This is a genomic window from Enterobacter sp. 168J2, from assembly GCF_034107265.1.
GTDB lineage: Bacteria > Pseudomonadota > Gammaproteobacteria > Enterobacterales > Enterobacteriaceae > Enterobacter > Enterobacter nematophilus.
This window is the reverse complement of sequence record NZ_JAWNEB010000015.1, coordinates 1-57,671: the sequence shown is the minus strand read 5'-3', so window position 1 is coordinate 57,671 and position 57,671 is coordinate 1. Positions and strand designations below refer to the sequence as shown.

The following is a 57,671-nucleotide window of genomic DNA, read 5'->3' as shown; positions in this document are numbered from 1 at the left end:
TTATGGTGGGCTGGTCATCGCTGCTGGACTATCTGTTCATGCCGATGATCAACATTCTGCTGGCAAAAATTTACTTTGAAGCGCTGGTGCCTTCCGTGCCGTCGTGGATCTTCGTTGTCGCGCTGGTGGCCTTTATGACCATCTCTAACCTGCGCAGCATCAAGACCGTCGCTAACTTCAACACCCTGATCGTTATCCTGCAGATGGGTATTGTTGCGGTTATCGTCGGCCTGATCATCTACGGCGTTTCTCACGGCGAAGGCGCAGGCACGCTGACCAGCACCCGTCCATTCTGGTCTGAAGGGGCACACGTAGTGCCGATGATCACCGGTGCGACCATCCTGTGCTTCTCGTTCCTGGGCTTCGACGGTATCTCTTCTCTGTCTGAAGAGACCAAAGACGCCGAGCGCGTCATTCCGCGAGCGATTTTCCTGACAGCGCTGATTGGCGGCCTGATCTTCATCTGCGCCTCCTACTTCCTGCAGCTGTACTTCCCGGATATTTCTCGCTTTAAAGATCCGGATGCGTCACAGCCTGAAATCATGCTGTACGTGGCAGGTAAAACCTTCCAGTGGGGCGTGCTGATCTTCTCCAGCGTGACCGTTCTGGCGTCCGGGATGGCGGCACACGCGGGTGTTTCTCGTCTGATGTACGTCATGGGTCGTGACGGCGTGTTCCCAACCCGTTTCTTCGGCTACGTTCATCCGAAATGGCGTACCCCGGCGTGGAACGTACTGCTGGTTGGCGTAATCGCACTGATGGCGATTAAATTCGACCTGGTGACGGCAACTGCGCTGATCAACTTCGGTGCGCTGGTGGCGTTCACCTTCGTTAACCTCTCCGTGATTTCGCAGTTCTGGATCCGTGAGAAGCGCAACAAGACGCTGAAAGACCACTTCAACTACCTGATTCTGCCAGTCTGTGGCGCCCTGACGGTAGGTGCGCTGTGGATTAACCTGGAAGAGAGCTCAATGATTCTGGGTCTGATCTGGGGCGGTATCGGTCTGGTGTACCTGGCCTGCGTCACGAAGAGCTTCCGTAACCCGGTTCCTCAGTACGAAGACGTCGCGTAATACCGTGTCGGGTGGCGGCTAAGCCTTACCCGACCTACAAAACCCGTAGGCCCGCGTAAGCGAAGCGCCACCGGGCAAAAAAAAGCCGGAGACATCGCCTCCGGCTTTTTTATACCCATCATTCAGACTATCTCTTGCGCGTACTGGAACAACGCTTTCAGCAACGTCTGCTTCTCTGCATCCCCTTCGTACTGGCCGTAAAGCATCTCCAGCTCCTGGGCATAGTTGTGCAGATACTCTGGCGTAAACACGTTACATCGATGCTGCAGCCAGCGCGCCTGTTCTGCTTCATCCAGCGTGCCGGGATAGTTGCGCGCCCGGTAGTTAAACATCAGCTTTTCGATGCGCTTGTCGGCGAAGGTGATGTCCAGCGCGGGTAAGTTACGCGGCTCGGTTTGCAGAACAATATTCATAGCCGCACGGTCGGCATCGCTGAAGAAGCCATTGTAGAGCTGGGCATCCACGTTTTCGGACGGCACGAACGGCTCCGCCTCGGCAAAGATAGCGACCACTTTCTCGCGTACCTGCGGGTTATCGCGCAGCACTTTCAGGTTATCCAGGCAGTGCTGGCGGTTAATGCCCAGCCTGTCGGCATCTTCCGGACGCAGCGTGTTCGCCTGCGCCAGCACCGGACATTTGTTGATATGCACCAGTTTGACCGGCACCGCGGGCAGATCCCCGAGTTCATTTTTCGGGGTGTAAAGCCGTTCGCGCAGTGTATCGCTGTCAAGCTCCAGCAGCGGTGAAATATCGCCCGCCAGGTCCACCATGATAACCGCATTACGGTTATCCGGATGCCACGCCAGCGGCGCAACCCAGCTGGTATTGCCGCGCCAGGCGCCAAACATGCCGGATATATGCACAAGGGGCTTCATCTGCGGTACGTCGATAAGAGTCATGAGCTTCTGCTTGCTGCGGTGGCTCAGCAAATATTCAAACAGCCGGGGCTGCGCGGTTTTCACCAGCTTCGCCATGGCAATGGTGGCATAGACGTCTGCCATCGCGTCGTGGGCATTGCTGTGCTCGATACCGTTGGCCCGCGTGAGGTGTTCCAGCCGGAAGCTGGTCAGCCCTTCCTCATTTTCCGGCCAGTTAATGCCTTCAGGGCGCAGGGCATAACAGGCGCGCATGATGTCGAGCAGATCCCAGCGTGAATTGCGGTTCTGCCAGCTCCAGGCGTACGGATCGTAGAAGTTGCGATAGAAGATGTTGCGCGTCACTTCATCGTCAAAACGGATGTTGTTGTAACCGACCACGCAGGTATTGGGGACGGTAAACAGATCGTGGATGCGGCGGGCGAACTCTGCTTCGTTAACGCCTTTTTCCCGCGCTTCCTGCGGTGTGATCCCGGTGACCATTACCGCGCCGGGCTGCGGCAGGTAGTCATCCGCTGGTTTGCAGTAAAAGACCTCGGGCTCGCCAATGATGTTGAATTCGTCGTCGGTGCGGATGGCGGCAAACTGCGCCGGCCGGTCCAGCGCCGGATGCGTGCCAAAGGTTTCGTAGTCGTGGAATAAAAAAGTCGGGCGTGCGGCAGAGTCAGACACCAGTAATACCATCCTGTTAAAAAATGACGTCACTATGGTAAACGATCGTGCGGGTCAGACCGAATAAAAAGCGCCGCCGCGGCGCAAATTTGCGAGACAGCTTCCGCGGAAAACCTGCGCTCTGTCACATTTTTTTGCAATTAAGCCAGGTAACGACATCAGAACTCCCGTAAAAAGGTCATCGATTTTTAATGACCTGAGGATATACCGTTGAAACGCCGTCTGTTTATTGCTGTTTCTTTACTCGCTTCGAGTGTCTCATCTGCTTTTGCGGCCGAACCACTGGATTTTTCGCCGCAGCCTCCGGCCATTCAGGCGGGGTCATGGGTGCTGATGGATTACACAACTGGTCAAATTTTAACGGCGGGCAACGAACATCAGCAACGTAATCCGGCGAGCCTCACCAAGCTGATGACGGGCTATGTGGTCGATCGGGCCATTGACAGCCATCGCATTACGCCGGATGACATTGTCACCGTAGGGCGTGACGCGTGGGCAAAGGGCAACCCGGTTTTTGACGGTTCGTCGCTGATGTTCCTGAAAGAGGGCGATCGCGTCACCGTGCGTGACTTAAGCCGCGGTCTGATTGTCGATTCCGGCAACGATGCCTGCGTGGCGCTGGCCGACCACGTGGCGGGCGGGCAGCCGCAGTTTGTGAAGATGATGAACGACTACGTGCAGAAGCTGAACCTGCGCGATACGCACTTTGAAACCGTCCACGGTCTGGACGCGCCGGGCCAGCACAGCTCGGCCTATGACCTGGCCGTGCTCTCCCGGGCCATCATTCACGGTGAGCCAGAGTTTTACCATATGTACAGCGAAAAGAGCCTCACCTGGAACGGCATCACCCAGCAAAACCGTAACGGCCTGCTGTGGGACAAAACCATGAACGTGGACGGCCTGAAAACGGGGCACACCTCAGGCGCAGGCTTTAACCTTATTGCCTCCGCGGTGGACGGTCAGCGTCGTTTGATTGCGGTGGTGATGGGCGCGGACAGCCCGAAAGGGCGCGAGGAGCAGGCGCGTAAGCTACTGCACTGGGGACAACAGAACTTCGATACGGTGCAGATCCTGCATAACGGTAAAAAAGTGGGGACAGAGCGTATCTGGTACGGCGATAAAGAACAGGTAAATCTGGGTACGGATCAGGACTTCTGGCTGGCGTTACCCAAAGCGGAAGTGCAGAACATCAAGGCTAAATACGTTCTGGATAAAAAAGAGCTGGAAGCGCCGATTGCCGCGCATCAGCGGGTCGGGGAGATCCAGCTCTATGACCGCGACAAGGTCGTGGCGCACTGGCCTCTGGTCACTCTGGAAGCCGTTGATAAGGGCGGCGTATTCTCACGCCTGAGCGATTATCTTCACCACACGCTGTAACCGCTGATGGGCAGACTGGCAGGGTTGCGAGTCTGCTCACATAATAAACACTCCTCGTTTGCCGATAATAGAAATCCTGCTTTATAGTGTATAAATATACAGTAATAATCGGAGGCAACATGGACTACAGCATCACGCAGCAACAGAAACGTAAGATTGCGGGTTTTCATCTTGTTGGGCCGTGGGAAAAAACGGTCAAGCAGGGCTTTGAACAGCTGGTCATGTGGGTGGACGGGCGTCACATTGAGCCGCTGGAGTGGGTGGCGGTCTATTACGATAATCCCGATGAGGTTCCGGCAGAAAAACTGCGCTGCGATACGGCCGTTACGGTACCGGATGATTTCGTCATCCCGGAGAACAGCGAAGGGGTGATGATGACGGAAATCGCGGCCGGTGATTATGCCGTGGCGACGGCGCGCGTGGAAAACTACGACTTTGCGACCCCGTGGTATCAGTTCTTTAATTCTTTACTGCAGGACAATAAATACCAGATGGCGCTTAAGCCCTGCTTCGAACGCTATCTCAACGATGGCAACGCGGACGGCTACTGGGATATTGAAATGTTTATCGCGGTAGAGCACAAAACGGTTTAAGCCTGCTTAATGAAGGGTTTTTCAGCCGGGAGCGATCCGCCCGGCTGAAAACACAGTACAATTGTGGTTTGCCGTGTTGCTGGAGAGCGGGTGTGCGTCCCGACAAATCATTAACTCCTTTTGAAATTCGCTTATACAAACATTACCGCGTGGTGCACGGGTGTCGCATCGCGCTGGCGTTCGTGTTGACCTTTGTGCTGGTCCGGTTGCTGGATATACCTGAAGGTACGTGGCCGCTTATCACGCTGGTGGTGGTGATGGGGCCTATCTCATTTTGGGGAAACGTTGTCCCGCGCGCCTTCGAGCGCATTGGCGGAACCGTTCTTGGCTCTGCCCTGGGGCTTATTGCCCTGAAGCTGGAGCTCATCTCATTTCCGGTGATGCTGGCATGGTGCGGTGCCGCCATGTTCCTGTGCGGCTGGCTGGCGCTGGGCAAACGGCCTTATCAGGCGCTGCTGATTGGTATCACCCTTGCGGTGGTGGTCGGCGCGCCCGCCGGGGATATGACCACGGCGCTGTGGCGAAGCGGGGATGTTATTCTGGGCTCGCTGCTCGCCATGCTGTTTACCGGCATCTGGCCGCAGCGGGCTTTTCTGCACTGGCGTATCCAGATGGCTAACTACGTCACGGCGTTTAACCGCGTCTACCAGGCGGGGTTTTCACCGAATCTGGTTGAGCGTCCCCGGCTGGAAAAGCATCTGCAAACCATCCTCAACGACGTGGTCAAAATGCGCGGCCTGATAGTACCAGCCAGTAAAGAGACCCATATTCAGAAAGCGATTTTCGAAGCTATCCAGACGGTCAGCCGCAATCTGGTGTGCATGCTTGAACTGCAAATCAACGCGCACTGGGCCACGCGCCCCAGCCATCTGTTGATGCTCAACGCCCAGACCCTCAAAGAGACGCAGATGATGACGCAGCAGACCCTGCTGACCATCGCCCATGCGCTCTATGAAGGCAACCCGCAGCCCGTGCTGGCGAACAGCGAGCGTCTCAATGAAATCGTGGCGGAACTGAAGCAGTTAATTAACGAGCGGCAGGGCGATAACGTGGCGGAAACGCCCATTCATGGCTATGTCTGGCTGAGCCTGGAGCTGGCGCGACAGCTTGAGCTGCTATCGCACCTGATTTGTCGGGCGCTGCGCAAATAAAACGCGGATGTGACGCCTGCTGCTTCGATTCAGCATCAATTGGGGTTATGATAGCTTTAAACGATATAGCCATTGTCATTCGCAGCCGCTGTCAGTAAGGTTATTGTTACAACGGTTGCTTTAACGAATCCGAATCTCACATTATCAGGGGTGTAAAAAATGGAAACTATCAAGCCTTCGTTCCAGGATGTTCTGGAATTCGTCCGCCTGTTCCGCCGCAAAAACAAACTACAGCGTGAAATCCAGGACGTTGAGAAGAAGATCCGTGACAACCAGAAACGTGTTCTGCTGCTCGACAACCTGAGCGACTACATCAAGCCGGGCATGAGCGTTGAAGCTATTCAGGGCATCATCGCCAGCATGAAGAGCGACTATGAAGACCGCGTTGATGACTACATCATCAAAAATGCCGAGCTGTCCAAAGAGCGTCGCGACATCTCTAAAAAGCTGAAAGTGATGGGCGAAATCAAAAACGCCGAAGCAAAAAGCGAGTAATCGCAGCGAATTGTGAAAAAGGCTCTCTGGTGACAGAGAGCCTTTTTTATTTTACGGAGTGCCGTTTTACATTTACCTGCCGCAGAAAAGCAAAAAGCCTGCTATAAAAGCAGGCTTTTTAAATTTGGCTCCTCTGACTGGACTCGAACCAGTGACATACGGATTAACAGTCCGCCGTTCTACCGACTGAACTACAGAGGAATCGTGTGAACGGGGCGCATATTATCGATGCTCCCCTGGGATGTCAAAGGCAGAATGCAGATTTCGGATCGTTTGCCGATTTATTCTCCACTTCGCGCAATTGTCAGGCATTTTGTCGCGGATATTTCCACAGCCAGCGCCCGCTGACCATACGCCAGTAGAACAGCGCCCCGCGCACAGCCCAGTCAAGGAACATCCCCAGCCAGACGCCAACCACGCCCCAGCCGAGCACCACGCCCAGCGTATAGCCTGCCACAACGCGACACCCCCACATGCCGAGCATGGACACCCACATGGCAAAACGGGCATCGCGCGCCCCTTTCAGCCCGGCAGGCAATACCCAGGATGCCGCCCAGATCGGCATAAAGGCGGCGTTGAGCCAGATAAGGATCTTCACCACCTCTTTCACATCCTCTTCGTGGGTATAGAACGCGGCCATCAGCCCGGCAAACGGCGCGGTGCCCCAGGCAATCAGCGTCAGCCCAATCGTCGACAGCCAGAACACGTGGCGCAGCTGCCGCTCCGCCTGGCCTATCTGCCCTTTCCCGAGCCGTTTACCCGTGATGATGGTAGATGCCGACCCAAGGGCGTTACCCGGCAGGTTAATCAGCGAGGCGATGGAGAAGGCGATAAAGTTACCGGCGATAACGTCGGTGCCCATTCCGGCGACAAACATTTGCGTGAGCAGCTTCCCGCCGTTAAACAACACGGATTCAATGCTCGCGGGAATACCAATCCCCATCACTTCCCAGATAATGGCAAAGTTAAAGGGCCGGAAGTAGCTCTTAAGCGTAAGACGCAGCGAGGGCGTAATCCCCGTCATCAGCACCCCGATGATGGCCGCCGCACCGATATAGCGTGATATGGTTAATCCCAGCCCGGCCCCGACGAACCCCAGTCCATCCCACGAGAACGCGCCGTAGATCAGCACGCTACTGATGATGATATTCAGGATATTCATCCCGCCGTTGATCAGCAGCGGGATTTTTGTGTTACCTGCCCCTCGCAGCGCGCCGCTGCCAATCAGCGCGATGGCCGCCGCCGGATAGCTTAAGACGGTCATTTCGAGATAGGTCAGCGCCAGGTCCTTCACCTCGTTCGTGGCTTCCCCGGCGACAAAATCGATAATCTCTTTACCGAAATAGTGGATCACCGCCGCCAGAACAATTGAAAAGAGGGTCATGATCATCAGCGACTGGCGAGCCGCCTCGCGCGCGCGCTTAGGATCGAGCTTGCCGAGGCTAAAGGCCACCACCACCGTCGTCCCGAGATCGATGGCGGCAAAGAATGACATCACCACCATGTTGAAGCTGTCTGCCAGCCCGACCCCGGCCATTGCCTCTTTCCCCAGCCAGCTCACCAGAAAGGTGCTCAGTACTCCCATCAGCAGAACGCAGGTATTTTCCAGGAAAATAGGCACGGCAAGAGGGGTGATTTCACGCCAGAACAGAACACGATAGCTTTTACGTTTTGCATACCATGGCGTGCGCATGATCGCCTGGCGCAGAGGGGCAGTGACGTTCAAAATGGACCTTAGCGAGAAAAGTTGAAACTCCATTTCAAATGATGGGGGAGAAATGCTAATCCTGCAAAGTATTTTCCTGAAAAAGATGTGTGTATTTACAACAAACTGACGACAGAATCGGCAATCAGTCGATTTTCCCTAAGATCAGGTTTGACAAAAGTTTTTTCGCCGCTAAGATAAGCCTCCACAACGATTCCTCTGTAGTTCAGTCGGTAGAACGGCGGACTGTTAATCCGTATGTCACTGGTTCGAGTCCAGTCAGAGGAGCCAAATTTAAAAAGCCTGCTTTTATAGCAGGCTTTTTGCTTTTGTGCGTAAGGTAAATGCAAAACGGCAATTTAGTGTTTGCACCCTCTCCCGTGGGAGAGGGATGGGGTGAGGGCACCAGCCCGCACGATGTTACATGCCAATCGGTGCCGTCGCCGCCTCAAGCCACGTACGCACATCGCTATTCACCAGCGGTGACAGCGCCTCCCGCACCTGCTGATGATACGCATCCAGCCACCGCTTTTCCTGCTCGCTCAGCAGCTGCAATTCCACCTGGCTTAGATCAATCGGGATCAGCGTCAGCGAGGCAAATTTGCAGAACCCTGGATGGCTTTCAACAATTTCCACCTGGTTTTCAATGCGGATACCGTGGCTATCGCCCAGATAATAGCCCGGTTCGATAGTCATGATATTGCCCGCCACCAGCGGCCACGGGTTGACCTTTTTGGCGATGCGATGCGGGTTTTCATGGATCAGAAGCTGGTGGCCCACGCCGTGCCCGGTACCGTGATCGTAATCCAGCCCCATCTCCCACAGCGGACGACGCGTGAAAGCATCCAGCTGATGCCCCTGAGTCCCGGAAGGGAACTGCAGGGTAATGAGCGACAGGAAGCCTCTCAGCACGGCGGTGTAGTGCAGACGCTGCTGCGGGGGAACATTGCCCCACGCCAGCGTGCGCGTGGCGTCGGTGGTGCCGTTAGCGTACTGACCGCCCGAATCGTTCAGGTAAAAATGGTCATGGCCGATGGGCTTATTGCTGGCCTCGCTGGAATGATAGTGGCACATCGCCGCATTGCTCGACGAGGCGGAAATGGTCGCGAAACTCTGCTCGATAAAACCGGGCTGCTGTTTGCGAAATGCCAGCTGCTGCGCCTGCACTTCCAGCTCTGTCAGGGGCTGCCCAGCCGCCGCACGCAGCGGTACTTCGCGGCTCAGCCAGGCCAGGAAGTTGACCCACGCCGCGCCGTCCTGGTGATGGCACTCGCGATATCCTGCCAGCTCGACCGGGTTTTTGGTGGCCTTAATCAGGGTTATGGGATCGGTTTGCCAGACAATTTCTCCGCGCGGTTCAATGGCAAAGCGCAGGGCCACCGGCGCGGAGTCGGCATCAACCATCACCCGCTTCCCTTCAGCAAGCTGCTGGCAGCGTTCAATAAAGGTGTTCTGCGGCGCAATCGTGAAGGCGTTCAGAACTGAATCAGGGAGTTCTGCGAGCTTATTGTCGTTAACAAACCACTCAACGCGACCGTCACGCCCAAGCAGGGCAAATGAGAGCGGTACCGGACTGGTGGGAATATCTGAGCCGCGCACGTTGAGCAGCCACGCAATGTTATCCGGCAGCGTAACGGCCAGGTAGTCAGCGTTGTTCGCGGCCAGCACGGCGGCAACGCGCTGACGTTTGTCCTCGCTGCTTTTACCGCTTACCTCTACCGGCATTTCACGGATAAGCCCCGCCGGCGCGGCAGGGCGATCGGTCCATAATGCGTCAAACGGTGAGGCATTCAGTGGCACCAGCTCGCACGGCGTGGCAGACAGCTTTTCGAACTCGGCATTCGTCATCAGCAGTGGGTCAAAACCGATGCGCGTGCCCGCCTCAACGTTTGCCGTTAGCCAGTCTGCCAGCGGCTCATTGTGCAAATGATGAATTTCAATCTCGTCCATATTGACCTGAACGCGGGCCTGCACCTGATAGCGTCCGTCGACGAACAGCAGCGCTTTTTCCTTCAGCACCAGCGCGACGCCGGCAGAGCCGTCAAAGCCCGTCAGCCAGGCCAGCTTTTCGTCGTTCGACGCGCAATTCTCGCTTTGCCAGGCATCGGTGCGGGGAACGATTATCCCGTCGAGATGACTGGCCTCAAGCCAGTGGCGCAGGGCAGAGAGCGGTGTAGGGGTGTGCATGATTTTTCCTTATTATTAGCGGAACGGCGGCTCGTTGAAGGTGCGCAGCTTGCGCGAATGCAGTCGGTCGCCTTCCGCCCGCAGCAGGTCAATGGCGCGAATGCCGATCTGCAGGTGCTCGGAGATGGCCCCTTCGTAGAAACGGTTTGCCTGACCCGGCAGCTTAATTTCGCCGTGCAGCGGCTTATCGGACACGCACAGCAGCGTGCCGTAAGGAACGCGGAAGCGGTACCCCTGTGCGGCGATGGTGGCGCTCTCCATGTCAATCGCCACCGCGCGGCTCAGGTTGAAGCGCAGCGCGGAGGCGGAGTAACGCAGCTCCCAGTTGCGGTCATCCGTCGTCACCACCGTACCGGTACGCAGGCGCTGCTTGACCTCTTCACCCGGCATGCCGCTCACCTCTTTGGTGGCGTCGTAGAGCGCGCGCTGTACTTCGGCGATGCTCGGGATCGGGATGTCCGGCGGCAGTACCGCATCCAGCACGTGGTCATCACGCAGATAGGCGTGGGCCAGCACGTAGTCGCCAATCAGCTGGCTTTCGCGCAGGCCGCCGCAGTGGCCAATCATCAGCCACACGTCCGGGCGCAGCACCGCCAGATGGTCACAGATGGTTTTGGCATTCGACGGGCCCACGCCGATGTTGATCAGGGTGATCCCCTGGCCGTCCGCGGTGATCAGGTGCCAGGCGGGCATCTGGTGTTTTTTCCACGCCAGATCGGAGATGGCCTGCTCGGGCGCTTCGGTTTCAGCGGTGATCCAGATCCCGCCCGCGCAGGACAGCGCGATGTACGGACTGTCCGGGTCGAGGATCTGGCTGCAGCCCCAGCGAACAAACTCGTCCACGTAGCGGGTGTAGTTGGTAAACAGCACAAACGGCTGGAAATGTTCGGCGGGCGTGCCGGTGTAGTGGCGCAGGCGCGCCAGGGAGAAATCCACCCGACGGGCGTCAAAGTGCGACAGGGGTGAAAACTCTGCCGGGTGATAAATCCCGTCAGCCGTCTCATCGCCAATCTGTGACAGCTCGGTGGTCGGGAAGTGGCGGGTCAGCCCCGCGCTCATGGAGCGGTCAAGGGTTAGCGCAGAACCGTCAATCACGTACGGATACGGGATCTCATGCTGCGAAGGCTCCACGGCAATGTGAGCGCCGTAATCCTGATACAACAGCGTTAGCTGCTCTTCCAGATAGGGGCGGAATAGTGCAGGGCGGGTGACGGTGGTGCTGTAGCAGCCGGAGTGGGTAAAACGGGCGTAGGCGCGGGTTTTCGGCGTCGTGCTTGCGCTACCGTCCCAGGTCACAGAGAGCGATGGATAAACAAAAAGGCCCTCGTTTCTGGCCTTTTGGTCGGGGAGTTTCCCTGTTTCGATGTATTCGCTAATGGCGCTGCGCAGCGCGTTGACGGACTGTTCATACAGCGCGTCGAGTTTTTCCAGCGCCTGAACCGGGGTCAGGCTGGAGCCCTTATTATTCATCTCTGTCTCCTTGTTCCACAGGTGTGCGACTCTACCCGATAGTATGTCACACGCCTGTGAAACAAAAGGGAGATCAGGCGTGGCTCGTCTCTTTCATCAGCAGCGCCGTGGCGGCAGAGAGCAGGCAGCCGGCCAGCAGATAGATCGCCACGCTGTGCCAGTTTCCGCCGGAGAAGGTGACCAGCGCGGCGGCGATAAACGGCGTAAACCCGCCGCCGACCACGCTCGCCACCTGGTAGCCCACGCCCGCGCCGCTGTAGCGATAGCTCGCGCCAAACAGTTCGGTAAACATTGGCTGCTGCACGCAGACCACCATATCGTGGGCGATGTTGGCGAGCATGATGGCGAAGAAGACAATCCAGAAGACCGACTGCGCCTCCAGCGCCATAAAGAACGGCCAGGCGCTGAGGCTGCCAATCAGCGCCCCGGTGATATAGACGCGGCGGCGGCCAAACCTGTCCGCCAGCCAGGCGAAGCAGGGGATGGTCAGGCAGCTGATCCCGCCGACCACCAGACCGATATTCAGGAACAGTTCACGCGGCAGACCGAGGTTCTGCGTCGAGTAGTTCAGGGCAAACGCGGTAACGATATACATCGTCAGCAGCTCGCACAGGCGCAGAGCGATTATTTTCAGAAAAGCGCCAGGATGCCGGACGAGGGCTTCCATCACCGGAAGACGTTTTTTGACGACCGCTTTTTCCTGCTGCTGTTCGAACTCTGCCGACTCCTCCATCCCGTTGCGGATCCACAGTGCGGCAACCACCAGCACGATGCTAAAGATGAACGGAATGCGCCAGCCCCAGCTCAGGAACTGCTCGTCGGTGGTGAGCTGGCTGATTAACGATACCAGCCCGGTAGAAAGTAGCAGGCCGACGCCGTAACCCACCTGTACGCCGCTGCTATAAAAGGCTTTCCGGTTTTTCGGCGCGCTTTCAACGGACAGCAGCGCCGCGCCGCCCCATTCGCCGCCCACGGCGAAGCCCTGGATGGCGCGCAATGTTACCAGCAGCACCGGCGCCCACCAGCCAATGGCGGAAAACGAAGGAAGAATGCCAATCAGCGCGGTAGCAATCCCCATCATCCAGACGGTGAGCATCAGCATGCGCTTGCGGCCGAGGCGATCGCCGAAGTGGCCAAAGATCACCCCGCCCAGCGGGCGAAACAGAAAGCCGACGCCGAAGGTGGCAAAGGCGGCGAGGGTGCCCATCGCGGGGCTGACCTGAGGAAAGAATTCGCGGTTAAACACCAGCGCGGCGGTGATGCCATAAAGCAGAAAATCATACCAGTCGACGACGGCACCCGCGAAGCTGCCGAGGGCGGCGCGGCGGGCGCGATTGAGCGAAGGTGTCTCCTCGTTGGGACGAGCGGAGATGAGGGTGGAGTCCATAGTTGTCCTGTCCGTACTGATTTTTAATTATTGGTATAAGAAAAGGTCACTCACATAGCTGCCGTCATATAAACGGAACCTATGAGACTACCGCGACAAAACGCCTGAGAAAACGTTTTTATCTTTCCCGAAGGCGCTGAATAAATAAATTTCATCTTCCCCTACCTCGACATAAATCAGTCTATTTGGCTCCGGTTAGGGCTGAATGGTTTACAGTAATAGTGACTGCTGCGTGAGTTAAGCTGAGGGAATAACGATGCAACGTAACTTTTCGGCACTCTGGATTGTCCTGTTTTTATTCGCCGCGCCGCTTCATGCCGAGTCGAAAGTCTACGGAGAACAGCGGATTAGCGGCTGGTGGAATGCGCTGACGGATGATATCTCCCGGACCTGGGAAGAGCCTCAACGTTACGACCTGTACCTGCCGTTCCTGAGCTGGCATGCCCGTTTTATGTACGACAAAGAAAAAACCGACAATTACAATGAAATGCCGTGGGGCGGCGGGCTGGGCGTTTCCCGCTATAACGAAGAGGGGAACTGGAGCGCGCTGTTTGCGATGATGTTCAAGGATTCGCACAACGAATGGCAGCCCGCGATGGGCTACGGCTGGGAGAAGGGCTGGTACCTGGATAATGCCAAAGATTTCCGCCTTGGGCTCGGTGCCGCGGCGGGCATCACGGCGCGCGATGATTTTGCAAACTATGTCCCGCTACCGTTTATCTTCCCGCTGTTTTCCGCCGGGTATAAGCGCGTTACCGTCCAGTTCACCTATATTCCCGGGACGTATAACAACGGTAACGTGCTCTTTGCCTGGCTGCGCTTAGGCTTTTAAAGGGTGATCACCTTTTTTGCCACGGCGTTAGACAATACCAGCATGGAGAAGAGAACAGAGGTAATGAAAGTAAGCACAATCAGCGCCAGCTTCATGCCGAGAGAGGTCACCGGTATCAGCGCCGTCAGCAGATGAAACACCGAATAGTGCACAATATACACACCGGTCATCGTTTTGCTGATGGCGGCCAGAATGGACTCCTTCAATTCAGCGTTGCGGCGAAAGCGCACCCCGTTCGCCGCAATCACCAGCGCGATAATCAGAATGTAAATTTGAGAGCCGGTGAGAATAAAGGCGTTTCTGTCCGCCTTGAACAGCGCGAAGAAGAAGTGGCGCTCGTAAAACCAGGTGAAGAGGTAGATAAACGGGATGGCGACAACCGCCGCCCTGACCACATTTTTGCGGCTAATCCACTCGGCGACTTTCGGGTCGCAGAAGAGTTGCCCCGTCAGATAAAACAGCAGCCATGTCCACAGCCGATACTGCGGTGAAAGAGAAAGGACGTGCGTTTCAGGATAGAGCGCCGATAGCAGATCGTATCCGTAGGAAAAGAGCAGCAGGGCGGCAATCGCGCCGCAGAACAGCGCTCGCCGCTGGCTAAGCCACTCAACTGCCGGGTGAAAGGTATAAATCACCATAAAGGCGAACACAAACCAGGGCTGAATCAGATACCCACGCTGATAGGGCTCCCACAGGTAGTAGATCGTTATCCAGAACAGAAAAACAATCACCAGGCTTTTAATTTTACTCAACTGCCAGCGGGTGCCGTGCCGGGACTGTCCGTCGAGATAGCCCGACACCACAAAAAACAGCGGTGTGGCGATGGTCGAGATAAAGGTTAAAAACCCCAGGATCCAGTGATAGTCATAATCATAATGATCCCAGGTGTTGTAGATGGTAAAGAAGGTCACCGCCGTCATACAGCCCAGCGTCTTGATAATGTTCAGCCCTGTCGCATTCATTGTGGTTTGGCTTCGTCCTTACGATGGAAACACGCATAGATAACGGGGAGTACCAGCAGCGTCAGGATTGTAGCAAACCCCAGTCCAAACATAATCACAACGGCCATGCTCTGGAAGAAAACGTCCAGCAGCAGCGGAGCTAGGCCAAGTACGGTCGTAAACGCGGTGAGCAGGATGGGTCGCAGGCGCGAGGTCGCGGCGTACACGATCGCCTCGTGCTGATCCTTTTGCGTTTTCTGCTGCTCGATCTCTTCCACCAGCACGATGCCGTTGCGGATCAGCATGCCGCTCAGGCTCAGCAGACCAATCAGCGCCATAAAGCCAAAGGGAATGCCGGTAAGTAAAAATCCCGGCGTCACGCCAATCAGCGCCAGCGGTACGGTCAGCCAGATAGCGACGGCATTTTTTACCGAGCTGAACATCAGAACCGTAATCACAAACATCACCAGATACCCGAGAGGCAGCGTAGTGAACAGCCCCTGCTGCGCTTCGCTGGAGTTTTCCGCGTCGCCCCCCCACTCGATGCTGTAGCCGTGTGGCAGGGGAAGGGCATCCACCTGCGGCTTTACGCGGGCGAGAATATCGCCGGAGGTTTGCTGGCTTAGCGGATCCGGGTCCGTCTGAACCGTCAGTACCCGCGAGCGGTCGCGTCGAAGGATTAGCGGATCTTCCCACTCCAGCGAGAAGCGGCTGACGACGTTACTCAGCGGGATATACTGCTGCCGCGTCTGGCTCCACACCAGCACGTTGTTCAGGTGACTGGCATCGAGCCTTTCGCTTTCCGGGGGCCTCACCACCACTGGCAGCAGGTCGCTGCCTTCCCGATACAGTCCCGCCCGGCTGCCGGAGAAATTCATCTCCAGCGCGTTGTCGACGTCCTGTTTATCCACGCCAAGCTCGCGTCCCAGCGCGGCGACGTACTGCGGACGGATCACCTTGCTGCGGTTTTGCCAGTCGTTCCTGACGCTGCCCGTGGCCGGGTCGCGCGCCAGAATATCGTCCACCTGGCTGGCAATGAGGCGCAGCCTGTCAGGATCCGGGCCTTTAATACGCACTTCAATGGCGCTGTCGCCGGAGGGGCCAAACATCACCCGTTTCGTGCTGGCGTTGACCTGCGGGTAGTTTCGCGCGATGTACTCATCAACGTGGCGGGTTAAGGGGGAAATGTTACGCTGGTCGTCCATTCTTACCATGATTTGGGCATAGTTGCTGTACTGGCGCTGTCCGCTGTAGGTCAAAATAAACCGCATACTTCCCTGACCGATTGTTGAGACGGTGGTTTCCACGCCCGGCTGGCCGTTAATCGTCTTTTCAATATCACCGGTCATTTTCTCGGTCCATTTGATATCGGTCCCGTAGGGTAACCACAGGTCGACAAAGAAAATCGGCGTATTAGACGACGGGAAAAAATTTTGCCGCACGGCGCCGAAGCCCCAGACAGACGCTGCCAGCAGCGCAGCCATGACAATGAGCGTCGGTGTCTTATGGTGCAGCAGCGTGTTAAGCAGGCGCTGGTAGGCGCGGTAGAGTCGTTTATCGTAAGGATCTGACTCGTCGGTTTTATCGGGCGCGCTGTCGTTTTTAAACAACCACCACTTAATCAGCACCGGCGTGATGGTAAGCGCCGAAAACCAGCTTAGCATCAGGGAAATCAGCAGCACCTGGAACAGAGATTTACAGTATTCCCCGGTGGAATCCTGCGACAGCCCGATAGGCGCGAACGCGAGGATGGCGATCACCGTCGCCCCCAGCAGCGGCAGGGCGGAGCGGCGGATGATATTGTTAACGGCGGTTAACAGCGGTGAGCCCTGCTGTCGGGCAATCAACACCCCTTCGACAATCACGATGGCGTTATCCACCAGCATGCTGAGGGCGATAATCAGCGCCCCGAGCGAGATGCGCTGCAGCTCAATGCCACACAGATACATAATCAGCAGCGTGCCCAGCACGTTGAGCGCGAGAGAAACCGCGATGATTATCCCGCTGCGTACACCCATAAAGATCAGCAGCACGCCAATGACGATCGCCAGCGCCATCAGGAAGTTAATAATAAAACCGTTAACAGAGTGGCCCACTTCGGCAGCCTGATCGTAAAACAGATCTATCTGTATGCCGGCCGGTTTTTCCGCCGACATCTGGTTTAGCTTCGCCTCCAGCGCGTGGCCCACGTCAATCACGTTCACGCCGGGAATAAACGAGACGCCCATGGTGACGGCTTTTTTACCGTTGGCATGGTAGATACTGGCTGGCGATTCGTTCAGCCCGCGCGATAGCGTGGCGATATCCCGCAGACGCGTCGCCGCCCCGGTGCCGGAAGGCGTGATGATGAGATCCGCCAGTTCATCAAGATTCTCGAATTCACCGGTCGGGTGCAGGCGAATGGATTCGCTGCCGGAGGTGATTTCTCCGGCGCTGGAAACGACGTTAAGCCTGCTGAGCAGGGCGGAAAGCTGGTTTAGCGTAATGCCCCTCGCGGCCATTTTGGTCAGGGAGATATCGATGTTGACCTGTTGGCTAATGGCCCCGCCGATGGCGACCTTCGCGACGCCGGGGACCAGTATCAACTCCCGGCGAAGCTGCTCCGCGTATCTCACCAGTTCAGGATTACTGAATTCATCTCCGGAAATTGCGAAGAAGAAGCCGAACACGTCGCCGAAATCGTCGTTAACAAAGGGCGTGACGACGCCGGGCGGGAACTGACGCGAGGCATCACCCACGCGGCGGCGCAGTTCGTCCCAAATCTGCGGCAGTTCGTTCGAGTGATAGCGTGAAGCGATGTTAACGGTGATTTGCGACAGACCGTTTGACGAGATAGAGCTGACGTTATCCAGATAAGGCAGCTGCTGAAGGGCATTCTCCAGCGGTAGCGTTACCTCTTCTTCCACCTGCTGAGCGGATGCGCCGGGGTAGTGGGTGACCACCACTGCGGTTTTGATGGTAAAAGCGGGATCTTCCAGCCTGCCGATATTCAACAGAGCGAAAATGCCCCCGATGCCCAGCAGCAGAATCGTTAGCCAGACGCGAACAGGGTTATTGATAAATTGACGAGAGATATCCATTACAGTCCCCGTTCACGCGTCCAGACACGCACCGGCTGGTTAGCGTGGAGCTCCCCAACGCCTGCGGCCACCACGCGTTCGCCCGCCTTCAGCCCGCTTACGATTACCACGCCTTCGGTACTCACTTGCCCCACGCTGACCTTGCGGTCTTCCAGGTGGAGCGCGTCGCCTTCTCCCGCCACGACCCAGACGTGTGGCTCATTGCGCGGGCTGTTGTCCGGATTAAAGACTGCCTCAACCGGTACGACCAGAGTCTCAGCGCCCGCGCCGGCCGGGAGGTTGCTTAAATTGATGGTCACCGTACCGCTTACGCCGCCGACGGCGGGAAAATCATCTGGTCGCGGCATGGTCAGTATCACCTGCCATGTCAGGGTATTGCTGTCGCTGCTGCCCGAGTGTTCTTTGTAGACGGCGGTAAATTCCCGATCCGGGATGGCGTTAATTCTCACCACGGGGCGATACTGAGCGTTGCGGATATCCAGGGTTTTGAACAGGTTTTCAGGAATACTAAACACCACGTCCAGCAGATCGGTTCGGGTTAGGGTTGCAATGGGCTGACCGGCAGACACAACCTGATGGTTTCGCACGTGCACACTGGCCGCCGTCCCGCTGAAGGGGGCGACGAGCGTCATCTGATTCAGCTCCTCTCGGGCAATTTGCAGCGCCGCATTCGCCGAATCGCGGTTTGCACGCTGCACGTCCATCTCGGCTTTTGAAATGGCCTGTCGTCCTGCCAGAGTCTGGAAGCGGTCGAACTGCCGCTGGGCCAGCGTCGCTGCCGTTTGTCTGTCGTTAACCCGCTGCTGGGCCTCACGGGCGTTCAGTCTGGCAAGCTGTTGCCCCTGCTTGATGGCTGCGCCCTGACGTATATCGAGCGCTTCAATTTGACCCGCGCGCTTGAAGGAAAGGTCTGTGGCATCGCCCGATTCAATGCGGGCGGGAAAGACGCGCTGCTGGGCGTGACCGGGGACGGCCACCTCCGCCACTTTTACCATTCGCGGCAGGGGGGAGGCACGCTCCGGTTTCGGGTCGCACGCCGTGAGCGTTAATAAAACGAACGGTAAAAGAGAGAGGTAGCGGTTCACTATATTCCCCTAATAAATAACTGTTTTATTTATTCCGTAGCAAGGGCAGGGGGTGACACTATTCGGCCAGAACAGTGACGACCATATAGGTAAATAAACCAATCGCCGTGCTGGCGATAATGGCAAGCGCAATAAACATACCCAGACGGATCAGGCTTAAACCATACATACATTCCTCCATGAGCCGGAAGCGGTAGCTGACTATGAGCATAGTCGGCGAAAAGATAAATGTTAAATAACCATTATCAGTGGGGAAGCGCTAAACCTGATATTCCTGTGCTACGTTTAATGTTATCCATCTTTTTTTACCGTAGCTGGCATTAAGGGCAACCCCCTGCATTTAATGCGTTTTTTAGCGTCATTCACTCTCGTGTTGGTTATAAAAAGGATGCTCGATATGTATAAAAACATTCTCGTTCCAGTGGATGTCTACGAGACAAGCCTGGCGGATAAAGCGTTGCAGCATGCACAGTTTCTGGCGCAAAGCGCATCGGGTGACATTCATTTGCTGCACGTCATGCCCAAATTTTCAGCCGAGCTGACGCGCGGTTTTATTTCAGATGCGCGCAAAATGGATGAATATATGATTAATAATGCGAAAGAAAAGCTGTCTGACCTGGTTAAAAAATTGAATCTGCCAGAAGAGCGTGTTCATCTCCACGTCCGTAGCGGGAATGTTCGTGATGAGGTTATTAAGCTGGCGGATGAACTTGCTGCTGGCGCGATTATTGTCGGCTCTCGAAATCCAAATATTCAAACCCATTTGTTAGGATCGGAGGCGGCAAGTATTGTGCGTTACGCCCACGTTCCTGTTTTCGTTATTCGTTAATTACATGAAAGCAAGGTGATTTCTGAATAGAACCTGAGGAAGGAACGATGAAAACAGGAAAACCTGAACGTCCGTATTATCAGCAAACCGTTGACGAAACCCTTTCTAATATCCAGTCCACCCTGGAAGGACTTAGCGGCACTGAGGCATCCGCCCGCCTTCAGCAGCATGGTGAGAATGCGTTACCGCAAAAAAAGGGTAAACCCGCCTGGCTGCGCTTCCTGGCGCATTTTAACGATGTATTGATTTACGTTCTGCTGGTGGCCGCGTTGCTTAAGCTCTTTATGGGCCACTGGGTAGACATGTTTGTGATCCTTGGGGTTGCGATCATCAACGCGCTGATTGGCCATATCCAGGAAAGCAATGCTGAAAAATCGTTGCAGAGTATTCGAAATATGCTCTCCAGCGAAGCCGTGGTGGTACGACAGGGGAATCATGAAACGATCCCCACCACGGCGCTGGTCCCGGGAGATATCGTGGTGATCCGTGCCGGGGATCGTATCCCTGCGGACCTGCGCGTGATTGAGGCGCATAACCTTCGCGTGGAGGAGGCCATCCTGACCGGCGAATCCACCGTTGTGGAGAAAAACAGCGATGCGTTAAGCGGGGAGTTGCCATTAGGTGACCGGTATAATCTGCTCTACTCAGGAACCACCGTCAGCTCCGGCGGCGGTAAAGGCGTGGTGGTGGCAACCGGGGGCGAGACCGAGTTGGGCCACATCAATCAGATGATGTCCGACATTGAAAAGCACCGCACGCCGCTGATGGTGCAGATGGATAAGCTCGGGAAGACCATTTTCATCACGATCCTGGTGATGATGGTGGTGCTGTTTGTCTTTAGCCTCCTGTTCCGGGATATGCCGGTTTCCGAGCTGGTGCTGTCGCTTATCAGCCTCGCCGTTGCCGCCGTCCCGGAAGGCCTGCCGGCCATCATTTCCATCATCCTTTCGCTGGGCGTACAGGCCATGGCGCGCCGCAAGGCCATCATTCGCAAGCTGCCCACGGTGGAAACCCTGGGGGCGATGACGGTCATCTGCTCGGATAAAACCGGCACCCTGACGATGAATGAAATGACGGTCAAAGCGGTGATCACCGCTGACACGACCTATCGCGTGGAGGGCGACAGTTACGAACCGGTGGGAAATATTCACCCCGTAGATGACCCGACGCCCGTCAGCGTGACGCAGGGTTCCCTGCTGGAACGCTACCTGCGCACCATCGACCTTTGCAATGACAGCCAGCTGATTAAAGACGAGCAGGGGCTGTGGAAAATCACCGGGGGCCCGACCGAGGGCGCGCTGAAGGTGCTGGCGGCGAAAATTCCGCTCCCGCCGCTCGATACCGAAATGCGCAGTAAAATCCCGTTTGATTCGCAGTATAAATACATGTCCACGCTGTACCGGCTGGGCGATGAGGAGGTGATTTTAATCACCGGCGCGCCGGACGTCCTGTTCCGCCTCTGCCATTACCAGCAGACGAATGACGGACTGCAGCCGTTCGATCAGCCTTACTGGGAAGGGAAGATTGAAGAGTATGCCCGGGCAGGGCTGCGCATGGTGGCTGCGGCCTGGAAACCAGCGGCCAGTGGACAGCGCGAGCTGGATCATCCGGACCTTCATGATGGCGTGATCCTGCTGGGTATTGCTGGAATGATGGATCCGCCGCGTCCGGAGGCCATTACCGCCATTGCCGACTGTCTGCAGGCCGGGATCCGCGTGAAAATGATCACCGGCGACCATCCGCAAACGGCAATGAGCATCGGGCAAATGTTGGGAATTGGTAACGCCGCAAGCGCTATCACCGGACGTGAGCTGGAGGCGATGGACGATCGTCAGCTGAGCGACGCCGCGCAGCAGTACGATATTTTTGCCCGAACCAGCCCGGAGGATAAATTCCGCCTTGTACAGGCTCTGCAAAGTAAACAGGAAGTCGTGGGCATGACCGGAGATGGCGTAAATGATGCCCCAGCGCTCAAGCGGGCGGATGTGGGTATCGCCATGGGGATTAAGGGGACGGAAGTCACCAAGGAAGCCGCGGACATGGTGTTAACGGATGACAACTTTGCCACCATTGCCAGCGCGGTGCACGAGGGGCGTCGGGTTTACGATAACCTGAAAAAGACCATTCTGTTCGTTATCCCCAGCAACATCGCGCAGGCTCTGCTGATCATCATCGCGCTGCTGGCGGGGAACCTGATTCCGCTGACGCCGGTCCTGATCCTGTGGATGAACATGGCGACGTCGGCAACGCTGTCGTTTGGCCTGGCGTTTGAAGCGGGTGAGAAGGACATCATGAACCGGCCACCGCGCAAGGCGAATCTCCACGTGATGGACGGGTATGCCATCTGGCGCGTGGTGTTCGTCGGTCTGATGATTGCCATCAGCGCCTTCGTGCTGGAGGCCTGGCTTCAGCCGCGCGGCTATTCGGCGGAATTTATCCGCACCGTGCTGCTGCAAACACTAGTCACCGCGCAGTGGTTCTACATGCTTAACTGCCGCGTTAATGACGGCTTCTCGCTGAGCAAAGGCCTGCTGGCGAATAAAGGGATTTGGATCGTGAGCGGCGTACTGCTGGCGCTACAGCTTCTTATCATTTACGCACCCTTCATGCAGATGCTGTTTGGCACCGAAGCGCTGCCGTTCCGCTACTGGGTCATCACCTTCTTGATTGGTTTTGTGATGTTCCTTATTGTCGAGGCGGAGAAAGTGCTGACGCGCCGGTGGCGCAAAACCGAGGCGTGATAGCGTAAACTGAGAAAGCCTGCCTGAGTCCAGGCTTTCTCTTTTGTGAGCACAGGAAATTATGATGCGACTTACCTGGTTCGTCCTTACGCTGTGTGCCGCTGTTCCCAGTGCGTTTGCCGTAACCTATACCCTACCGCCGGAAGGCAGTCGGCTGGTGGGAAACCCGATTATCATCACCGTTCCCGAGCGCAATACGTTACCGCTTGAGGCCTTTGCCGCACAGCACGGACAGGGGCTAAGCAATTTGCTGGAAGCAAACCCGGGCGTGGATCCTTTTTTGCCCAAATCCGGTACCCGACTGGTGATTCCCCAGCAGCTGATTTTGCCCGACACCGTCCGCGAGGGGATTGTGGTGAACGTGGCGGAAATGCGTCTCTACTATTACCCGCCGGGCAGCAATACGGTGGAAGTGTTGCCCATCGGCATCGGTCAGGCCGGGCGCGAAACCCCGCGAAACTGGGTGACGGCGGTTGAGCGAAAGCAGGAAGGGCCAACCTGGTCACCTACGCCGAACACGCGCCGCGCCTATGCGGCAGAGGGGAAAACGCTTCCGGCCTTCGTGCCCGCCGGGCCGGATAACCCGATGGGGCTGTATGCGATTTATATCGGCAGGCTGTATGCCATTCACGGCACAAACTCGAATTTCGGCATCGGGCTGCGGGTGAGCCAGGGCTGTATTCGCCTGCGTAACAACGACATCAAATATCTTTTCGATAACGTTCCCGTAGGCACCCGCGTACAGCTTATCGATCGGCCCGTTAAGGTGACCACGGAGCCGGACGGCAGCCGGTGGGTGGAGGTTCACGAACCGCTGTCGCGTAACCGGGTGGAATTTGAGTCAACCCGGAAAGTACCTCTTCCCATCTCCGCCGCGCAGCGAACGCAGTTGATAAACGAGGGCGCGGGCGCTGAACTGGAACGGCGGTCGGGAATGCCGGTTAAGGTAGGGATGTGAAGGCATTGTGCAGGCGGGCTGTTGCCCTCACCCCATCCCTCTCCCACGGGAGAGGGCGCACACACTAAAAACGGCAACAAGGTTGCCGTTATGCATTTACCTTGCGCAGAAAAGCAAAAAGCCTGCTTTAAAAGCAGGCTTTTCAAATTTGGCTCCTCTGACTGGACTCGAACCAGTGACATACGGATTAACAGTCCGCCGTTCTACCGACTGAACTACAGAGGAATCGTGTGAACGGGGCGCATATTATCGACCTGCGTTCGCCTTGTCAAAGGGTGGATCAACGCCTTTTGATCGTTTGCTGACAAAATCGGCAAAATGCTGTTTTTGACAGCGGAATGCACCGCTTTGGTGCGGGTATACCTCTAATGGGGCAGATCATAAACTGCTGTTTCAGTAATAAATCCCCCCTCCATGATTAGGTTTCCTTATTTTCAGGCGCTTAGCGAACAATTCAGACCGCACGGTAAAAGTGGCATTCATATTGCAAAACCTGTTCAACAACGACAGCCGGTTACGGCACAGCATTTCGAACAGGGGGCAAAATGAACTTAAGACGACTGAAATACTTCGTAAAAATCGTCGATATCGGCAGCCTGACTCAAGCGGCAGAAGTGCTGCACATCGCGCAGCCTGCGCTGAGCCAGCAGGTGGCTACTCTGGAAGGCGAGATGGATCAGCAGTTACTGATCCGCACCAAACGCGGCGTCACGCCAACGGAAGCAGGCAAGATCCTGTATACCCACGCCCGCACTATCCTGCGTCAGTGTGAACAGGCGCAGCTTGCGGTGAACAACGTGGGCCAGACCCTGAGCGGGCACGTTTCTATCGGGCTGGCGCCGGGAACGGCTGCGTCCTCTATCACCATGCCGCTGCTGCAGGCCGTGCGCGCCGAGCTTCCGGAAGTGCTGGTTTATCTGCATGAAAACAGCGGTTCTGTACTGAACGACAAGCTGCTCAACGGCCAGCTGGACATGGCGGTTCTTTACGATCGCTCCCCGGTTGCCGGGATCACCAGCCAGCCGCTGCTGAAGGAAGATCTCTACCTCGTGGGCACCCGCGACTGTCCGGGCCAGAGCGTAGATCTCACCGCCGTGGCAGAGATGAACCTCTATTTGCCGCGCGACTACAGCGCCGTGCGCGTGCGCGTGGACGAAGCGTTCTCCCTGCGCCGCCTGACGGCGAAAATCATCGGCGAAATCGACTCAATCTCCACGCTCACCGCAGCTATTGCCAGCGGGATGGGCGTCACCGTACTGCCGGAATCCGCCGCGCGCTCGCTATGCGGTGCGGCAAACGGCTGGATGGCGCGGATCACCACGCCGTCGATGAGCCTGCCGCTGTCGCTGAACATGTCCGCTCGCGGCTCGCTGTCGCCGCAGGCGCAGGCGGTAAAAGAGATTTTAATGTCGCTGGTCAGCAAGCCGTCGCTTGAGAACCGTGAGCTCCAGCTCGTGAGCTGATATTCCATAAAAGCATAAGATGCTGGTTTTTATTATTTGTTCTGCAGCGCAGCTGACTCTAACAATAGCGTTATGTCAGATGCGCCGGAGTGAATCGTGAATTTCCAGCAACTTAAAATTATCCGTGAGGCGGCCAGGCGGGACTACAACCTGACCGAGGTCGCCAATATGCTTTATACCTCTCAGTCCGGCGTCAGCCGCCATATCCGCGAGCTGGAAGAGGAGCTGGGCATCGAAATTTTTATCCGTCGCGGTAAACGCCTGCTCGGCATGACGGAGCCCGGTAAAGCGTTGCTCACCATCGCTGAGCGGATCCTCAACGAAGCCAGCAACGTACGTCGCCTGGCGGATCTCTTCACCAGCGATGCCTCCGGCGTGCTCACCATCGCCACCACCCACACCCAGGCGCGCTACAGCCTGCCGCCGGTGATCAAAGCCTTCCGCGAACTTTTCCCCGACGTCCGCCTGGAGCTTATCCAGGGCACGCCGCAGGAAATTGAAGGGCTGCTGCAAAACGGTGGGGCGGACATCGGCATTGCCAGCGAACGCCTGAGCAACGACCCGCTGCTGGTGGCCTTCCCCTGGTTCCGCTGGTACCACAGCCTGTTGCTCCCGCTCGATCATCCGCTGAATCAGGTTTCACCGCTGACGCTGGAAGACATTGCGAAATGGCCGCTGATCACCTACCGCCAGGGCATAACCGGACGCTCGCGCATTGATGAGGCCTTCAACCGCAAAGGGCTAACGCCGGACGTGGTGCTGAGCGCGCAGGATTCTGACGTGATTAAAACCTACGTCGAGCTGGGTCTGGGCATTGGCCTGGTGGCTGAGCAGTCCAGCGGTGAACGCGAGGACGGAAACCTGGTGCGCCTGGATACGCGGCATCTGTTTGACGCCAACACCGTCTGGCTCGGCCTGAAGCGCGGGCAGCTGCAGCGCAACTATGTGTGGCGTTTCATTGAGCTGTGCAATGCCGGTCTTTCGGTGGACGAGATCAAACGCCAGGTGATGGAGCCGGAAGAAGTGGCGATTGATTATCAGATTTAGGTGCTGGCTTGTCCGTTAGCGCTGCGCTGTCCGAATCAGGGGGCAGGGATGTCGTCACTTATTGTAAGTGGTGGGGACATGCTGCTGCATCAACTCAACGATCCAGTCAATAAAAACGCGCAGCCTGGCATTGACATGACGGTTCGGCGGAAATGCCAGGTACAGGGGCATTGGAGCAATACGCCAGCATTCAAATAGCGGAATCAAGGCACCACGAGCCTGATGGGCTGCCGCCATATAGGCCGGCAGCGCAATCACGCCTAATCCCGCGAGCCCAGCTTCGAGGTAAGCATTGCCATCATCTACCGCAAGCACATAGCTGCCCGTGATTTCAATACGTTCACTCTCACAGCGCAGTACCAGAGGATCAATTTTACCGGTGCGTGAGGAAAAGAATCCCACGATGCGATGGGCCGTATTTTCCAGCTCTCGCGGATGCGCAGGGGCGCCAAGGCGTTCCGCATAGCTCGGTGCGACGTAAACACCGATAGGCAGATCGCCGACATGGCGCGCGATCAGGGACTGGTCATTGATTTCGCCACCGCGCAGGACGCAATCCACGTTGTCGCCGATCAGATCCACCACCCGGTCACTCACGCCCATGTCGAACTGGATATCAGGGTAGCGCGCGTGAAAAGCCGGTAGCGCGGGAACCAGCACCAGGCGGGCGAGAGGAGTGGGCACATCTATCCGTAGCCGTCCCCGGGGCGTCATCGCCGCACTGGACAGGCTGTTTTCAGCATCTTCCATGTCCGCCAGCAGGCGGATAACGCGCTCGTAGTAGACCGCGCCATCAGGCGTGACGCCGAGCCTGCGGGTGGTGCGATGGTGCAGCTTGACGCGCAGACGCGCTTCCAGCTGCTGAATAAGCTGCGTCACCGTGGTTTTGCTCATATGAAGCGTTTGGGCAGCCTTTGTGAAGCTGCCTGCCTCCACCACGCGAGCAAAGGCGCGCATCGCATCAAAACGATCCATCCCTTGTCCTCTCTTTTCACCGATTGTTTGGATATTACAAACAATGATGGACAAAGTCGCTTGTTTATCCGCCGGATCTGCCACCTGTAAAGTGTCTGTATGTTCACCGGGCAGATTTCGCCCCATTATAAAAGGTACAAAAATGACAACACGCGAAGCCGTTTTTCCCTTCGGACGCCAGGCTCTCTATGAGCGCAATCGGTATTCACCCGCCATCAAATCTAACGGCTTGCTGTTTGTTTCGGGGCAGGTGGGTAGCCGGGAAGATGGCTCGCCTGAGCCCGATCTAAAAGCGCAGATCCGGCTGGCGTTCGATAACCTTAATGCTGTTCTCACGGCTGCGGGCTGCACGTTCGATGATGTGGTTGACGTTACCCTTTTTGTCGTCGATCCCGAGTCAAACCTCGACGCTATCTGGAGTGTCCTGCCAGACTATTGGGGGGAAGCGCCTTACCCAACGTTGACCGGGATCGGCGTGACGTGGCTGTACGGATTCCAGTTTGAGATTAAGGTGATTGCCAGGCTGGATGCGATTCTGAGTTAACTTCAGAGACGCAGAAAAGCAAAAAGCCTGCTATAAAAGCAGGCTTTTCAAATTTGGCTCCTCTGACTGGACTCGAACCAGTGACATACGGATTAACAGTCCGCCGTTCTACCGACTGAACTACAGAGGAATCGTGTGAACGAGGCGCATATTATCGACCTCGGTACGCCTTGTCAAAGGGTGAAAACACGCTTTTTGTTCGTTTGCCGACAATTTCAGCAAATCGCTGATTTTATGGCAAATTTGCGTTCAAATTGCACAATAAAAAGCGCCGCCCGCAGGCGGCGCACTGCATCAGAACAGTACGGAGTAGTTGAGACCAAACGTACGTCCGCGGCCTTTGTAGGTGTACAGGCCCGGTGCACCGTAGGTTGGGCTATACAGCCCCGGCGCGCGCTGGCCCCATGCGGTGGTGTAGTCTTTGTCCAGCAGGTTTTCCACGCTGAAGCTGACTTTCCCCACCGGCAGGGCGTAGCTGCCCAGGAAGTCGACCGTGTTATAACCATCGATCTTCTTGCCGTCGGCGTCAGACACGTCAAAGGTCTGCGTGCTCTGCACGCGCAAGGTCCAGTCGCCCGGCGCCCAGTTCACCCATGCGCTGGCTTTCGAAGGGCTTGCGCTGTCGACCGTCAGCTTCTCCCATTTCCCGTTTTCACGGGTTTCAGACTTGATGGCGTTAAAGTTCGCGCCGGTGCTCCAGTCGCTGTCGGTGAAGAAATAGTCCACCTGGCCTTCAATCCCGTAGATACGACGCTTGTCGTCTTCCAGGTTGATGGTCATATCCGTCTTGTTGATGGTGATGGTTTTATCCGAGAGCGAGTAATACGCCGCGACCTGCGTGCGCAGGTTGTCACCGGTGTAGCGCCAGCCCAGCTCGTAGGCGTTGACCTTAATGCCGTCCAGCGTTGAGTCGTTGACGTTCACGCTGTTCAGCAGGCGATAGTGGCCGTTGCTGAGCTGGTAGGTGCCTGAGCCGTAGTACTTCGCCAGGTCAGGGATTTCAAAGCCCTGGGAGAAGTTAAACCACAGCTGCTGCTGTTCGGTCAGGCGACCGAGGATCCCGGCGTTAAACAGGAAGTTGTTGTAATCGGTTTTCCCGCCCGGCACCGCGTCGGCGGAGGTGGCTTTCCCGGTGGCGATGGCCTGCTGCTGGGTGTAGCCAACAAAGTCATCCACCTTGTTTTCGGTGTACTGGTAGCGCACGCCGCCGCTCAGGGTGATAGCGTCAATGTCGTAGCTCGCCTGCAGGAACGGGGCGAGGTTGGTGATGCTGTAGCCCGGATAACGGCCCACGTTGTAGGCGTTGTCCAGCTCCATGCCGCCGCTCGCCGCCGCTTTGCTCAGGTCGAAGAACTGCTGGTTGGCATCGAAGGTTTCGTGGTCGGCATCTACACCCCAGGTCAGCGTCAAATCGTCCACCGGCTTGCTGTTCAGCGTCAGCTTGCCGCCGTAAAAATCGGTTTTCTGCTGCGACGCGCCGATGCTGCTGACCACGCCTTTGGTCAGGGTCGGGAACGGGTAGTAGGTCAGGCTCTCGTCGCGGTAGTAAATCTGCGCGACCAGGTCCTGGCCCCAGAAATCGGTATTGGAGTACTGAAGGTTAATCAGATGGCGCTCGGTACCCGGCACGCGGTCAGAGTCGAGATTATCCTTGTTGTACGCGGTGGCATCGCCCGTTACCGCCGAGAAGTTCTTCCCGAGGTACAGCCCATGCTTGCCGTCGGATTCGCTCTTGTAGTACTGGGTAGTGAGCTGCAGCTGCTGATGATCGTCGATGTTGAGGGTGCCTGTTCCCATCACATCAATACGGTCGGAATACTGCAGGCCGGTCTGGGTATTATCAATGATCACCTCGTCGCCGTTGCCGTCATACCAGCCGCCGTAGCGCTGATATGACACCGACAGACGGCCGGAGGCATTGTCGTTGCCGCCGCTCACGGCTGCCGATACGTTCTCATCGTGGTCGTTGTGGCTGTTAAACCCGCTTTTGGCCCCGGTCTGGAACTCAACTTCGGTCTCGGGCTGGCCCTTTTTGGTGACGATGTTCACCAGGCCGCCGGTGCTGCCGCCGCCGTAAAGTGACGTGGCGCCGGAGATGACTTCGATGCGGTCAATGTTGAACGGGTCGATAGAGTCGAGCTGGCGGCTGTCGCTGCGGGACGAGTTCAGGCGCACGCCGTCCACCATCACCATCATGGAGCGGCCCCGCAGGTTCATGCCGTAGTTGGTACGCCCCTGGCTGCTGACGTCCATGCCCGGAATCAGCTGCGCCAGCACTTCTTTAATCTCTTTTCCGCCCTGAACCTGCTGCTCGATCTCAGAACGCTCAATGACCCAGGTGGTCTGCGCCATCTCGGCCACGCTGCGGTGCGCGCGGCTGGCAGAGACCACGATATTTTCTTCCTTTTGTTCTTCCGCCCACGCAGAGGTAGAAAGCATTGCAAGCAAGCAAGGATTTAAAACCCAAAGATGAGAACGTTTCATTGTTATGTTGATCCTGATTGTGTGTGTCAGTACTCAGTGGTTTTTGCTAACGATTTAAAAACCTGGCTGCTCTCCGGGCTGGTGGTGCTCCGCCAGTGGATAACGCCAGGGGTGGTGGCCAGTTCAAACGGCTCGTCGGCATGCGCGCGATTGAGAATTCGCGCCGCGCGCCAGGCCATCAGGCTGAGCTGGGGTTCGGCAATGCCGAGACGGTGCATCCCGGCATTCACGGCAAACAGGCGGTTGCTCTGCGGGCCGTCCCATTCGAGGGTGAAATCGTTGTTAATGCAGAACGCTTCGTCCGCATCCAGATGCAGGCGGTGAGACAGCGGCGCGAGGAACGCGGGCTGCACGGCGCGGTAGCCGGTGGCGAAAATCACCACGTCGCTCTCCAGCTGCTCGTGACCGCCGTCGAGGTGATGCTGAATGCTCAGGCGATGTCCGGTTTCCTGACGCGTCAGGGCCATCACCGAGCGGGACGGCATCAGGTGCGCCCAGGGTTTTTCACGCAGCACTTCAAAGCGGTGGTACATGGCGCGGTAAATCGCCAGCAGGGACTCGGTGGTGATGCCGTCGGACGTCATCTTCTGCTCGTGTAGCATCTGACGACGGGCCTGTTCGCCGAGCGTGGAGAAGCTGTCCACGTATTCCGGCGTGAAGTATTCGTTGGCAAACGCGGCTTCATCCAGCGCGTTGTAGTTATTGCGGCGCGATACCCAGTTCAGGCTCAGCGGCTGGCCCCATTCCCCGCGGAAGATATTTAAAAACAGATCGGCGCCGCTCTGGCCGCCGCCGACAACGGTGACGCGCTTGCCGGCGAGGTCCGGCGTGCGCAGCATCATCTCGCTGGCGTGGAAGCAGGTATCGTCCTGCGCCGTGACGCAGTCAGGCAGGTTGATCTGTTTGCCAATCCCCACGCAGACGTGGCGCGCCAGGAAGCGGTCGCGCTGGGTCACTACCTCAAACAGACCGCGTTGCTCATCAAAGCTCACCTGCTGCACCTGCTGGCTGAAGGCGAGGTTGGTGAGGTTATCCGCCGCCCAGCACAGGTAATCGGCAAACTCTTCGCGGGAAACCGTGCGCTGCTCGGTGGTGAGGAAGCGGTAGAACTTTTTGCGCTGCACCAGGTAGTTCAGGAAGCTGTGGCGGTTGGTCGGCTCCACGGCGCTGACCAGATCCTTCAGGAAGCTGGTCTGCATGTGGCAGTCCGGCACCATCATGCCCGGGTGCCACGAGAAATGCGGTTTGCGCTCAAGGAACAGCGAGCTAAAGCCGTCCAGCCCTTCTGCGAGGGCGGCGACGCTGAGGTTAAACGGGCCAATACCAATGCCGATGAAATCATAGGTTTTCATTGCGCGGACTCCCGGGAGGCCAGAAAAAGAGGGTTATCAAGGTCGGTGACGTAGTTCGGCAGCATGCGGCTGCCGCCGTCGTGTTCGGAGAAGGTCAGTTTGACCGGGTTGAGGATCACGCGAATAATCTGCGGCTTAAACAGATCGAATTTCGCAAAGCGCTCCGCAAGCTCCGGGTGCGCGGCCATATAGCGGTGAAGCACCCCGGCAAGGATCTGGTAGAAGCAGTGTTCGCTTACGCCGCATTGCAGGGTGAGGCGCGAAATAAAGCGCAGCACCGTCACAAAGTTGCCGGTTTGCAGGTCGTGGATGATGTAGTCCGCGCTCAGGCGCGCCGTCACCGCTTTTACCTGCTCCGGCAGGCTCTGCGCCTGCGGGAAATCCTCGTCCACCAGGCGCATGTCGCCCTGGAAATCCTTCAGCAGGATGCGCTGTGGAACGTAGTCCTTCATCACCAGCGTGACGTTCTGGCCGTGGGCGATCAGCGCCACGCCGTAGCGGCAGAGCAGGTGGTAGAACGGGATCACCGTTGCCTCGAACAGCTTTTCCAGCCACGCTTCGGCGGTTAACCCCGAGCGCGCGATCCACGCGTCGATCAGCGGGCGCCCCGCGTTGTCGGTTTCCATCAGCGCCGCCATCAGCACCGCCTGCTCGCCTTCCTGAAGATAACAGGACGGGTTCTCGCGCCAGATCACCCCCAGCATCTCCTGATAGCGGTAGGGCGCTTTCGGCAGCGCCGCGTAACCCGGATGCGAGAGATACCCGGCGGCGGGTTCGCCCAGCACCTGCGCGCCGGAGCGGGCAAGCGTGGCGTCGGCGGCGAACTGCTGCTGCAGCCAGCGCGAGGCCAGCGGCCCGGCGGCAATATACTTGCCCGGAATGCCGCGATAGCAGGAGGTGTTGTAGATGGTCAGCGGCAGCTTGATGTCATACGGCGCGCGACGGCTTGCGTTGGTGAGCGTGCGCAGGGACTGCTGGGCCAGATACTCATCGCCAAACTCGCCCAGCTCAACCATTTCACCGCGGGCCAGCTGCGCCAGGAAATGAATGGCAATTTTTTGCTGCCACTGCCACGGGTGCAGCGGCACGGGCAGCCAGCCGTCGTCGAGACCCAGCCCCTGCCAGCGGGCGTTAAACCGGGCGCGCTCGGCATCGTCCATGGTGCTGGCCAGCAGAGCGTGATTGTCGCAATCGGCGTCGCTGCTCCAGACCAGATGTTCACGCTGGACGGCGACCCAGTGCAGGCGGAAGCGCCCGCGGTATTCCGGTGCGTACTGGCGCAGCGCGTCCAGACCCCAGCCGCGGCGTCCTTTGTTAAATATAAACTTCGGGTGGCCGCTCATCAGACACTGTAATTCATCCGGGTCGAGATGGATCAGCGCGTCCGCGTCCAGCGCTTCACGCGCCTGCAGCAGCTGCATGTCCCCGCGCAGCGTGGCGTAGAGATCTTCCATGTGCTCTGCCGTTTGCGCGTCGCTCATCTCCAGCACGGTTGCCAGCTGCAGCAGCGCGCTTTCCGCTTCCACGGCGGCGCCGCTGGCGGTGGTCAGCGTGTCCGGGTCGATATGCAGCCAGCCCCAGATCCCGCGCGTGGCGCGAAACTGCCAGGACTCGTTGCCCATGGCGATGCGCCAGCCGTCCGCCGACGCCGGCTCAGCGCGCAGGGTGCGTTCGTATTCCAGCTCGGCGAGGATCTTCGCCACCATCTCGCGGTTCACTTTCTGCCAGAGCGCGTTCACAGTTCCACCTCGCTGAAGAAGCGGTGACGCTGGCTCATGATGAGGCGCGAGCGCTTGTGCGGGAAGTCGAACTCTTTGATTGTGTCGAAACCGGCGGAGGCCAGATGGCGGAACAGGCGCTGGTTGTCGAAACGCGGCTCGGCCACGATGCGCGCGGTGCGCGGCTCATCGAGATACAGATAATGGCTGAGGCCGCGCAGCCAGCTGCGGATGTACTGCGCCCCGCGCCAGCTCTCTTCGCCCACCAGCATGTGCAGCCCACGGTCAAACGGCTGCCAGCGGTAGTGGCGGCCAATGCGGTCTTCTGCCGCCCAGTAGAGTTCAAAATAGCCAAATGGCTGGTCGTCGAAGCAGCCGATAACCGGGTAGCAGTAGGTTGAGTCAAGCTGGCGGCGCAGGTAGTTTTCCTGCTCGGCCTGCGGGCCCGCCATCTCCCAGAAGGCGTTCACGCGCGGGTTATTCATCCATTGGGTGAAACGCTCGCCGTCCAGCGCCACGTCCGCCACGCGGAAGCTCAGAGTGCGCTTGATTTGCGGATCGTAACGGCGATAGACCTCCCCCTGCGGGCGGCGAGGGCGCAGCGGGAAGTACAGCTGGCGGCTCTCATCAAACTGCATCCCGCCGCTGGCCTGCGGGCGTTCGCCTTTCAGCCACAGCGGCAGCTGCCAGAAGGTTTCACGCGCCAGATAATCCCCGTGGGCCTGGCTAAACAGCGCCTGCGCCTGGGGTTCATCCTGCCAGTCCGCCCACGGCAGGGTAATGCCGGACAGGGCGGGCGCGGCAACAAACAGCTGATCGAGCGCTTCCACCAGCCAGCCGTCCGGAAGCTCGTTCAGACGCTCCAGCACCGCGCTGCCGTCAAGACCCAGCGTCAGCGGCAGGTTTTGTTCCGTTGCGGTGCAGCGAAAGCCGTAGCCGGAATGGACGATATTCGCGATGGCCATCACGCCTTCTCCTTGTAAAACGGGTTGCTAAAGTCGAAATAGATCACCGCCGGATCGACGATGGTGTTTTCGTTGCGATCGTGCAGGTAGCAGAAGAAGTTGCCTTTGCAGTTCCAGTTCGGGCTGTCGAGCACGTAGTCGAGGCAGCGGGTCTGCTTCGCCGTCGTGCGCAGTTCGGCCAGCGCGTCACGCACGCGCGCCATCAGGCTTTCTTCGCTGTCGAAACCGGCGGCGGCGAGGGCGGCGGTAACCGCAAGGGTGGAGTTCAGCAGCAGGTAATAAGGGAAGTAGCGCAGCAGCTGGCTCTCACCGAAGCGGTTTTCCACGTCAGTTTCGCCCGCGTCTTTCAGCCACGCGTCGGCCCCTTCGGTCCAGGCGCTGCCCTGGCAGTCGCGGTAAATCAGTCCGACGGGGAAATCCTGCTGCATCTCTACGAGGATATTTTGCTGGTGCGCCAGCAGCACCAGTCCGTAGTCCGCCTCGGCGCTGAACAGCGGAAGCAACACGCGGTCGCAGTAGGCGTCCAGCCAGCAGCGGGCGGCCTGGGCGAGCGGTAAATCCAGACGCTGGCTAAGACGTCGCACCGCTGCGGCCAGCAGGCTGTCGCCGCCGTCCGGGGCGGCCTGGGTCAGGCTCACCAGCACGTTGGTCTGGGTGTCCGGCGTGTCAAACAGCAGGTTTACGCGCAGGGCCATCAGGCTCTCTTCCTGAATGACGCCGCTTTCATCACGCAGCCCTGCCCAACCGTCTTCCTGCATCACGCGCATGGTCGGGTAGCGCGCCTGTAAATCCTGCCAGCGTGCCGTTTTCGCCAACCGCGCCAGGCGCATGCCGCGCTTAACCTCTTTGACCGACAGCGTGCGCACGGAGTTGGTCAGGCGCACGCTGAGGGAGAACTTAATCATGTCGCTGTTGGTTTCGCTGTACAGCGAGCGTGAGGAGCTGGTGGGCAGCCACTGCGCACCGGCTTCGCCCAGATCCTGCAGCGCGCCGTTTGCCACCAGCCGCTGGCACCAGTCCTGACCCAGCAGGTGTTCTGCCTGCCACGGATGCATCGGCAGCAGCCAGCGGGTGTCGGTGAAGCGGCCGAGCAGATCGGGCGCGCTCTGGGCGGCGAAGCGCAGCAGGCGCTCGCGCAGGGAGACGTTCAGGCTGTCGCCGGCAACGAGCGTGCTCTCAACGGCAAACCAGCGCAGCGGGAAGCGGGAGCCGAAATCCGGCAGATACCGGCGCGCCTCGGTTTCGTTGAACGGCTCGTGGGATTTTGGCGCAGGGTGGAACGCGTGGCCCACCAGCAGCGCCTGTTCCGCTTCGGCAAACGTCAGCGGCTTATCGCGCAGCGTGGTCCAGTTGTGGCGCAGATCAATCGCCTGCCAGGTATGGGTATGGCTTTCCAGCGCGCGCTGCTTAAAACGCGTCAGCGTATCGGCATCCAGCGAGCCTTTTACCGAGGGTTTTTCAAGAATTAAATCAACCAGTTGAGTGAAAGTGACGGCGTCACCGCTGTCGCTATCGCTCTGAATAAGCGTTGCCGGGAAACGGTACTGATGGTGCTGGGTTGGGGAGAAATAGCGTACCGGAACCCGAAGGGCCTGGGAGGAAGAGAGCGGAATATGAATGTACGCTAACTCATCCGCTGCGGCTGCGGGGAGATAGCGCCAGTCCTTCGTTTCGCGTAACAGGGCGTTTAAAAAACACTGGGCTGCAACGTCTGTACCGGCAGAGCGGGGCAGAGCACGCATAGATGTACCTCATTCCATGACTGATAATAATTCTCGTTATGATATTCATTCTGTTTACAGTGGCAACTATTTTTGCAATATTTGTTTTCATTAACTTCATAATTTCCACACATTTATTGACACTATGTTCACATTCTCATGCGCGCTGATTCTGAAACGTTGACCGAAAACATCACCTCCAAAGCCAACTGGCCCCTGGCGCTGTGCGCGGGCCTGCTGGGCATCGGGCAAAACGGTTTGCTGGTCATGCTTCCGCAGCTGGTGACCCTGACCGGACTTTCACTCTCGGTCTGGGCCGGGCTGTTAATGTTCGGCTCCATGCTTTTTTTACCCGCTTCCCCCTGGTGGGGACGCCAGAGCGAGCGCCGCGGTTGTAAGGTCGTGATGGTGGCCTCGCTCAGCGGCTATCTCGCCAGCTTTGGCGTCATGGCGCTGGTGGTCTGGGCAATGGCGGCCGGGATGCTGGAAGGCACCTGGGGGCTGGCGGGGCTGATCCTCTCGCGTCTGCTGTATGGCCTGACGGTGTCGGGCATGGTGCCTGCCGCGCAGACGTGGGCCATTCAGCGTGCGGGCCTGGATAAACGCATGGCGGCGCTGGCCACCATCAGCTCCGGCCTCAGCTGCGGACGCCTGCTGGGACCTCCGCTGGCGGCGCTAATGCTCAGCGTTAACCCGGTGGCGCCGCTCTGGCTGATGGCGATTGCGCCGTTAATCGCCCTGCTGCTGGTGCTGCGCGAAGCGGCGGATCCGCCGCTGCCGCCGGTGGCGCACCAGGCGACCCGTCTGCAGATCTCCATGCTGCCGTTCCTGCTGCTGGCGATGCTGCTGGCGGCGCTGGTGAGCCTGATGCAGCTTGGTCTATCACCGCACCTCAGCCCCTTGCTGGACGGTAACGCCCGGGATATCAGCCATCATGTTGCGCTCCTGCTGAGCCTGGCCGCGCTGGCCACGCTCGCGGCGCAGTTCTTGGTGGTGCGCCCGCAGCATTTCAGCCCGCTGACCCTGCTTTGTATGGCGGCGGTGCTGATGGTGGCAGGACTGGCGCTAATGTGTATCGCCGGGCTGGCGCTGTTCTACGTGGGGATTGCGATAACTTCGCTCGGCGCGGCAATGGCAACGCCGGGGTACCAGCTGCTGCTGAACGATCGGCTCACCACGGGGAAGGGGGCGGGCGCTATCGCGACCAGCCACACGCTGGGCTACGGCGTCAGCGCGCTGCTGGTGCCCGCCGTGACGCGCTTTTTCGGCGAAGAGTATTTAACGATGGCGGCCTTTGGCGTGGCGGGGCTGTTTTTAGCGCTGAGCATCGGGGTACGGCTAACCGAGCGTACCCCTGTCGAAAAAACTTAATGGACGTGGTGGGATGAAGGGCCGCCAGCGCCCTCATTTTGCCGCAGACGCTGAAGCGGGTCCTGCTGATAAAACTGGCTGAAACGCTGCCACAGCGCCGGGAAACGGGGCGCGAAGAGTTCGGGGGCGCTGAAGAAGTACTCCGAGAGCACCGCAAAGCACTCGGCGGGGTCAGTTGCCGCATAGGCATCAATGCTGGCCGCGCTTTCGCCCACCAGGTCTATCTCATCCTGGATGTTATCCATCGCCGCATGCAGGTCGTGCTCCCATCCTGCAACTTCACGAAGCGGAATAAAAGGCACGCCGCTGGCGCGATCGCCGTTGCGGGTATCGAGCTTATGCGCCACCTCGTGAATAATCAGATTAAAGCCTGAGGCGTCGAACGAGTCCTGAATGTCGAGCCAGTTGAGGATAATGGGCCCTTGCTGCCAGCTTTGTCCGGACTGCACCACCCGCTGGTTGTGTACCAGCCCGATATCATCCTCCCACTCGTCATCAACGACGAACGGCGCGGGGTAGATCAGCACTTCGTGGAAACCGTCCAGCCACTCAATGCCGAGCTCCAGCACCGGCAGGCAGAAAAGCAGGGCGATGCGGGCGTTTTTCAGCGGATCCAGCTCGAACCCCTGCAGCGGCACCAGGCGTTTTTGCTGCAAAAAACGATCCGCCATCTGAACCAGCTTCGATTGTTCATCCGGCTTAAGATTCGCCAGAACAGGGATCGCCAGCGCGTCATCCCACGGCAGCGCCATATCCCGGCCAGCCTCATTCGTTTTCCAGGGCCACTTAATCATCGCTTTGCTCGCAAACTCGTCACTTGAACAAAAATGGGAAAGTCAGGTTCAGTTAAGATGCCAGAAAATTGCGCACTGCTACACTTCCAGCCTGAATAAACTATCATTTCGTACGTAGCGGTGGGTAGCGCTTTGCGGGCATCACCTTCATTTTGTGACCTCTGTCGTAGCCTTCATTCGCAGGCTAAGTGGATAAATCAGCGCGGTATTTAACAGATGAGCGATTTCAAAGGTAACAAGCAGGCGCTGCCCAGTCGAGTATGCGTGCACTGCCAGCGGCCCATGACGTGGCGCAAGAAATGGGCGAAATGCTGGGACGAGGTCAAATACTGTTCTGAGCGTTGCCGCAGGAGCCACCGTTGACTGAACTGCGCCTGATCCTGGGCGATCAGCTTAATCCCCACCACAGCTGGTTTGATACCTGCAACCCAAACGTCATTTACGTGATGCTGGAGCTGCGGGCGGAAACCGCGTACGTGCTGCATCATGCCCAGAAAGTTATCGCCATCTTCGCGGCCATGCGCGCGTTTGCCTCGGCGTTAAAGGAGAAGGGGCATCGGGTGAGATATGTCCGCCTCTCTGATGATTCAAACCGCGGCGCGCTGGAAGAGAATCTCAACGCGCTTGTTACGCATTACCGGGCCGCAAGGGTGTTGTGGCAGGAGCCCGACGAATGGCGTCTTGATGCGCAGCTTCAGGCGTGGGCGAAAACAGCGTCCGTCGAAACGGCCTGCGTCAGCAGCGAGCATTTTTTCACCCCCCGCAACGCGGTGAGCGCGTTTTTTGCGTCACGTAAAAGCTGGCGAATGGAATACTTTTATCGGGAAATGCGCCGTCGGCACGGGATTCTCTTGACGTCTGAAGGCGAGCCGGAAGGAGGGAAATGGAATTATGATGCTGAAAACCGCAGGCGCTGGTCGGGCGAACCGCCCGCGCCGGGTGACGCGCGACCCCGCCACGATCGTTCCGCCTTGTGGGCAGAGATCCAGCGCTGCGGCGTAAAGACCTTCGGCGAACCGCAGGCCGACAATTTTCGCTGGCCGCTCAACCGTACGGAAGCCAAAGCCAGTCTGGATGCGTTTATTTCTGACGTGCTCCCGCAGTTTGGAAACTGGCAGGATGCAATGCACGCGGAGGAACCTTTTCTTTTTCATTCGTTAATTTCTTTTGCGCTGAATACCAAAATGCTTAATCCCCGGGAAGTGGTGGCCGCCGCCCAGCAGGCATGGCGTTCGGGCCAGGCGCCGCTGCCTGCCGTTGAAGGGTTTATCCGACAAATTCTCGGCTGGCGGGAGTACGTGCGCGGGATTTACTGGTCGCAGATGCCGGGCTATCGCGAGCTGAATGCCCTGGACCAGCACGCCCCGCTGCCGGACTGGTTCTGGACGGGCAAAACGCAAATGCGCTGCCTGGCGCATGCCGTTGGGCAATCGCTCACCGAGGCTTACGCCCACCATATCCAGCGCCTGATGGTGATCGGGAACTTTAGTCTGCTCAGCGGCCTGTCGCCCCAGGCGGTTCATGAGTGGTATCTGGGGGTCTATATTGATGCGTTTGAATGGGTGGAGCTGCCCAATACTCTCGGTATGAGCCAGTTTGGCGATGGCGGGTTACTGGCGAGTAAGCCCTATGTCTCAAGCGCATCCTACATTCATAAGATGAGTAACTACTGTCAGGGGTGCCGGTACCAGCACAACCAGCGCGCCGGAGAGCTGGCGTGCCCGTTCAATGCCCTCTACTGGGATTTCTTTGCGCGCAACCGGGCGCGCCTCGGTAACAATCCCCGCCTGGGCATTGTCTATAAACAGCTTGCGGATATGAAGGAAGAGGAACGGCAGGCGATTGCTGACCAGGCCGGGCGCATTCGCCTCAATCTCAACGACCTCTGACCTATTTCAACACCGCGCCGGTTGCGGAAGGTCAATAAGACGCTATTATTTTTGACTTTGTTGCTTTCCCTGACAGGACATCCAGACGCTATGCCCGTGAATTTCGACCTTAACGATCTCTATGCCTTCAGGGCGCTAGTGGAATACGGTAACTTCCGTGTCGCCGCTGAATCTATCTGCATATCCCAGTCGGCGCTGAGCCGCAGGATCGAAAAGCTGGAAGCCGCGCTGGGAACCCGGCTGTTTGACCGAACTACCCGCCGCGTCGCCCTGACGCTATACGGGCAAAACTTTGCTGAACGCTCAGCGCAGCTGCTCGACAACGTGGAATCAATGCTGGCGGATGTCGATAAGGCCAGTGAAGAGCGGACGGGGCTGATTACGGTCGCCGCAGTACCTTCCGCCGCCTGTTACTTTATGCCTGACGTGATCCGTCGCTTTCAGTCTCGCTTTCCGCGCGTTCGCATTAAGCTCATCGACAGCAGCGCGGGGAATGTGATTGACGCCGTGGCCCGAAGCCAGGCGGATTTTGGCATCTGCTTCGCGGGAAACTTGCCGTCTGAAATTGATTTTTTCCCGCTGGTGGAGGATGTCTACGTTGCGGCGTGCAGAAAGGATCATCCGCTGGCGAAGAAGAGCCACCTGACGTGGCAGGCATTTTACCAGCAGGACTATATCTCCCTCGATAAAACGTCGGGGAACCGCAACCTGCTGGATCGGATGCTGGGGGATATCATTCCCGAGCGCCCCAGCGTCTGCGAAACGCGCCACGTCACCACGATGCTCGGTATGGTAGAGGCGGGGATCGGCATTGCCGCCGTACCCGCCATGTCGATGCCGACGTCAGAGCACACGCCGCTGACGCATCTGCCGCTGGTGGCCCCGGAGGTGAAGCGCGCCGTGGGGCTAATCCGGCGCCGGGGGCGCATCCAGTCCTATATTGCGGCTGAACTGGAAAAAGAGATCACCGAGCGGTATCGCCGGACGTAACGGGGATCATCCCCGTCTCGCGGATGACTGCCCCTGAGGGCGGTGAGGCGAGATAGCTCAGCAGCGCCTTCCCCTCCGCGGGATGCTCTGCGTGACGGGTGACCGCCCCGGCGAAGCGCGTGATGTACTGCAGATTATCCGGGATTTTACCGATAAAGGTGACGCCCGGTACCGGCAGCAGCTCGCTCACCTGCTGGAAGCCCACGGCGTATTTCCCTTTTGCCACCTCCGAAGCAACCGGAATGCGTTCGACCATCGTTGCTTTAGCCGCCACCTCCTTTTCAATCCCCAGTTTCTTGAACAACGTCTGGCTGACATACCTGCCGCTGGCGCTGTCTGAGTAAGCGATGGAGCTGGCCTGCAATAGCGCGTTACGCAGCGTCGCCTCGCTGGTGATATCAGGAACATCCGCCCCTTTTTTCACCACCATACCGACGGGGGAGTCCGCAAGTTCCGTTCGCGAGCCCGGCCGGGTCTGGCTGGTTTTTTCGAGCTTCGCCAGTGCATCGCCCACCATAATCACCACGTCGGCTTTCTCGCCGCGCGCGAGCCGGTTTGGGATCGCCTGCGGCGTCGCGCCCATTGACGGACCGGGAATAATCACAATGGTATCGCCGGTCTGGCGCTCGTATTCCGGTGCCAGCTTTTCAAGGGCGGCTTTGAAACCGCCTGAAATCATCACCTTCACCTCCTGGGCGCAGGCATTGGCGCTCAGGAACGTCAGCATCAGCGCGGTGGCGGTATAACGAGAAGTGCGAGTCATGCGGCCCCCTGTGACTTAACGGTGTTTTGTACCGATACCGCGCGACGACGGTAGAGGTAGAGGGTTGCCAGCAGGGCACACACCGCGGCGAAGCTCATCCAGTAGCCCGGCGAGGCTTTGTCACCGGTATATTCAATCAGCGCGGTGGACATCACCGGGGTAAAGCCGCCGAAGACCGCCGTTGCCAGGCTGTAGGCCAGAGAGAACCCTGCCACGCGGACTTCAGCAGGCATAATTTCCGTCAGCGCCGGGATCATCGCTCCGTTATACAGCCCGTACAGGAAGGAGAGCCACAGCAGGACGCTCAGCATCATGGAGAAGCTCGGCGCGTCAGCCAGCAGCGTCAGGGCCGGGTAGCTGGTGGCCAGCGCCAGCAGGGTCATGGCAATCAGCACCGGTTTACGCCCGAAGCGGTCCGACAGCGCGCCGCCCACCGGCAGCCAGATAAAGTTCGAGATCGCCACCAGCAGCGTGACCAGCAGGCTGTCCGAGGCGCTCAGCATCAGCACTTTTTTGCCGAAGGTTGGCGCGTAGACGGTGATCAGGTAGAACGCGGTGGTGGTCATCGCCACCATCAGCATGCCCGCGACCACCACCTGCCAGTTGCCAAGCAGCGTTTTAAAGACCTGACGCATCTCCAGATGGTGGCGGCGCGCGCTGAACTCTTCCGTCTCCTCCAGCTTGCGGCGCAGGAAAAAGATAAACGGCACGATTAAACAGCCGAACAGGAACGGGATGCGCCAGCCCCATTCACGAATGGCGCTCTCTTCCATCAGGGCGTTCAGGGCAAAGCCCATCGCCGCGGCGACCATAATGGCAACCTGCTGGCTGCCGGACTGCCAGCTGGTATAGAACCCTTTACGGCCCGGCGTGGCGATTTCAGCGAGATAGACCGAGACGCCTCCAAGCTCCGCACCGGCGGAAAAGCCCTGCAGCAGACGGCCCGTCAGTACCAGCAGCGGTGCCCAAAGCCCGATGCTTTGATAGGACGGGATCAGCACGATCAGAAAGGTGCCTGCCGCCATGATGGAAAGCGTTACGATCAGCCCTTTACGGCGACCAACCTTGTCAATATAAGCTCCCAGCACGATGGCCCCGACTGGGCGCATCAAAAAGCCCGCGCCGAAGACGGCGAAGGTCATCATCAGCGACGCAAATTCACTGCTCGCCGGGAAGAACGTGTGGGCGATATAGGTGGCGTAGAAGCCGAAAAGAAAGAAATCGAATTGCTCAAGAAAGTTGCCGGACGTCACGCGAAGTATCGCGCCCGCCTTAGAGCGAACGGTTGCAGGTGAGGTTGAGGAAAACATGGTTATCTCCAGTTTATTGTTGACGTTTTACGCGTCTGTTTCTGAAAACTGGATCAGGTTGAGGAAATAGATAAGCGCAATTAACGCATTGATTGATGCGCGTTACGCATCAATAGTGAGGCGGTAATGATGAGCACCATAAGCAACAATAACTTAACAAAATATTGGCTTTTTATTCACCAATGTCATCTAAGTCTCTGATATTGCGATTTTGTGATGTGGCGCAGAGAGAGGCTCCTGAGAAAGGGCCGGGCAAGCGCTTCGTTACCCGGCGGGTGCAATTTAGCGCAGCGCCCTGGCAATCGCGCTAAACATCAGAGAGGCTTCCAGCGGCTGGGCGCTGAAGGACGGTTCCGCCTGCGGCCAGGTAGACCACTGGACGATGACCAGATTTTCCTTCGGGTTCACCATAATCATCTGCCCGAAAATGCCCAGCGCCCAGAGCGAACCTTTGAGCGAATCCTGTGACGTCGGCTCTACGCCCGTGGCGTTGGCGGGCACTTCGTTGTTCCACCACTGATAGCCGTACAGGCCTTCTGGATGCGCGTCTGATACCGAGCCTTTCGCCTGAGTCCAGCCTGACGACTCCTTCACCCAGCCGTCAGGCAGAATTTGTTTGCCCGAGGGCAGCATACCGTTGTTCAGGATAAATTCCCCGAAGCGACCCCAGTCCTCCAGCGTGGCGTTAAAGCCGTGCGCGCCGACGTCGTGCTGGCCTTTGCTGTAGGCATGCCACACGCCGTCGCTCGCCATGCCGTAAGGCTGCCAGATGCTTTTCTCAAGATAGGCGGCGAGCGTCATGCCGGTGGCCCGCTCCAGCACGTCACCCAGCAGCCAGGCGCCGCCCGAAGAGTAAGACCAGCTCTCTCCGGCCGGGTGCGCCCTGCGTAACCCCTTCACCAGCTTGCGCACGCAGTCGTAGGTACCCGGTTTCGCCTCGCACTCGGTGAGCTGCGCGAAGTCGGATTTAGGGTTGGTGTAATCCTCGTTCCACGCCACCCCCGAGGTATGGGTGATAAGCTGCTTAAGCGTCACGCCGTCCCACGCGGTGCCTTTCAGGTCGGGTTCATACCGCGTGACCAGGTCGTCGAGCGAGTGAATTTTTCCCTCTTTGAGGGCCACGCCAACCAGCGCCGATACCACCGATTTGCCTACCGAGCGCGATGTCCAGAGCGTGGAGTCGGTATTGCCCTGGGCGAGATATTTCCAGGCGATTTTACCGTCCTTCAGCACCAGCATGCCGCTGACGTTCTGGCGTTTAAGGTACTCCTTAAGGCCGTAGCGCCTGCCGTTGACCTGATACCAGGCGTCAGTGAGCGGCTTATCCGATATTTCCAGCGCCACGGCGTTACCGTGGCGGAAAACATCCCCGGCGTAGTTGCGGTAGTCATTGCGAAAGCCCACCACGCGGTCGGCCTGACTCCAGGTGAGCATCTTATGGGTGTCCGGCAGCGCGGCATCAAAGGGGGCTGGGCAGGCGCTAAGGTCGGTGCCTTTGCAGGCGGCCACTGCCGCAGGGGAGATCAGGCTGCTGAAGACAAGGCCCGCCAGCAGGGCATGGTTTACTTTTCTGTTTTTCATATCCGTCTCTTTCAGGTTAAGAACGGCTTCAGTTTAAAAACCCCGGGGCTATAATAAAAAACGCGTAGTGGGGGAAAATCCCCCTATAAAAAAGAGGTAGCGTAGCGTGGCGGGACTGATTTACTCTTTTGCACAGCTCGAGGCATTTACCGCCGTGGCCGAGAACGGGGGCCTGAGTAAAGCCGCGGTGGCGCTGAAGAAGGACCGCACGACGCTTCGCGATCTGGTTGATTTTCTTGAGGATGGCTTGGGCTACGCGCTGTTTATTCGCGACGGCCGCACCCTACGGCTCACGCCCGAAGGGGAACAGCTTCAGCGCCAGGCGCACCTGCTGATGCGGCAGGTTAAAGCCTTTGAGGCGTTTGCCAGAGAGGTGCCGCACGGTGCCACGCAGGACCTGACGCTGGCCTACGATCCTTTTACGCCCAGAGCCTTTCTGCACGGGGTGATTGCTGAAATGGTGGCGCGAAAAGTCCGGCTGAGCCTTATCTGTACCTCTCGGGATGAATCGGAACGGCTGCTGGCGAACAACGATGCGGACCTGGCCATCTGCCAGGCGCGCAACCGCAGCGTGGGCAATGACATGGAGTGGCGCGCCCTCGGCGCCATTGATATGGATTTTTATGCCGCCAGCGGGCTGTTTGCTGACAGTGCTTCCCCTCTGTCGCTGCTCGATCTCTCCCTGGTGCCCCAGGTCGTCATGCACCCCGCCTCGGACGAGCCGGTGGCGCGCCGCCTGCAGATCTCCGGGCATACCCTCTTTACCAACGAACCGGAGATGCTGCGCGGTCTGCTGGAACGCGGCTGCGGCTGGGGATTCTTACCAACGCATTTTCATGCCGGTCAGTGGCAAAATGTAAAAAGGCTGCACACTGAAGTGGGCAGCCAGGGAATTGGTCAGACGATGGTCACCATCTGGAAGCCGGGGAGCGACAAGCGCAGCACGATCGCTGAAACGTTGTCGCTCTTGCCGGACGTATGGAAACACTCAGCGCTGTGAACAGCCTTTGCACTGCTGGTTCTGGATCTGCTGGAAGAAATCGTTGCCTTTATCATCCACCAGAATAAACGCCGGGAAGTTTTCGACTTCGATTTTCCAGATGGCTTCCATACCCAGCTCAGGATAGGCCACGCACTCCAGGCTCTTAATGCTGTTTTGCGCCAGCACCGCTGCCGGGCCGCCGATGCTGCCCAGGTAGAAGCCGCCGTGCTTATGGCAGGCGTCGGTCACCTGCTGGCTGCGGTTGCCTTTCGCCAGCATGATCATGCTCGCGCCGTGGGATTGCAGCAGGTCCACATAGGAGTCCATACGCCCCGCGGTGGTCGGGCCGAGTGAGCCAGACGCATAGCCCTCCGGGGTTTTGGCCGGACCCGCGTAGTAGATCGGATGATCTTTGACGTACTGAGGCAATTCTTCGCCGTTATCCAGCAGCTCTTTTAGCTTCGCATGGGCGATGTCGCGCGCCACGATAATGGTGCCGTTCAGCGACAGGCGGGTAGAGACCGGGTGCGCGGAAAGCTGCGCCAGGATCTCGTTCATCGGCTTGTTCAGGTTGATGCTTACCACGTCGCCTTCGCCCTGCTGGCGCAGTGATTCAGGAATATACTGGCCCGGATTGTGCTCAAGCTTCTCAATCCAGATCCCGTCGCGGTTGATCTTCGCCTTGATGTTGCGGTCAGCTGAGCAGGAGACCCCCATGCCGATTGGGCAGGAGGCGCCGTGGCGCGGAAGGCGGATCACGCGGATATCATGGGCGAAGTATTTTCCGCCAAACTGCGCGCCGAGGCCGAGGTTCTGCGCTTCCTGGAGCAGCTCCTGTTCCAGCTGAACGTCGCGGAACGCCTGGCCGTGCTCGTTGCCTTCGGTTGGTAGCGCGTCGTAGTAGCGGGTAGAGGCCAGCTTCACGGTTTTCAGCGTGGCTTCCGCTGAGGTCCCGCCAATCACAAACGCGATATGGTACGGCGGGCAGGCCGCGGTACCTAGGGTGCGCATCTTCTCAATCAGGTAGTTTTTCAGCTTCGCCGGGGTGATTAGCGCTTTGGTTTCCTGATAGAGGTAGGTTTTGTTGGCAGAGCCGCCGCCTTTCGCCATGCACAGGAATTTGTACTCGTCCCCGTCCACGCTGTAGAGATCGATCTGCGCGGGCAGGTTGGTGCCGGTATTCACCTCTTTATACATGTCCAGCGCCGCATTCTGCGAGTAGCGCAGGTTATCTTCGATGTAGGTGTTATACACGCCCTGGCTCAGGGCCGCTTCGTCACCGCCGCCGGTCCAGACGCGCTGGCCTTTTTTGCCCATAATGATCGCGGTGCCGGTATCCTGACAGGTTGGCAGCACGCCTTTTGCGGCAATTTCAGAGTTACGCAGGAACTGCAGGGCAACGTACTTATCGTTCTGGCTGGCTTCCGGGTCGTTAAGAATAGCGGCAACCTGCTTCTGGTGGGAAGGGCGCAGCATAAACGCGGCGTCGTGGAAGGCCTGCTGGGCCAGCAGGGTCAGCGCTTCCGGCTCCACTTTCAGTACTTCCTGGCCGTCGAATTCGGCTACGGAGACGTACTCTTTGGTCAGCAGGTAGTATTCGGTGTCGTCATGGGAAAGTGGGAAGGGGTTCTGATAAAAAAACGGTTTATTCGACATAGTATTGCTCCACTAAAATAAAACCGCCGGAGGAAACGTCCGGCGGTCAGGAATCAGAACATCATGGACATCCACGGATAGCCAATCAGCAGCAGGGCCGCCAGGAAGATGGCACCGAAGATGGTGCCGAGGCGCCAGTAGTCTTTGGTTGGCAGGTAGCCGCTACCGTAGTAAATCGGGCTTGGGCCAGTACCGTACGGGGTGATAATCCCCATCACGCCCAGGGAGGTCACCATCAGCAGGACAAACACTTCCATATTCATGCCCGGAATGGTGGAGGCGATGGTCAGCATCGCTGGCAGCAGCGCGGTAGTATGCGCGGTGGTGCTGGCAAACAGGTAGTGCAGCAGGTAGAACGCCAGCAGCAGGACGATGGTCGCGACGCCCGGAGAGATACCGCTCATCAGCAGGCCGCCTTCTTTACCCAGCCAGCTGATAAAGCCGGTAGAGGAGAGGCCGTCCGCCAGCGCCACCAGGGTGGCAAACCAGACGAAGGTATTCCACGCGGCTTTGTTGCCGGTAATATCGTTCCACTCCAGCACGCCGGTCCACAGCATCAGGCCGACGATGAGCAGGGCCGCCATTGCAGGCTCAATCCACGCGGCGGCGAAGATCCACATCAGCAGCGCGCAGCAGACGAAAACCAGCAGCAGAATTTCATTGCGGGACAGCTTGCCGAGTTTTTCCAGCTCACGGGTTGCCCACAGCGGCACTTCATTGTTCACCTTCACTTCTGGCGGGTAGAACCAGTAGGCCAGCAGCGGCATGGTCAGAATCAGCAGGATACCCAGCGGCAGGAAGGCGAGGAACCAGGTGCCCCATGAGATATCAATCCCTACGGTGCTTTTCACCAGCGCCAGCGCCAGCAGGTTCGGCGCAAGGGCGGAGAGGAACATTGAGCTGGTGATACAGGCCGCGGTGATCGCCACCCACATTAGGTATGAACCAATTTTGCGCGCGCTTGGGTCGTTGGGTTTTGAACCGTACAGCGGCGGCAGGTTAGCGATGATCGGGTAGATGGTCCCACCGCTGCGCGCGGTGTTGGACGGAGTGAACGGTGCCAGCAGCAGGTCTGCAAACGTAATGGCGTAACCGAGCGTCAGGCTGCGACGGCCGAGGTACTTCACCAGAATCAGCGCCAGACGGCGGCCGAAGCGGGTTTTGTCATAGCCTGCGGCGAACATAAAGGCACCGAAGATCAGCCAGACGGTGGAGTTACCAAACCCGCTCACCGCCCATTTAAAGGAGGCGCCCGCCAGCTTGAATTTCGGGTCAGCCAGCTGATCGGGGCTGAACAGCACCCACTGGCTGCACAGGGCAATGGCGACCACGCCGGTCAGGCCGATCACCGCGCCAGGCAGCGGTTCGAAGATCAAACCAACGATCACGCCGACAAAGATAGCGAAGTAGTGCCACGCGTAAGGCGGCAGCCCTTCAGGAACGGGAACAAACAGCAGCAGTACGGCGACGATGACGGGTAACGCCATCATCAGCAGTCGTTTTGCGTTTCCATTTGATGCCTGGTTCGCCACGGGGGGCGTTACAGCAGTTTTTGTATTCATAGTTTCACGTCTTAAGTTGTCAAAAATTCGGTCGCACTGAAAAACAAAATTGCTTTCTTAAGTTTCTTTGCTTTTTTTAGTTATTAAAGGTGCTTTCTTGTATTTTCAGTAATAGCGATTTAACGCTTTTTTGCCTGCGTTAAATTAAAAAATGATGATGTTTTTATATTGCGCTTTTGAATACCATAACTATTGATCGAGATCAAAAAAACAGAATTGCAGCGTTATTTTTATGCTTTTATTAATAACCACTCTGGCGTATGTGGTTATTATCTTTTCTGCGGGTTTATTTTATCATTTTTGTAACAGGCTAAATTTTAAGTTCAAGTTATCTTATTGATTTGTTTTGAGCTTTTTGATTTTTGGTGAAATGGTTTTACCATTTTTTATTTAACGAATTTTAAAATATTGTGAATGCCTGAATGACAATCGCTAACACCAATGTATTATTAGTGTTATTGCAGGGATTAAATAGTTTTTTAACTAACGTAATAGCTTTAGAAACTAAAAAAATCATTATATTAATATCATGACATCGGCAAATAACGACGAAATAAAAAACCAATCCGATAACGAATTCTCAATTTTTAAAAGTTTGGAGTTTCTATTATGAGCACTAACGAACGCATTCTTAGCCCCTTCACATTACCGAATGGCACTGAACTGAAAAACCGTTTGTTAATGGCCCCGATGACAACCTGTACCGGCTACTATGACGGCACCGTCACCAGCGAGCTGGTGGAGTACTATCGGGCCCGTTCCGGCAGCATTGGTACCATCATCGTGGAGTGCTGCTTTGTCGACGATCTCGGTCTCGCCTTCCCGGGTGCGATCGGGATTGATAACGACGAGAAAATTGCCGGGCTGGCGAAAATCGCCGAGGCCATTAAGTCCAAAGGCTCTAAGGCGCTGCTGCAGATCTACCACGGCGGCCGCATGGTTGACCCAAAACTGATCGGTGGCCGTACCCCGGTGGGCCCAAGCGCCGTGGCCGCGCCGCGTGACGGTGCCGCGACGCCGGTTGCTCTGACCGCTGAAGAAGTGGAAGGCATGATCGGCAAGTTTGGTGAAGCCGTGCGCCGCGCCATTCAGGCCGGTTTCGACGGCGTGGAAATCCACGGGGCGAACACCTACCTGATTCAGCAGTTCTACTCCCCAAACTCAAACCAGCGCGACGACGAGTGGGGCGGCAGCCGCGACAACCGCGCGAAGTTCCCGCTGGCGGTGCTGGACATTACCCACAAAATGGTGCGCCAGTACGCCGATGACGCCTTCATCATCGGCTACCGCTTCTCCCCTGAAGAACTCGAAGTTCCGGGCATCCGCTTTGAGGACACCATGTACCTGCTGGAGAAACTGGCCGCGCGCGGCGTGGACTACCTGCACTTCTCCGTGGGCGCCACCCTGCGACCTTCCATTGTTGACACCCAGGACCCGACGCCGCTGATCGAAAAATACTGCGCGATGCGTTCTGAAACGCTGGCGCAGGTTCCGGTGATGGGCGTGGGCGGCGTGGTGAATGCGTCAGACGTGAATGAAGCGCTGGACCACGGTTACGACCTGATTGCCGTTGGCCGCGCCACCATTGCCTACCCGGACTGGACCGACCGCATCGCGGCGGGCGAAAGCCTTGAGCTGTTTATGGATAGCACCAGACGCGAGGAACTGAGCATTCCTGAACCGCTGTGGCGCTTCTCGCTGGTGGAAGCGATGATCCGCGACATGAGCATGGGCGAGTCCAAATTCAAACCCGGCACCTTTGTTGAGAAAGTGCAGGACGACGCTAACGAACTGGTGATTAACGTCAGCCTGGAAACCGACCGCATTGCGGACATCAAGCTCGCCTCCGGCCCGAGTGAAGACGTTGAGTTTGTCACCAGCTTTGAAGAGATCCGCACCCGCATTCTGGATGCTAATACCCCGCACGTGGATGCCATTACCGGCGCAACCAGCCAGAGCGAGGCGGTGAAAAAAGCGGTCTCTAAAGCGATGCTGAAATCCAGCAAGGCGCTGGCGGCGGAAGAGGGCGTTGACCCGAACGAAACCCGCAGCGTGGACGTGGTGGTGGTCGGCAGCGGCGGCGCCGGTCTGGCGGCGGCCATTCAGGCTCACGACGAAGGCGCAAGCGTGCTGATCGTCGAGAAAATGCCAACCATCGGCGGGAACACTATTAAAGCCTCTGCAGGGATGAACGCCGCAGAAACCCGCTTCCAGCGCGTGAAGGGCATTCAGGACAGCAAAGAGCTGTTCTATCAGGAAAGCCTGAAAGGCGGCGGCAACAAGAACGACCCGGAACTGCTGCGTCGCTTTGTCGAGAACGCGCCGGAAGCGATTGAGTGGCTGGCAGCGCGCGGCATCATGCTGAACGACATCACCACCACCGGTGGGATGAGCATTGACCGTACGCACCGTCCAAAAGACGGCTCGGCGGTGGGTGGCTACCTGATCAGCGGCCTGGTGCGTAACGTCAACAAGCGCAACATTGAAGTGATGCTGGATACCTCCGTCAGTGACATAATCTTCGAGAACGATGAAGTGACCGGCGTGCGCCTGACCACTGAAGAGAACGAAACCGTCACCGTGGCAGCTAAAAGCGTGATCGTGGCAACCGGCGGCTTCAGCGCGAATAGCCAGATGGTGGTGAAATACCGCCCGGATCTGGAAGGGTTCGTCACGACCAACCATAAAGGGGCGACCGGCGGCGGTATCGCGCTGCTGGAACGTATTGGCGCAGGCACCGTGGATATGGGTGAAATTCAGATCCACCCAACCGTTGAGCAGAAAACCTCGTACCTGATTTCCGAATCCATTCGCGGCGGCGGGGCAATTCTGGTCAATCAGCAGGGCAACCGCTTCTACAACGAAATGTCGACCCGCGATAAAGTCTCGGCGTCAATCATCGCGCTGCCGGAAAAATACGCGTACATCGTCTTTGACGAGCACGTTCGTGCTAAAAACAAAGCCGCGGATGAGTACATCGCAAAAGGCTTCGTGACCAGCGCCAGCTCGCCGAAAGCCCTGGCGGAAGCGCTGGGTATGGATTATCACCAGTTCCTGGCAACGCTTGAGCGCTACAACGGCTTTGTGGAAAAACAGCACGACGATGATTTTGGCCGCACCACCGCGCTGCGTGCGCCCATCAACGAAGGGCCGTTCTACGCCATTCAGATTGCGCCGGGCGTGCACCACACCATGGGCGGCGTGACCATCAACACCGAAACCTGCGTGCTGGACAGCAACCACAACGTGCTGCCGGGGGCATTCGCGGCGGGTGAAGTGGTTGGCGGGATCCACGGCGGCAACCGTATCGGCGGTAACGCGGTGGCAGATATCATTATTTTTGGTACCCTTGCCGGACATCAGGCGGCGATGCGCTCAAAAAGAACGTAAGGCACCTGTTTCCCCGGCGGCGCGGTGCCTGCCGGGGCTACATCTGAGGACTCATGCTATGCCTGATAGCCATCGCGTTTACAGCTACTCCGCCGTTCTGATGGGCTCGCCCATTCTCCTGAAGCTCTTCTCCCATGACGAAGCTCTCGCGTCCCGCGTTTTCCGCCTGATTAAACAGTACGAAAATCTCCTCACCGTTAACCGCGCGCATTCCCAGGTGATGGACATCAACCATGCGGCGGGCCAGCATCCGGTTACCGTCAGCCGTCCGGTGTTTGATCTCATCCGCTGTGCCAAAGCGGCAAGCCTGATTAAAAACAGCGCCTTTAACCTGGCGATCGGCCCGCTGGTGAAGCGCTGGAAGATTGGCTTTCAGGGCGACAGCGTTCCGCCTGCTGATGACATTGCGTCCCTGCTGGCGATAACCCGGCCCGAGGATGTCATCCTTGATGAGGCGCAGAGCAGCGTGTTTCTGGCCAGAGCGGGGATGGAGATTGACCTGGGTGCCATCGCCAAAGGCTATATCGCCGACCGGGTGCGGGACTACCTGCGCAAAGAGGGCGCTGAGCTGGGGCTGATCAACCTCGGCGGAAACATTCAGACGTTAGGTTCGCCGGAAGGGGGCTGGAGCGTGGGGCTAAAAAAACCGTTCGCCGGTGACGCGCTGATCGGTGCGATGACGGTGGAGAACCTCTCCGTGGTGACCTCGGGAACGTACGAGCGCTACTTCGAGCAGAACGGCAAGCGCTATCACCACATTCTCGACCCGCGTACCGGGTACCCGCTGGACAACGAGCTGGAGAGCGTCACCATCATTTCAAAAGATTCCATCGACGGCGATATCTGGACCACGCTGATGTACGGCATGGGGGTAGAGAAGGGCTGCGCCGCCCTGCGCGCGCGCCCCGATATTGAAGCTATCTTTGTGACCAAAACAAAAGAAGTGGTGTTCTCTTCAGCACACCACTTCCGTTTTACCCTTCTGGACGAGAGCTACCGCGTTACTGACAGTACTGTTTGAGCAGCCCGATCTGTTCCGGCTGTAAGCGGTAGCGATACACCGGGCGGCCTGTGGCACCGTAGTGAATGCTGGTGAACAGAATGTTGATCTGCGCAAGCCAAATCAGGTACTTGCGGCAGGAGACGCGTGAAATGTTTACCGCGTTAGCCAGATCGTCGGTGGAAAATTCCGTCTCCGGGTGGCCGTCAATCCACTGGCAAATCGTGCGCAGCGTTTGCGGCGTTAACCCTTTCGGCAATTTTTTACTGTCCGCCAGCTCCGGCGCGCCGCCGTGGATCAGACGGTCAACGTCCGCCTGCTCGTAATACTGGTGCGAGCCCATCAGGCTGTGCTTTGCCTTCCAGCCGTTCAGCGCCTCTTCAAAGCGCGGGAACTGGAACGGCTTTATCAGATAATCCACCACGCCGTAGTGGATGGAGGTCTGGATCGTGGCGGCATCGGCGGCCGAGGAGATCATAATCACATCAATCGGACGGCCTGACGCGCGAATGTCGGGCAGCAGATCCAGCCCGTTATCCTGCTGCATATAGACGTCCAGCAGCACCAAATCGACAGGCTGGCTGGGGTTATTGATAATGGCCCTGGCCTGGCTGAGCGTGGAGGCGACGCCGCAGCAGCTAAAGCCTTCAACGCGGTTGACGTACAGACGGTTGAGGTCAGCCACCATGGCGTCATCATCGACAATTAATACATTTATCACGCGATATTCCTCTCGCTATCCCAGGGGATGTGAACAAAAAATTGGGTAAATACGCCAGGCTCAGACTCGACGGTAATATCGCCGCCCAGGTTCTGGATCTGCTGGCGAGCAAGGAACAGCCCAACGCCGCGGTTTTCACCTTTTGTTGAGAACCCCTTAGTAAAAATAGCCTCCAGCTGAGCGGGATCAATGCCGGGGCCATCGTCGCTGACTTCACAGCTGAGCCAGCCATTCTGATAATGCAGCAGCAGGCCAATCTCGCCTTCCGGCTGTCCTGCCATCGCGTCGAGCGCGTTTTCGATTAGATTACCCAGCGCGGTAATCAGCACCGCAACCTGCTCTTCGCTGGCGGTATCCGGGATCAGGCATTCATCCGCCAGCGTCAGGGTAACGCCGGCCTCTTTCGCCCGGTTGATTTTGCCCAGCAGGAACCCGGCAACGACCGGGGACTTTACCTTGCTCTGGATCGTACCGATATCCGTCTGGTAGTTATGCGCCGTCTGGATGATGTACTCCTCCAGCTTGTCGTAGCGCTTCATATGCAGCAGGCCCAGAATCACATGCAGTTTATTCATAAACTCGTGCGTGTGGCTGCGCAAGGCGTCGACGTAGTTGACCATGCCATCAATACGCTGCATCAGCTGGCTGATTTCCGTTTTATCGCGGAAGGTGGCTATCGCACCGATGACACGCTCCTGGCTTTTGACGGGCACCATGTTGCACAATAGCAGCCGACCGTTACAGCTGATCTCCCGATCCTGAAGCGCGACGCCCGTCGTTGAAACCTCCCGCAGGCTGGCCAGAAGGGGAGCGCTGGCGTTTTCCGTCTGCTTGCCCGAGGGCAGGAGTAAAATTTCTCTGGCGGTGTGGTTAATCATCGTCACGCGGCCGTGAATATCGACGGCCAGTACCCCTTCGCGAAGCGACTGCAGCATTGCCTGGCGCTGTTCGAACAGGGCGGAGATTTCATAGGGTTCGAGCCCGAAAAGAATGCGCTTCAGCACCCGTACCAGACCCCAAATCGCCATCGAGCTCATAAAGATGCTGAACAAAATCGTCCAGAGCGCGTTAAGCCGCCCGCGGGCTATCTGGTCTTCCACCTTCTTCAGGGAGATGCCGACCACGACGACCCCGATCTGATCGTGCTGGCTGTCATAGACCGGCGTGAAAACGCGAAGCGCTTCGGCGAGGGCGCCGCGGTTAACCGAGACATTCTCTTTGCCTTCCAGCGCGGGCTCCAGATCGTTTCCGATGAAATGCAGGCCGATGAGCGCCTCGTTCGGGTGCGAATAGCGTATCCCCCGCATGTCGGTCACCACGGTGAGCAGCAGATCGTTGCGTTGGGTGACGGCTTTGGCGATGGGCTGAATGATGTCGGCCTGCGGCGACTGCATCAGGCCGCGCTGGATCTCCGGGCTGTCGGCCAGCGTGCGGGCGATGCCCAGAGCAGTATCTTTTACATCATCGCGGGTCGCTCGGGTGATCTGCACGGAATAGAGCGCAAAAACTACCAGCAGCACAGAGGCGATAATCGCGGACACCATTAACGTGACCAGCGTGTACAGTTTCATGGGGCGCTTGCGCGTCAGAGGGAAAGGCTGCAAATCGCTCATCAACACTCCGCGATGATTAAGAAAGGGGGTGATTATCGCTGATGATGGGCTTTTCTTAAAGCCATGTAAAAGCGTCGATTTGCTCTTCTTTTCGTGACCCCACTCGCAGGTCATCTATATAAAACACTTTATAGTGTGTGGGTACTCATAATAAGGAGGCTGTTTATGAGCATTACGCTTACCGGTTCAGTCAAGGAAAGACGGCACGCCAGCACGATGAATATAGATAGGTTGTCCACGCTGGACATGCTGAAGGTTATCCACGAGGAAGATGCACGCATTTCTGCTGCTATAACACCCTGCTTAACGACAATCGCCCGCGTGGTGGATAACGCCGCCGCGGCGCTTAACCATGGTGGCCGCCTGGTCATCGTCGGGGCAGGACCGTCGGGCTACGCCGCACGGCAGGCTGCGGATGACTACGCGCCGGGTAAAACTCCGGTAATTGCCGTGACGGCAGGAGAGGGAGAAGGGAGCTACGAGCGCGGGGTCGCTGACCTGCAGGCCATCAAATTTGCTGAACACGATATGATGCTGGCGGTGACCGTCAGCGGAAAAACGCCGTGGGTCTGGGGAGCGATGCGGCATGCCTGGTCGCTGGGGGCGCCGGTTGCGGTCATCACCGGTGACGCACAAAGTGAAGCGGCGCAGCTGGCAAGTATGGTAGTTGCCCCGGAACTGGGGGCCGATGTGGTTGCCGGGTATCTAAATACCAGGGCGGGGATCGCGCAAAAAATGATCCTCTCGATGATTACTACCGGGCTGGCCGTTCGGACCGGGCGCGTATACAGCAACCTGCGCGTGGATCTTGAGGCAAGCAGTACCAAATGGGCAGAACGGCAAATCGCCATCGTGATGGAGGCGGGGGGATGCACCCGTGCGCAGGCAAAAGCCGCGCTGGAGAGCTGTAGCCATCACTGTAAAACGGCGGTGCTGATGGTGCTGACCGGTCTGGATGCGTGGAAAGCCCACGAGCTGCTGGCGCAGAATAACGGGTTTATTCGCGTGGCGCTGCAGGAAGCGCCGTGAACTTGGCCTTGAAATGAAAAAAGCCCGCATCATGCGGGCTTTAGTGTTTATGGCGATTAGAACTGGTAGGTCATGCCTACGCCAACGATGTCATCGGTAGAGATGCCGTTTGCTTCATAGAAGCGTTCATCGTTGTCCAGCATGTTGATTTTGTAGTCAACATAGGTGGAGAAATTCTTGTTAAAGCTGTAGGTCATACCCAGGTCGATGTAGTTAACCAGGTCCATGTCACCAGACTGACCCTGAGGGTTGCTGGCGTTGCCTGGGTAAGTCATGTCTTTACCCTTGGAGTAAACCCATGCCAGGGATGGACGCAGGCCGAAGTCGAACTGGTACTGTGCTACTGCTTCAAAGTTCTGGGTCTGATCCGCGATTCCATAATCACCATATGGAGTCATGTTGCGGGTTTCAGCGTACATCATTGCCAGATAGATGTTATTGGCATCATATTTCGCGCCAAGAGTCCATGCTTCTGCGGTTTTACCGCTGGCAAAGCGCGCGTTATTTACGCCCGCAGCTTCTTGTGCGTTGGTACGGTCAGAAGAAGAGTATGCCGCACCCAGGCTCAGGCCGGACAGGTCGCCGGAGAAGTCATAGGAGGTGGACATGCCATAGCCGTCGCCGTTCTGGAAGCGTACGTCATCATGACCGTTTTTAGTGCCTTCCTGGTCTTCCTGAGCATACTGGCCCTCGTTCGCACCCTGATACTGCAGCGCGAAGTTCAGACCTTCAACCAGACCGAAGAAATCAGCGTTGCGGTAGGTTGCCAGGCCGTTAGCACGGCCGTTCATGAAGTTATCGGTCCAGGTGTAAGAATCACCGCCAAATACCGGCAGCATATCGGTCCAGGCTTCAACGTCATACACGACGCCGTAATTACGTCCGTAGTCAAATGAACCGTATTCGCCATATTTCAGGCCAGCGTATGCCAGACGGTTAAATGATTTATCACCAGCGCCTTCGGTATCGTTAGCGTAGGTTTTATATTCCCACTGACCATAACCGGTCAGCTCGGAAGTAATCTGCGTTTCGCCTTTGAAACCAATTTGTACATAGGTTTCATCGCCATCGTCGCCAGGGTTGTCAGAGAAGGTATGACGCGCGTCTACTTTGCCGTACAGGTCAACTTTGTTGCCGTTTTTGTTGTACATTTCAGCCGCATGCGCAGCGCCAGCCATTAATAAAGCGGGTACAAGAATTGCCAGAACTTTTCTTTTCATTATATATTCCCTTTAAAGATAATTAATATGAATATATGTAATCACCCTCCGTAATTACGTGGTTGATACTATTCTACGGA

The 57,671-nt window shown here is 57.6% G+C and carries 43 protein-coding genes and 4 tRNA genes (1 of these 47 running past the window's edge); 21 read left to right on the top strand and 26 right to left on the bottom strand.

Translation table 11 applies throughout. The features are described from left to right. A protein-coding gene (locus USG84_RS22500) for an APC family permease (protein ID WP_253542695.1) crosses the window boundary here: on the top strand, positions 1–1,073 show its 3' portion. Its footprint begins 286 nt before the window's first position; 1,073 of the gene's 1,359 nt are visible here — the last part of the coding sequence; the start codon falls outside the window, past its left edge; the stop codon is at positions 1,071–1,073. Between the two features lie 122 nt (positions 1,074–1,195). Here USG84_RS22500 and sbcB read toward each other — a convergent pair whose 3' ends face one another. Further along, positions 1,196–2,632, bottom strand: a complete 1,437-nt coding sequence (sbcB, locus tag USG84_RS22495) for an exodeoxyribonuclease I (RefSeq protein WP_414146799.1) — start codon at positions 2,630–2,632, stop codon at positions 1,196–1,198. A 198-nt stretch (positions 2,633–2,830) separates the two neighbouring features. On the opposite strand from sbcB, the gene dacD reads away from it, so the two are divergent. The 4 genes from dacD to USG84_RS22475 all read left to right on the top strand — a co-directional run bounded on the left by dacD (position 2,831) and on the right by USG84_RS22475 (position 6,236). Beyond that, positions 2,831–3,997, top strand: a complete 1,167-nt coding sequence (gene dacD / locus USG84_RS22490) for a serine-type D-Ala-D-Ala carboxypeptidase DacD (RefSeq protein ID WP_253542694.1) — start codon at positions 2,831–2,833, stop codon at positions 3,995–3,997. A 119-nt stretch (positions 3,998–4,116) separates the two neighbouring features. Beyond that, positions 4,117–4,590, top strand: coding sequence for a DNA gyrase inhibitor SbmC (sbmC, locus tag USG84_RS22485; protein ID WP_061097712.1), 474 nt, complete (start codon positions 4,117–4,119; stop codon positions 4,588–4,590). Positions 4,591–4,682: 92 nt separating this feature from the next. Next, complete coding sequence (locus USG84_RS22480; RefSeq protein ID WP_253542692.1) at positions 4,683–5,741, top strand: FUSC family protein; 1,059 nt, start codon at positions 4,683–4,685, stop codon at positions 5,739–5,741. A 159-nt stretch (positions 5,742–5,900) separates the two neighbouring features. After that, a complete protein-coding gene (locus USG84_RS22475; RefSeq protein WP_028013754.1) occupies positions 5,901–6,236 on the top strand; it encodes a DUF496 family protein in 336 nt (111 codons plus the stop codon). A gap of 125 nt (positions 6,237–6,361) precedes the next feature. Here USG84_RS22475 and USG84_RS22470 read toward each other — a convergent pair. Continuing rightward, positions 6,362–6,437: transfer RNA gene (locus USG84_RS22470), tRNA-Asn, on the bottom strand. A gap of 103 nt (positions 6,438–6,540) precedes the next feature. Further along, entirely contained in the window at positions 6,541–7,995 is a 1,455-nt protein-coding gene (emmdR, locus tag USG84_RS22465) for a multidrug efflux MATE transporter EmmdR (RefSeq protein ID WP_119917268.1), read from the bottom strand. A 161-nt stretch (positions 7,996–8,156) separates the two neighbouring features. Between emmdR and USG84_RS22460 the strand changes: the two genes are divergently transcribed. Further along, positions 8,157–8,232 (top strand) — tRNA-Asn (locus tag USG84_RS22460). 129 nt (positions 8,233–8,361) lie between these two features. Here USG84_RS22460 and USG84_RS22455 read toward each other — a convergent pair. The 3 genes from USG84_RS22455 to shiA all read right to left on the bottom strand — a co-directional run bounded on the left by USG84_RS22455 (position 8,362) and on the right by shiA (position 12,985). After that, on the bottom strand, positions 8,362–10,128 hold the full coding sequence (locus USG84_RS22455) for an aminopeptidase P family protein (RefSeq protein WP_151413147.1): 1,767 nt from the start codon (positions 10,126–10,128) through the stop codon (positions 8,362–8,364). Between the two features lie 15 nt (positions 10,129–10,143). Then, positions 10,144–11,598: an AMP nucleosidase gene (locus USG84_RS22450; protein WP_253542687.1), complete on the bottom strand. Its 1,455-nt coding sequence runs from the start codon at positions 11,596–11,598 to the stop codon at positions 10,144–10,146. Between the two features lie 73 nt (positions 11,599–11,671). After that, positions 11,672–12,985 carry a shikimate transporter gene (gene shiA / locus USG84_RS22445; protein ID WP_253542685.1) on the bottom strand — a complete coding sequence of 438 codons (1,314 nt, stop codon included), beginning with the start codon at positions 12,983–12,985 and terminating at the stop codon, positions 11,672–11,674. Between the two features lie 256 nt (positions 12,986–13,241). On the opposite strand from shiA, the gene pagP reads away from it, so the two are divergent. After that, positions 13,242–13,817: a lipid IV(A) palmitoyltransferase PagP gene (gene pagP, locus USG84_RS22440; protein ID WP_151413146.1), complete on the top strand. Its 576-nt coding sequence runs from the start codon at positions 13,242–13,244 to the stop codon at positions 13,815–13,817. Here the strand turns inward: pagP and USG84_RS22435 are convergent. From USG84_RS22435 to USG84_RS22425, 3 genes are read right to left on the bottom strand one after another with little or no spacing between them, the layout of a single operon-like run. Continuing rightward, the gene (locus USG84_RS22435; RefSeq protein ID WP_151413145.1) at positions 13,814–14,779 is read right to left on the bottom strand and encodes an acyltransferase; all 966 of its coding nucleotides are present in this window, start codon (positions 14,777–14,779) and stop codon (positions 13,814–13,816) included. The two genes, pagP and USG84_RS22435, sit on opposite strands and share 4 nt — an antisense overlap. After that, on the bottom strand, positions 14,776–17,838 hold the full coding sequence (locus USG84_RS22430; RefSeq protein ID WP_151413144.1) for an efflux RND transporter permease subunit: 3,063 nt from the start codon (positions 17,836–17,838) through the stop codon (positions 14,776–14,778). Before USG84_RS22430 ends, USG84_RS22435 begins: the two co-directional genes overlap by 4 nt. Then, the gene (locus USG84_RS22425) at positions 17,838–18,923 is read right to left on the bottom strand and encodes an efflux RND transporter periplasmic adaptor subunit (RefSeq protein ID WP_320738463.1); all 1,086 of its coding nucleotides are present in this window, start codon (positions 18,921–18,923) and stop codon (positions 17,838–17,840) included. The genes USG84_RS22430 and USG84_RS22425 overlap by 1 nt, the downstream gene beginning before the upstream one ends. A gap of 397 nt (positions 18,924–19,320) precedes the next feature. Between USG84_RS22425 and USG84_RS22420 the strand changes: the two genes are divergently transcribed. The 3 genes from USG84_RS22420 to ldtA all read left to right on the top strand — a co-directional run bounded on the left by USG84_RS22420 (position 19,321) and on the right by ldtA (position 23,451). Then, positions 19,321–19,752, top strand: coding sequence for a universal stress protein (locus USG84_RS22420; protein ID WP_151413143.1), 432 nt, complete (start codon positions 19,321–19,323; stop codon positions 19,750–19,752). Positions 19,753–19,799: 47 nt separating this feature from the next. Beyond that, positions 19,800–22,493, top strand: coding sequence for a cation-transporting P-type ATPase (locus USG84_RS22415; RefSeq protein ID WP_320738462.1), 2,694 nt, complete (start codon positions 19,800–19,802; stop codon positions 22,491–22,493). A gap of 61 nt (positions 22,494–22,554) precedes the next feature. Continuing rightward, positions 22,555–23,451, top strand: coding sequence for a L,D-transpeptidase (gene ldtA / locus USG84_RS22410; protein WP_061097723.1), 897 nt, complete (start codon positions 22,555–22,557; stop codon positions 23,449–23,451). Between the two features lie 149 nt (positions 23,452–23,600). Here the strand turns inward: ldtA and USG84_RS22405 are convergent. Then, positions 23,601–23,676: transfer RNA gene (locus USG84_RS22405), tRNA-Asn, on the bottom strand. A 320-nt stretch (positions 23,677–23,996) separates the two neighbouring features. Between USG84_RS22405 and nac the strand changes: the two genes are divergently transcribed. After that, on the top strand, positions 23,997–24,914 hold the full coding sequence (gene nac, locus USG84_RS22400; RefSeq protein ID WP_028013742.1) for a nitrogen assimilation transcriptional regulator NAC: 918 nt from the start codon (positions 23,997–23,999) through the stop codon (positions 24,912–24,914). Between the two features lie 96 nt (positions 24,915–25,010). Further along, on the top strand, positions 25,011–25,961 hold the full coding sequence (gene cbl, locus USG84_RS22395) for an HTH-type transcriptional regulator Cbl (RefSeq protein WP_151413141.1): 951 nt from the start codon (positions 25,011–25,013) through the stop codon (positions 25,959–25,961). A 54-nt stretch (positions 25,962–26,015) separates the two neighbouring features. Here the strand turns inward: cbl and USG84_RS22390 are convergent, their stop codons facing one another. Continuing rightward, positions 26,016–26,936: a LysR substrate-binding domain-containing protein gene (locus USG84_RS22390; RefSeq protein ID WP_151413157.1), complete on the bottom strand. Its 921-nt coding sequence runs from the start codon at positions 26,934–26,936 to the stop codon at positions 26,016–26,018. A 142-nt stretch (positions 26,937–27,078) separates the two neighbouring features. Between USG84_RS22390 and USG84_RS22385 the strand changes: the two genes are divergently transcribed. Beyond that, positions 27,079–27,480, top strand: coding sequence for a RidA family protein (locus USG84_RS22385; RefSeq protein ID WP_253542671.1), 402 nt, complete (start codon positions 27,079–27,081; stop codon positions 27,478–27,480). A gap of 54 nt (positions 27,481–27,534) precedes the next feature. Here USG84_RS22385 and USG84_RS22380 read toward each other — a convergent pair. From USG84_RS22380 to USG84_RS22355, 6 genes are all read right to left on the bottom strand, one after another. Further along, positions 27,535–27,610, bottom strand: a tRNA-Asn gene (locus USG84_RS22380). A 164-nt stretch (positions 27,611–27,774) separates the two neighbouring features. Further along, entirely contained in the window at positions 27,775–29,964 is a 2,190-nt protein-coding gene (locus USG84_RS22375; protein WP_061097727.1) for a TonB-dependent siderophore receptor, read from the bottom strand. Positions 29,965–29,990: 26 nt separating this feature from the next. Then, positions 29,991–31,316 carry a lysine N(6)-hydroxylase/L-ornithine N(5)-oxygenase family protein gene (locus tag USG84_RS22370; RefSeq protein ID WP_151413140.1) on the bottom strand — a complete coding sequence of 442 codons (1,326 nt, stop codon included), beginning with the start codon at positions 31,314–31,316 and terminating at the stop codon, positions 29,991–29,993. Next, entirely contained in the window at positions 31,313–33,055 is a 1,743-nt protein-coding gene (gene iucC, locus USG84_RS22365) for an aerobactin synthase IucC (RefSeq protein WP_316330593.1), read from the bottom strand. The genes USG84_RS22370 and iucC overlap by 4 nt, the downstream gene beginning before the upstream one ends. Next, a complete protein-coding gene (locus USG84_RS22360) occupies positions 33,052–33,999 on the bottom strand; it encodes a GNAT family N-acetyltransferase (RefSeq protein WP_151413156.1) in 948 nt (315 codons plus the stop codon). Before USG84_RS22360 ends, iucC begins: the two co-directional genes overlap by 4 nt. Next, the gene (locus USG84_RS22355; protein WP_253542669.1) at positions 33,999–35,741 is read right to left on the bottom strand and encodes an IucA/IucC family protein; all 1,743 of its coding nucleotides are present in this window, start codon (positions 35,739–35,741) and stop codon (positions 33,999–34,001) included. The genes USG84_RS22360 and USG84_RS22355 overlap by 1 nt, the downstream gene beginning before the upstream one ends. Before the next feature lie 138 nt (positions 35,742–35,879). Here USG84_RS22355 and USG84_RS22350 point away from each other — a divergent pair, with 138 nt between their 5' ends. Next, entirely contained in the window at positions 35,880–37,091 is a 1,212-nt protein-coding gene (locus USG84_RS22350; protein WP_253542666.1) for an MFS transporter, read from the top strand. Here the strand turns inward: USG84_RS22350 and mtfA are convergent. Next, on the bottom strand, positions 37,088–37,885 hold the full coding sequence (gene mtfA / locus USG84_RS22345; RefSeq protein ID WP_045260370.1) for a DgsA anti-repressor MtfA: 798 nt from the start codon (positions 37,883–37,885) through the stop codon (positions 37,088–37,090). The genes USG84_RS22350 and mtfA overlap by 4 nt on opposite strands. A 216-nt stretch (positions 37,886–38,101) precedes the next feature. Here mtfA and USG84_RS22340 point away from each other — a divergent pair, with 216 nt between their 5' ends. From USG84_RS22340 to USG84_RS22330, 3 genes are all read left to right on the top strand, one after another. Further along, positions 38,102–38,248 (top strand): DUF2256 domain-containing protein, encoded by a 147-nt coding sequence (locus tag USG84_RS22340; protein ID WP_151413378.1) that lies wholly within the window; start codon positions 38,102–38,104, stop codon positions 38,246–38,248. Then, entirely contained in the window at positions 38,245–39,774 is a 1,530-nt protein-coding gene (locus USG84_RS22335) for a cryptochrome/photolyase family protein (protein WP_320738461.1), read from the top strand. The genes USG84_RS22340 and USG84_RS22335 overlap by 4 nt, the downstream gene beginning before the upstream one ends. 90 nt (positions 39,775–39,864) lie before the next feature. Further along, the gene (locus tag USG84_RS22330; protein WP_151413379.1) at positions 39,865–40,764 is read left to right on the top strand and encodes a LysR family transcriptional regulator; all 900 of its coding nucleotides are present in this window, start codon (positions 39,865–39,867) and stop codon (positions 40,762–40,764) included. On the opposite strand, the gene USG84_RS22325 is transcribed toward USG84_RS22330, so the two are convergent. The 3 genes from USG84_RS22325 to USG84_RS22315 all read right to left on the bottom strand — a co-directional run bounded on the left by USG84_RS22325 (position 40,739) and on the right by USG84_RS22315 (position 44,418). Then, positions 40,739–41,527 (bottom strand): substrate-binding domain-containing protein, encoded by a 789-nt coding sequence (locus USG84_RS22325; RefSeq protein ID WP_320738460.1) that lies wholly within the window; start codon positions 41,525–41,527, stop codon positions 40,739–40,741. The genes USG84_RS22330 and USG84_RS22325 overlap by 26 nt on opposite strands. Beyond that, positions 41,524–42,837, bottom strand: a complete 1,314-nt coding sequence (locus tag USG84_RS22320; RefSeq protein ID WP_151413380.1) for an MFS transporter — start codon at positions 42,835–42,837, stop codon at positions 41,524–41,526. The genes USG84_RS22325 and USG84_RS22320 overlap by 4 nt, the downstream gene beginning before the upstream one ends. Before the next feature lie 282 nt (positions 42,838–43,119). Further along, positions 43,120–44,418: a serine hydrolase gene (locus USG84_RS22315; RefSeq protein WP_320738459.1), complete on the bottom strand. Its 1,299-nt coding sequence runs from the start codon at positions 44,416–44,418 to the stop codon at positions 43,120–43,122. 106 nt (positions 44,419–44,524) lie between these two features. On the opposite strand from USG84_RS22315, the gene USG84_RS22310 reads away from it, so the two are divergent. Further along, positions 44,525–45,418, top strand: coding sequence for a LysR family transcriptional regulator (locus USG84_RS22310; protein WP_061097738.1), 894 nt, complete (start codon positions 44,525–44,527; stop codon positions 45,416–45,418). On the opposite strand, the gene fumA is transcribed toward USG84_RS22310, so the two are convergent. Continuing rightward, positions 45,407–47,056, bottom strand: coding sequence for a class I fumarate hydratase FumA (gene fumA / locus USG84_RS22305; protein ID WP_151413381.1), 1,650 nt, complete (start codon positions 47,054–47,056; stop codon positions 45,407–45,409). The genes USG84_RS22310 and fumA overlap by 12 nt on opposite strands. 53 nt (positions 47,057–47,109) lie before the next feature. Continuing rightward, on the bottom strand, positions 47,110–48,618 hold the full coding sequence (locus tag USG84_RS22300) for an anion permease (protein WP_023312327.1): 1,509 nt from the start codon (positions 48,616–48,618) through the stop codon (positions 47,110–47,112). Between the two features lie 609 nt (positions 48,619–49,227). On the opposite strand from USG84_RS22300, the gene USG84_RS22295 reads away from it, so the two are divergent. Then, the gene (locus USG84_RS22295) at positions 49,228–52,008 is read left to right on the top strand and encodes a flavocytochrome c (RefSeq protein ID WP_151413382.1); all 2,781 of its coding nucleotides are present in this window, start codon (positions 49,228–49,230) and stop codon (positions 52,006–52,008) included. A gap of 58 nt (positions 52,009–52,066) precedes the next feature. Continuing rightward, positions 52,067–53,029 (top strand): FAD:protein FMN transferase, encoded by a 963-nt coding sequence (locus tag USG84_RS22290; RefSeq protein ID WP_151413383.1) that lies wholly within the window; start codon positions 52,067–52,069, stop codon positions 53,027–53,029. Here the strand turns inward: USG84_RS22290 and dcuR are convergent. Continuing rightward, a complete protein-coding gene (gene dcuR, locus USG84_RS22285; protein WP_151413384.1) occupies positions 53,010–53,729 on the bottom strand; it encodes a two-component system response regulator DcuR in 720 nt (239 codons plus the stop codon). The two genes, USG84_RS22290 and dcuR, sit on opposite strands and share 20 nt — an antisense overlap. Continuing rightward, the gene (locus USG84_RS22280) at positions 53,726–55,342 is read right to left on the bottom strand and encodes a sensor histidine kinase (RefSeq protein WP_061097743.1); all 1,617 of its coding nucleotides are present in this window, start codon (positions 55,340–55,342) and stop codon (positions 53,726–53,728) included. Before USG84_RS22280 ends, dcuR begins: the two co-directional genes overlap by 4 nt. A gap of 165 nt (positions 55,343–55,507) precedes the next feature. On the opposite strand from USG84_RS22280, the gene USG84_RS22275 reads away from it, so the two are divergent. Then, positions 55,508–56,371 carry an N-acetylmuramic acid 6-phosphate etherase gene (locus USG84_RS22275; RefSeq protein WP_151413385.1) on the top strand — a complete coding sequence of 288 codons (864 nt, stop codon included), beginning with the start codon at positions 55,508–55,510 and terminating at the stop codon, positions 56,369–56,371. A 56-nt stretch (positions 56,372–56,427) separates the two neighbouring features. On the opposite strand, the gene ompC is transcribed toward USG84_RS22275, so the two are convergent. Further along, positions 56,428–57,591: a porin OmpC gene (gene ompC, locus USG84_RS22270; RefSeq protein ID WP_151413386.1), complete on the bottom strand. Its 1,164-nt coding sequence runs from the start codon at positions 57,589–57,591 to the stop codon at positions 56,428–56,430. Positions 57,592–57,671: the final 80 nt, after the last annotated feature.

Bases quoted from the DNA above. Each gene is read 5' to 3' on its own strand.
- sbcB (WP_414146799.1), bottom strand. From the start codon at position 2,632: ATGGTATTACTGGTGTCTGACTCTGCCGCACGCCCGACTTTTTTATTC.
- sbmC (WP_061097712.1), top strand. From the start codon at position 4,117: ATGGACTACAGCATCACGCAGCAACAGAAACGTAAGATTGCGGGTTTT.
- USG84_RS22475 (WP_028013754.1), top strand. From the start codon at position 5,901: ATGGAAACTATCAAGCCTTCGTTCCAGGATGTTCTGGAATTCGTCCGC.
- emmdR (WP_119917268.1), bottom strand. From the start codon at position 7,995: ATGGAGTTTCAACTTTTCTCGCTAAGGTCCATTTTGAACGTCACTGCC.
- USG84_RS22455 (WP_151413147.1), bottom strand. From the start codon at position 10,128: ATGCACACCCCTACACCGCTCTCTGCCCTGCGCCACTGGCTTGAGGCC.
- USG84_RS22450 (WP_253542687.1), bottom strand. From the start codon at position 11,598: ATGAATAATAAGGGCTCCAGCCTGACCCCGGTTCAGGCGCTGGAAAAA.
- shiA (WP_253542685.1), bottom strand. From the start codon at position 12,985: ATGGACTCCACCCTCATCTCCGCTCGTCCCAACGAGGAGACACCTTCG.
- pagP (WP_151413146.1), top strand. From the start codon at position 13,242: ATGCAACGTAACTTTTCGGCACTCTGGATTGTCCTGTTTTTATTCGCC.
- USG84_RS22435 (WP_151413145.1), bottom strand. From the start codon at position 14,779: ATGAATGCGACAGGGCTGAACATTATCAAGACGCTGGGCTGTATGACG.
- USG84_RS22430 (WP_151413144.1), bottom strand. From the start codon at position 17,838: ATGGATATCTCTCGTCAATTTATCAATAACCCTGTTCGCGTCTGGCTA.
- USG84_RS22420 (WP_151413143.1), top strand. From the start codon at position 19,321: ATGTATAAAAACATTCTCGTTCCAGTGGATGTCTACGAGACAAGCCTG.
- USG84_RS22415 (WP_320738462.1), top strand. From the start codon at position 19,800: ATGAAAACAGGAAAACCTGAACGTCCGTATTATCAGCAAACCGTTGAC.
- ldtA (WP_061097723.1), top strand. From the start codon at position 22,555: ATGATGCGACTTACCTGGTTCGTCCTTACGCTGTGTGCCGCTGTTCCC.
- nac (WP_028013742.1), top strand. From the start codon at position 23,997: ATGAACTTAAGACGACTGAAATACTTCGTAAAAATCGTCGATATCGGC.
- USG84_RS22390 (WP_151413157.1), bottom strand. From the start codon at position 26,936: ATGGATCGTTTTGATGCGATGCGCGCCTTTGCTCGCGTGGTGGAGGCA.
- USG84_RS22385 (WP_253542671.1), top strand. From the start codon at position 27,079: ATGACAACACGCGAAGCCGTTTTTCCCTTCGGACGCCAGGCTCTCTAT.
- USG84_RS22375 (WP_061097727.1), bottom strand. From the start codon at position 29,964: ATGAAACGTTCTCATCTTTGGGTTTTAAATCCTTGCTTGCTTGCAATG.
- USG84_RS22370 (WP_151413140.1), bottom strand. From the start codon at position 31,316: ATGAAAACCTATGATTTCATCGGCATTGGTATTGGCCCGTTTAACCTC.
- USG84_RS22360 (WP_151413156.1), bottom strand. From the start codon at position 33,999: ATGGCCATCGCGAATATCGTCCATTCCGGCTACGGCTTTCGCTGCACC.
- USG84_RS22355 (WP_253542669.1), bottom strand. From the start codon at position 35,741: ATGCGTGCTCTGCCCCGCTCTGCCGGTACAGACGTTGCAGCCCAGTGT.
- USG84_RS22350 (WP_253542666.1), top strand. From the start codon at position 35,880: ATGCGCGCTGATTCTGAAACGTTGACCGAAAACATCACCTCCAAAGCC.
- mtfA (WP_045260370.1), bottom strand. From the start codon at position 37,885: ATGATTAAGTGGCCCTGGAAAACGAATGAGGCTGGCCGGGATATGGCG.
- USG84_RS22340 (WP_151413378.1), top strand. From the start codon at position 38,102: ATGAGCGATTTCAAAGGTAACAAGCAGGCGCTGCCCAGTCGAGTATGC.
- USG84_RS22330 (WP_151413379.1), top strand. From the start codon at position 39,865: ATGCCCGTGAATTTCGACCTTAACGATCTCTATGCCTTCAGGGCGCTA.
- USG84_RS22325 (WP_320738460.1), bottom strand. From the start codon at position 41,527: ATGACTCGCACTTCTCGTTATACCGCCACCGCGCTGATGCTGACGTTC.
- USG84_RS22320 (WP_151413380.1), bottom strand. From the start codon at position 42,837: ATGTTTTCCTCAACCTCACCTGCAACCGTTCGCTCTAAGGCGGGCGCG.
- USG84_RS22315 (WP_320738459.1), bottom strand. From the start codon at position 44,418: ATGAAAAACAGAAAAGTAAACCATGCCCTGCTGGCGGGCCTTGTCTTC.
- fumA (WP_151413381.1), bottom strand. From the start codon at position 47,056: ATGTCGAATAAACCGTTTTTTTATCAGAACCCCTTCCCACTTTCCCAT.
- USG84_RS22300 (WP_023312327.1), bottom strand. From the start codon at position 48,618: ATGAATACAAAAACTGCTGTAACGCCCCCCGTGGCGAACCAGGCATCA.
- USG84_RS22295 (WP_151413382.1), top strand. From the start codon at position 49,228: ATGAGCACTAACGAACGCATTCTTAGCCCCTTCACATTACCGAATGGC.
- USG84_RS22290 (WP_151413383.1), top strand. From the start codon at position 52,067: ATGCCTGATAGCCATCGCGTTTACAGCTACTCCGCCGTTCTGATGGGC.
- USG84_RS22280 (WP_061097743.1), bottom strand. From the start codon at position 55,342: ATGAGCGATTTGCAGCCTTTCCCTCTGACGCGCAAGCGCCCCATGAAA.
- USG84_RS22275 (WP_151413385.1), top strand. From the start codon at position 55,508: ATGAGCATTACGCTTACCGGTTCAGTCAAGGAAAGACGGCACGCCAGC.
- ompC (WP_151413386.1), bottom strand. From the start codon at position 57,591: ATGAAAAGAAAAGTTCTGGCAATTCTTGTACCCGCTTTATTAATGGCT.